Source organism: uncultured Kluyvera sp. (genome assembly GCF_902485085.1).
GTDB classification, from domain to species: domain Bacteria; phylum Pseudomonadota; class Gammaproteobacteria; order Enterobacterales; family Enterobacteriaceae; genus Kluyvera; species Kluyvera ascorbata.
On record NZ_CABTJS010000126.1, the window covers coordinates 1 to 57,671 of the forward strand.

46 protein-coding genes and 1 pseudogene (1 of these 47 running past the window's edge) are annotated in these 57,671 nt (G+C 55.5%); 31 read left to right on the forward strand and 16 right to left on the reverse strand.

Going from position 1 to position 57,671, the window contains the following annotated elements; translation table 11 throughout:
- From RDN66_RS15190 to nuoN, 6 genes are all read left to right on the forward strand, one after another.
- Positions 1-165: NADH-quinone oxidoreductase (locus RDN66_RS15190; protein WP_308537965.1), on the forward strand; the 165-nt coding region annotated here is incomplete at its 5' end.
- A gap of 11 nt (positions 166-176) precedes the next feature.
- Positions 177-731 carry an NADH-quinone oxidoreductase subunit J gene (nuoJ, locus tag RDN66_RS15195; protein ID WP_035892478.1) on the forward strand — a complete coding sequence of 185 codons (555 nt, stop codon included), beginning with the start codon at positions 177-179 and terminating at the stop codon, positions 729-731.
- A complete protein-coding gene (gene nuoK, locus RDN66_RS15200) occupies positions 728-1,030 on the forward strand; it encodes an NADH-quinone oxidoreductase subunit NuoK (RefSeq protein ID WP_035892477.1) in 303 nt (100 codons plus the stop codon). Before nuoJ ends, nuoK begins: the two co-directional genes overlap by 4 nt.
- A complete protein-coding gene (gene nuoL, locus RDN66_RS15205) occupies positions 1,027-2,868 on the forward strand; it encodes an NADH-quinone oxidoreductase subunit L (RefSeq protein WP_035892476.1) in 1,842 nt (613 codons plus the stop codon). Before nuoK ends, nuoL begins: the two co-directional genes overlap by 4 nt.
- Positions 2,869-2,969: 101 nt before the next feature.
- Positions 2,970-4,499, forward strand: a complete 1,530-nt coding sequence (gene nuoM, locus RDN66_RS15210) for an NADH-quinone oxidoreductase subunit M (protein ID WP_035892475.1) — start codon at positions 2,970-2,972, stop codon at positions 4,497-4,499.
- 6 nt (positions 4,500-4,505) lie between these two features.
- The gene (gene nuoN / locus RDN66_RS15215) at positions 4,506-5,963 is read left to right on the forward strand and encodes an NADH-quinone oxidoreductase subunit NuoN (RefSeq protein ID WP_035892474.1); all 1,458 of its coding nucleotides are present in this window, start codon (positions 4,506-4,508) and stop codon (positions 5,961-5,963) included.
- Between the two features lie 68 nt (positions 5,964-6,031).
- On the opposite strand, the gene RDN66_RS15220 is transcribed toward nuoN, so the two are convergent.
- Entirely contained in the window at positions 6,032-6,661 is a 630-nt protein-coding gene (locus RDN66_RS15220) for an NUDIX hydrolase N-terminal domain-containing protein (protein WP_202217532.1), read from the reverse strand.
- A 169-nt stretch (positions 6,662-6,830) separates the two neighbouring features.
- Here RDN66_RS15220 and RDN66_RS15225 point away from each other — a divergent pair, with 169 nt between their 5' ends.
- The 3 genes from RDN66_RS15225 (at position 6,831) to RDN66_RS15235 (ending at position 10,491) form a co-directional block, all read left to right on the forward strand.
- Entirely contained in the window at positions 6,831-7,940 is a 1,110-nt protein-coding gene (locus tag RDN66_RS15225; protein ID WP_123650140.1) for an AI-2E family transporter, read from the forward strand.
- Between the two features lie 117 nt (positions 7,941-8,057).
- Positions 8,058-9,839: a diguanylate cyclase gene (locus RDN66_RS15230; protein ID WP_308537958.1), complete on the forward strand. Its 1,782-nt coding sequence runs from the start codon at positions 8,058-8,060 to the stop codon at positions 9,837-9,839.
- 13 nt (positions 9,840-9,852) lie between these two features.
- Positions 9,853-10,491 (forward strand): histidine phosphatase family protein, encoded by a 639-nt coding sequence (locus RDN66_RS15235; RefSeq protein WP_202217534.1) that lies wholly within the window; start codon positions 9,853-9,855, stop codon positions 10,489-10,491.
- Positions 10,492-10,583: 92 nt separating this feature from the next.
- On the opposite strand, the gene RDN66_RS15240 is transcribed toward RDN66_RS15235, so the two are convergent.
- Positions 10,584-10,973, reverse strand: a complete 390-nt coding sequence (locus RDN66_RS15240) for a hypothetical protein (RefSeq protein ID WP_035892469.1) — start codon at positions 10,971-10,973, stop codon at positions 10,584-10,586.
- A gap of 145 nt (positions 10,974-11,118) precedes the next feature.
- On the opposite strand from RDN66_RS15240, the pseudogene RDN66_RS15245 reads away from it, so the two are divergent.
- Both RDN66_RS15245 and RDN66_RS15250 read left to right on the forward strand, forming a co-directional pair.
- A pseudogene (locus tag RDN66_RS15245) lies at positions 11,119-11,396 on the forward strand (deoxygluconate dehydrogenase); the annotation flags it as partial.
- A gap of 55 nt (positions 11,397-11,451) precedes the next feature.
- Entirely contained in the window at positions 11,452-12,111 is a 660-nt protein-coding gene (locus RDN66_RS15250; RefSeq protein WP_308537959.1) for a DUF1345 domain-containing protein, read from the forward strand.
- Between the two features lie 628 nt (positions 12,112-12,739).
- Here the strand turns inward: RDN66_RS15250 and RDN66_RS15255 are convergent.
- Positions 12,740-13,735: a chemotaxis protein gene (locus tag RDN66_RS15255; RefSeq protein WP_035892462.1), complete on the reverse strand. Its 996-nt coding sequence runs from the start codon at positions 13,733-13,735 to the stop codon at positions 12,740-12,742.
- Positions 13,736-13,800: 65 nt separating this feature from the next.
- Positions 13,801-14,718, reverse strand: a complete 918-nt coding sequence (rbn, locus tag RDN66_RS15260) for a ribonuclease BN (protein ID WP_202217537.1) — start codon at positions 14,716-14,718, stop codon at positions 13,801-13,803.
- 45 nt (positions 14,719-14,763) lie between these two features.
- Here rbn and RDN66_RS15265 point away from each other — a divergent pair, with 45 nt between their 5' ends.
- The 9 genes from RDN66_RS15265 (at position 14,764) to RDN66_RS15305 (ending at position 24,378) form a co-directional block, all read left to right on the forward strand.
- On the forward strand, positions 14,764-15,225 hold the full coding sequence (locus RDN66_RS15265) for a GNAT family N-acetyltransferase (RefSeq protein WP_248538485.1): 462 nt from the start codon (positions 14,764-14,766) through the stop codon (positions 15,223-15,225).
- Between the two features lie 147 nt (positions 15,226-15,372).
- Positions 15,373-16,665 carry an isochorismate synthase MenF gene (gene menF / locus RDN66_RS15270; RefSeq protein WP_308537960.1) on the forward strand — a complete coding sequence of 431 codons (1,293 nt, stop codon included), beginning with the start codon at positions 15,373-15,375 and terminating at the stop codon, positions 16,663-16,665.
- Between the two features lie 78 nt (positions 16,666-16,743).
- On the forward strand, positions 16,744-18,414 hold the full coding sequence (menD, locus tag RDN66_RS15275) for a 2-succinyl-5-enolpyruvyl-6-hydroxy-3-cyclohexene-1-carboxylic-acid synthase (protein WP_202217540.1): 1,671 nt from the start codon (positions 16,744-16,746) through the stop codon (positions 18,412-18,414).
- Entirely contained in the window at positions 18,411-19,175 is a 765-nt protein-coding gene (gene menH / locus RDN66_RS15280; protein ID WP_202217541.1) for a 2-succinyl-6-hydroxy-2,4-cyclohexadiene-1-carboxylate synthase, read from the forward strand. Before menD ends, menH begins: the two co-directional genes overlap by 4 nt.
- A gap of 8 nt (positions 19,176-19,183) precedes the next feature.
- The gene (gene menB, locus RDN66_RS15285) at positions 19,184-20,041 is read left to right on the forward strand and encodes a 1,4-dihydroxy-2-naphthoyl-CoA synthase (protein WP_035892608.1); all 858 of its coding nucleotides are present in this window, start codon (positions 19,184-19,186) and stop codon (positions 20,039-20,041) included.
- On the forward strand, positions 20,041-21,006 hold the full coding sequence (gene menC, locus RDN66_RS15290) for an o-succinylbenzoate synthase (protein ID WP_308537961.1): 966 nt from the start codon (positions 20,041-20,043) through the stop codon (positions 21,004-21,006). Before menB ends, menC begins: the two co-directional genes overlap by 1 nt.
- Complete coding sequence (gene menE / locus RDN66_RS15295) at positions 21,003-22,364, forward strand: o-succinylbenzoate--CoA ligase (protein ID WP_202217543.1); 1,362 nt, start codon at positions 21,003-21,005, stop codon at positions 22,362-22,364. Before menC ends, menE begins: the two co-directional genes overlap by 4 nt.
- A gap of 176 nt (positions 22,365-22,540) precedes the next feature.
- Positions 22,541-23,083, forward strand: coding sequence for a YfaZ family outer membrane protein (locus RDN66_RS15300; RefSeq protein WP_035892612.1), 543 nt, complete (start codon positions 22,541-22,543; stop codon positions 23,081-23,083).
- A 98-nt stretch (positions 23,084-23,181) separates the two neighbouring features.
- The gene (locus RDN66_RS15305) at positions 23,182-24,378 is read left to right on the forward strand and encodes a nicotinamide mononucleotide deamidase-related protein YfaY (protein WP_202217544.1); all 1,197 of its coding nucleotides are present in this window, start codon (positions 23,182-23,184) and stop codon (positions 24,376-24,378) included.
- 58 nt (positions 24,379-24,436) lie between these two features.
- Here the strand turns inward: RDN66_RS15305 and glpC are convergent, their stop codons facing one another.
- From glpC to RDN66_RS15325, 4 genes are all read right to left on the reverse strand, one after another.
- Positions 24,437-25,630: an anaerobic glycerol-3-phosphate dehydrogenase subunit GlpC gene (gene glpC / locus RDN66_RS15310; RefSeq protein WP_202217545.1), complete on the reverse strand. Its 1,194-nt coding sequence runs from the start codon at positions 25,628-25,630 to the stop codon at positions 24,437-24,439.
- Positions 25,627-26,886 (reverse strand): glycerol-3-phosphate dehydrogenase subunit GlpB, encoded by a 1,260-nt coding sequence (gene glpB, locus RDN66_RS15315; RefSeq protein ID WP_308537962.1) that lies wholly within the window; start codon positions 26,884-26,886, stop codon positions 25,627-25,629. The genes glpC and glpB overlap by 4 nt, the downstream gene beginning before the upstream one ends.
- Complete coding sequence (gene glpA / locus RDN66_RS15320; RefSeq protein ID WP_202217547.1) at positions 26,876-28,504, reverse strand: anaerobic glycerol-3-phosphate dehydrogenase subunit A; 1,629 nt, start codon at positions 28,502-28,504, stop codon at positions 26,876-26,878. The genes glpB and glpA overlap by 11 nt, the downstream gene beginning before the upstream one ends.
- Before the next feature lie 127 nt (positions 28,505-28,631).
- Entirely contained in the window at positions 28,632-29,510 is an 879-nt protein-coding gene (locus RDN66_RS15325; RefSeq protein WP_202217548.1) for a LysR family transcriptional regulator, read from the reverse strand.
- A gap of 185 nt (positions 29,511-29,695) precedes the next feature.
- Between RDN66_RS15325 and RDN66_RS15330 the strand changes: the two genes are divergently transcribed.
- A complete protein-coding gene (locus tag RDN66_RS15330; RefSeq protein ID WP_202217549.1) occupies positions 29,696-30,886 on the forward strand; it encodes an MFS transporter in 1,191 nt (396 codons plus the stop codon).
- A gap of 3 nt (positions 30,887-30,889) precedes the next feature.
- Here the strand turns inward: RDN66_RS15330 and yfaE are convergent, their stop codons facing one another.
- From yfaE to ubiG, 4 genes are all read right to left on the reverse strand, one after another.
- Positions 30,890-31,144, reverse strand: a complete 255-nt coding sequence (gene yfaE, locus RDN66_RS15335) for a class I ribonucleotide reductase maintenance protein YfaE (RefSeq protein ID WP_123652754.1) — start codon at positions 31,142-31,144, stop codon at positions 30,890-30,892.
- Positions 31,144-32,274 carry a class Ia ribonucleoside-diphosphate reductase subunit beta gene (gene nrdB / locus RDN66_RS15340; protein WP_123652753.1) on the reverse strand — a complete coding sequence of 377 codons (1,131 nt, stop codon included), beginning with the start codon at positions 32,272-32,274 and terminating at the stop codon, positions 31,144-31,146. The genes yfaE and nrdB overlap by 1 nt, the downstream gene beginning before the upstream one ends.
- Positions 32,275-32,423: 149 nt before the next feature.
- A complete protein-coding gene (nrdA, locus tag RDN66_RS15345; protein ID WP_035892622.1) occupies positions 32,424-34,709 on the reverse strand; it encodes a class 1a ribonucleoside-diphosphate reductase subunit alpha in 2,286 nt (761 codons plus the stop codon).
- Between the two features lie 464 nt (positions 34,710-35,173).
- On the reverse strand, positions 35,174-35,902 hold the full coding sequence (ubiG, locus tag RDN66_RS15350) for a bifunctional 2-polyprenyl-6-hydroxyphenol methylase/3-demethylubiquinol 3-O-methyltransferase UbiG (RefSeq protein ID WP_123652751.1): 729 nt from the start codon (positions 35,900-35,902) through the stop codon (positions 35,174-35,176).
- Positions 35,903-36,063: 161 nt separating this feature from the next.
- Between ubiG and gyrA the strand changes: the two genes are divergently transcribed.
- Both gyrA and rcsC read left to right on the forward strand, forming a co-directional pair.
- Positions 36,064-38,700, forward strand: a complete 2,637-nt coding sequence (gene gyrA / locus RDN66_RS15355; protein ID WP_035892625.1) for a DNA topoisomerase (ATP-hydrolyzing) subunit A — start codon at positions 36,064-36,066, stop codon at positions 38,698-38,700.
- A gap of 159 nt (positions 38,701-38,859) precedes the next feature.
- Entirely contained in the window at positions 38,860-41,703 is a 2,844-nt protein-coding gene (rcsC, locus tag RDN66_RS15360) for a two-component system sensor histidine kinase RcsC (protein ID WP_308537963.1), read from the forward strand.
- Positions 41,704-41,775: 72 nt separating this feature from the next.
- On the opposite strand, the gene rcsB is transcribed toward rcsC, so the two are convergent.
- Both rcsB and rcsD read right to left on the reverse strand, forming a co-directional pair.
- A complete protein-coding gene (rcsB, locus tag RDN66_RS15365) occupies positions 41,776-42,426 on the reverse strand; it encodes a response regulator transcription factor RcsB (RefSeq protein WP_035892628.1) in 651 nt (216 codons plus the stop codon).
- Positions 42,427-42,441: 15 nt separating this feature from the next.
- The gene (rcsD, locus tag RDN66_RS15370; protein WP_202217554.1) at positions 42,442-45,117 is read right to left on the reverse strand and encodes a phosphotransferase RcsD; all 2,676 of its coding nucleotides are present in this window, start codon (positions 45,115-45,117) and stop codon (positions 42,442-42,444) included.
- Between the two features lie 836 nt (positions 45,118-45,953).
- Between rcsD and RDN66_RS15375 the strand changes: the two genes are divergently transcribed.
- From RDN66_RS15375 to mgtE, 6 genes are all read left to right on the forward strand, one after another.
- The gene (locus tag RDN66_RS15375) at positions 45,954-47,126 is read left to right on the forward strand and encodes a porin OmpC (protein WP_202217555.1); all 1,173 of its coding nucleotides are present in this window, start codon (positions 45,954-45,956) and stop codon (positions 47,124-47,126) included.
- 101 nt (positions 47,127-47,227) lie between these two features.
- Complete coding sequence (gene apbE / locus RDN66_RS15380) at positions 47,228-48,280, forward strand: FAD:protein FMN transferase ApbE (protein WP_202217556.1); 1,053 nt, start codon at positions 47,228-47,230, stop codon at positions 48,278-48,280.
- A 73-nt stretch (positions 48,281-48,353) separates the two neighbouring features.
- A complete protein-coding gene (ada, locus tag RDN66_RS15385) occupies positions 48,354-49,415 on the forward strand; it encodes a bifunctional DNA-binding transcriptional regulator/O6-methylguanine-DNA methyltransferase Ada (RefSeq protein WP_202217557.1) in 1,062 nt (353 codons plus the stop codon).
- The gene (gene alkB, locus RDN66_RS15390; protein ID WP_202217558.1) at positions 49,415-50,059 is read left to right on the forward strand and encodes a DNA oxidative demethylase AlkB; all 645 of its coding nucleotides are present in this window, start codon (positions 49,415-49,417) and stop codon (positions 50,057-50,059) included. Before ada ends, alkB begins: the two co-directional genes overlap by 1 nt.
- Before the next feature lie 81 nt (positions 50,060-50,140).
- Entirely contained in the window at positions 50,141-51,784 is a 1,644-nt protein-coding gene (locus RDN66_RS15395; protein WP_202217559.1) for a multidrug ABC transporter permease/ATP-binding protein, read from the forward strand.
- Between the two features lie 128 nt (positions 51,785-51,912).
- Positions 51,913-53,349, forward strand: coding sequence for a magnesium transporter (mgtE, locus tag RDN66_RS15400; RefSeq protein WP_035892638.1), 1,437 nt, complete (start codon positions 51,913-51,915; stop codon positions 53,347-53,349).
- Here mgtE and RDN66_RS15405 read toward each other — a convergent pair.
- Positions 53,312-54,550 carry a SulP family inorganic anion transporter gene (locus RDN66_RS15405; protein ID WP_202217561.1) on the reverse strand — a complete coding sequence of 413 codons (1,239 nt, stop codon included), beginning with the start codon at positions 54,548-54,550 and terminating at the stop codon, positions 53,312-53,314. The genes mgtE and RDN66_RS15405 overlap by 38 nt on opposite strands.
- A 272-nt stretch (positions 54,551-54,822) precedes the next feature.
- Here RDN66_RS15405 and mqo point away from each other — a divergent pair, with 272 nt between their 5' ends.
- Positions 54,823-56,475 carry a malate dehydrogenase (quinone) gene (gene mqo, locus RDN66_RS15410; RefSeq protein ID WP_202217562.1) on the forward strand — a complete coding sequence of 551 codons (1,653 nt, stop codon included), beginning with the start codon at positions 54,823-54,825 and terminating at the stop codon, positions 56,473-56,475.
- Between the two features lie 76 nt (positions 56,476-56,551).
- Here the strand turns inward: mqo and eco are convergent, their stop codons facing one another.
- Positions 56,552-57,043, reverse strand: a complete 492-nt coding sequence (gene eco, locus RDN66_RS15415; RefSeq protein ID WP_035892643.1) for a serine protease inhibitor ecotin — start codon at positions 57,041-57,043, stop codon at positions 56,552-56,554.
- 175 nt (positions 57,044-57,218) lie between these two features.
- Between eco and RDN66_RS15420 the strand changes: the two genes are divergently transcribed.
- Positions 57,219-57,671 carry the 5' portion of a phospholipase D family protein gene (locus tag RDN66_RS15420; RefSeq protein ID WP_374044025.1) on the forward strand. It continues 54 nt past the right edge of the window, so 453 of the gene's 507 nt are visible here — the first part of the coding sequence; it begins with the start codon at positions 57,219-57,221; its stop codon lies beyond the right edge, outside the window.

Here is a 57,671-nt window from a genome sequence, read left to right on the forward strand (position 1 = left end):
CGTCAGGATCTGGTGTACGAAAAAGAGGATCTGCTGATTTCCGGTCCGGGCAAATACCCGGAATATAACTTCTACCGGATGGCGGGTATGGCAATCGACGGCAAAGATAAGGGCGAAGCAGAGAACGAAGCTAAGCCTATCGACGTCAAGAGCCTGTTACCGTAAGGAGAGGGGCAATGGAATTCGCTTTTTATATCTGTGGCCTGATTGCTGTCCTCGCGACCCTGCGAGTGATTACGCACACTAACCCGGTACACGCGCTGCTGTATCTGATTGTCTCGCTGCTGGCTATCGCCGGGGTGTTCTTCTCGCTGGGCGCGTACTTCGCCGGGGCGCTGGAGATCATCGTTTATGCGGGCGCCATCATGGTGCTGTTCGTCTTCGTGGTGATGATGCTGAACCTGGGCGGCGCTGAAGTTGCTCAGGAACGTCAGTGGCTGAAGCCGCAAATCTGGATTGGCCCGGCAGTACTGTCCGCCGTGCTGCTGGCGGTGATGGTCTACGCCATCATGGGCCTGAACGACCAGGGCATTGAGGGTAACGCTATCAGCGCGAAAGAAGTCGGTATCGCCCTGTTCGGGCCGTACGTGCTGGCGGTTGAACTGGCATCGATGCTGCTGCTGGCGGGTCTGGTTGTGGCCTTCCATATCGGTCGTGAAGACCGCATGGGCGAAGTGTTGAGCAACCGTGCTGGCGATAGCGCGAAAAGGAAAACGGAGGAACACGCATGATTCCTTTACAACATGGGCTGATCCTCGCGGCGATTTTATTCGTGCTGGGTTTAACCGGTCTGGTTATCCGCCGCAACCTGCTGTTTATGCTGATTGGGCTGGAAATTATGATTAACGCCGCCGCGCTGGCCTTCGTGGTCGCCGGCAGCTACTGGGGCCAGACCGACGGTCAGGTGATGTATATCCTCGCCATTACGCTTGCCGCTGCGGAAGCGAGTATTGGCCTGGCGCTGCTGCTGCAGCTCCATCGTCGCCGCCAGAACCTGAACATCGATTCAGTAAGTGAGTTGCGCGGATGAACATGCTTGCCTTAACCATTATTTTCCCGTTCATTGGCTTCGTCCTGCTGGCCTTCTCCCGTGGGCGCTGGTCAGAAAACCTGGCCGCCACCGTAGGGATGGGGTCGATTGGCCTGTCGGCGCTGGTGACCGCGTACGCAGGTGTCGACTTCTTCGCCAACGGCAAGCAGGCGTTCAGCCTGCCGCTGTGGACGTGGATGTCCGTCGGTGATTTCAACATCGGTTTCAACTTGGTGCTGGACGGCCTGTCGCTGACCATGCTCTCCGTGGTAACCGGCGTGGGCTTCCTGATCCACATGTTTGCCTCCTGGTATATGCGCGGTGAAGAGGGCTACTCTCGCTTCTTCGCCTACACCAACCTGTTTATCGCGAGCATGGTCGTTCTGGTGCTGGCCGATAACCTGCTGTTGATGTACCTCGGCTGGGAAGGCGTGGGCCTGTGCTCCTATCTGCTGATCGGTTTCTACTACACCGACCCGAAGAATGGCGCTGCGGCAATGAAAGCCTTCGTTGTGACCCGTGTCGGTGACGTATTCCTGGCGTTCGCGCTGTTCATTCTCTACAACGAGCTGGGCACGCTGAACTTCCGCGAAATGGTTGAACTGGCGCCGGCGCACTTCGCGGCAGGCAACAACATGCTGATGTGGGCAACCCTGATGCTGCTGGGCGGTGCGGTTGGTAAATCCGCGCAGTTGCCGTTGCAGACCTGGCTTGCGGACGCGATGGCTGGCCCAACCCCAGTATCTGCGCTGATCCACGCGGCGACCATGGTCACCGCCGGCGTTTACCTGATTGCGCGTACTCACGGCCTGTTCCTGCTGACGCCGGAAGTGCTGCATCTGGTCGGTATTGTTGGGGCGGTCACGCTGGTGCTGGCAGGCTTTGCCGCGCTGGTACAAACCGACATCAAACGCGTTCTTGCTTACTCCACCATGAGCCAGATTGGCTACATGTTCCTGGCGCTTGGCGTACAGGCATGGGATGCGGCGATTTTCCACCTGATGACTCACGCGTTCTTCAAAGCGCTGCTGTTCCTGGCGTCCGGCTCGGTGATTCTGGCCTGCCATCACGAACAGAACATCTTCAAGATGGGTGGTCTGCGTAAGTCTATTCCGCTGGTGTATGCCTGCTTCCTGGTCGGTGGTGCCGCGCTCTCCGCGCTGCCGCTGATTACCGCGGGCTTCTTCAGTAAAGACGAAATCCTTGCCGGTGCGATGGCCAACGGTCATATCAATCTGATGGTAGCGGGTCTGGTCGGTGCGTTCATGACCTCGCTCTATACCTTCCGTATGATCTTCATCGTCTTCCACGGTAAAGAGCAGATCCACGCGCACGCAGGGAAGGGGATTACCCACCACCTGCCGCTGATTGTGCTGATGATCCTGTCGACCTTTATCGGCGCGCTGATTGTGCCACCGCTGCACGGCGTACTGCCGGCGACGACTGAACTGGAACATGGCCGCGTGCTGACCCTGGAAATCACGTCAGGTGTGGTAGCGATTGCCGGTATCCTGATTGCCGCATGGCTGTGGCTGGGCAAACGCACGTTGGTGACCTCCATCGCCAACAGCGCGCCTGGCCGTCTGCTGGGGACCTGGTGGTATAACGCCTGGGGCTTTGACTGGCTGTACGACAAGGTGTTCGTGAAGCCGTTCCTTGGCATCGCCTGGCTGCTGAAGCGCGACCCGCTCAATGCCTTGATGAACATTCCCGCTATCCTCTCCCGCTTCGCAGGCAAAGGCCTGGTGCTGAGCGAGAACGGGTACCTGCGCTGGTATGTTGCGTCAATGAGCATCGGTGCCGTGGTGGTGCTGGCGTTGTTGATGGTATTGCGTTAATTCGTTGGGGAGGAGCTTCCTCCCCATGAAAATGTCGTGCTGTTTTCCTGTTCTGGTAGGCATTGTCGCCTCCGGATAGATTAATAAGGAAATGAATTGCCATGTTATTACCCTGGCTAATACTGATTCCCTTTATTGGCGGTTTCCTCTGCTGGCAGACCGAACGCTTTGGCGTGAAGATGCCGCGCTGGATAGCGCTGATTACCATGGGACTGACGCTGGCGCTTGGCCTGCAGCTGTGGCTGCAGGGCGGCTACTCACTCACCCAATCCACCGGCCTGCCGCAGTGGCAGTCTGAGTTTATTCTGCCGTGGATCCCACGCTTTGGTATCAACGTCCACCTGGCGCTCGACGGTCTGTCGCTGCTGATGGTGGTCCTGACCGGTCTGCTGGGTGTGCTGGCGGTGCTCTGTTCCTGGAATGAAATCCAGAAATACCAGGGCTTCTTCCACCTCAACCTGATGTGGATCCTGGGCGGCGTAATCGGCGTGTTCCTGGCCATCGACATGTTCCTGTTCTTCTTCTTCTGGGAGATGATGCTGGTGCCGATGTACTTCCTGATCGCGCTGTGGGGCCACAAGGCATCCGACGGTAAAACGCGTATCACGGCGGCTACCAAGTTCTTCATCTATACCCAGGCGAGCGGTCTGGTGATGCTGATTGCCATTCTGGCGCTGGTGTTCGTTCACCACAACGCGACCGGCGTATGGACCTTCGACTATCAGGACCTGCTGAAGACGCCTATGTCCCACGGCGTGGAATATCTGCTGATGCTCGGCTTCTTCATCGCCTTCGCGGTGAAAATGCCTGTCGTGCCGCTGCACGGCTGGCTGCCTGACGCGCACTCGCAGGCACCAACCGCAGGTTCCGTTGACCTCGCCGGTATCTTGCTGAAAACCGCGGCCTACGGTCTGCTGCGCTTCGCGCTGCCGCTGTTCCCGAACGCGTCTGCCGAGTTCGCGCCTATCGCCATGTGGCTGGGTGTGATTGGTATCTTCTACGGCGCATGGATGGCGTTCACGCAGTACGACATCAAACGTCTGATTGCCTATACCTCCGTTTCCCACATGGGCTTCGTGCTGATTGCTATTTACACCGGCAGCCAGCTGGCGTACCAGGGCGCGGTGATTCAGATGATTGCGCACGGTCTGTCCGCAGCCGGCCTGTTCATCCTGTGTGGTCAGCTTTACGAGCGTCTGCATACCCGCGACATGCGTCAAATGGGCGGTCTGTGGAGCAAAATTAAATGGCTGCCTGCGCTGTCGCTGTTCTTCGCGGTCTGTACGCTGGGGATGCCGGGTACCGGTAACTTCGTCGGCGAATTCATGATCCTGTTCGGCAGCTACCATGTCGTTCCGACGATTACGGTGATTTCGACCTTCGGTCTGGTGTTCGCCTCTGTTTACTCGCTGGCGATGCTGCACCGTGCGTACTTTGGTAAAGCGAAGAGTGAAATCGCGGCAAAAGAACTGCCAGGGATGTCGCTGCGCGAGCTGTTTATCGTCCTGTTGCTGGTCGTGCTTCTGGTTCTGCTGGGCTTCTATCCGCAGCCGATTCTGGACACGTCACATTCTGCGATGAGTAACATCCAGCAGTGGTTTGTTAATTCTGTTTCTACTACAAGGCCGTAATTCGCCATGACAATAACTCCACAACAACTGATCGCGCTATTACCGCTGCTGATCGTCGGCTTGACGGTGGTGGTTGTGATGCTCTCCATTGCGTGGCGACGCAATCACTTCCTCAATGCCACGCTGTCGGTCATTGGTCTTAACGCCGCGCTGGTCTCGCTCTGGTTTGTTGGCCAGGGTGGGGCAATGGACGTCACGCCGCTGATGCGCGTTGACGCTTACGCGATGCTCTATACTGGCCTGGTGCTGCTGGCGAGCCTTGCGACCTGTACCTTTGCCTATCCGTGGCTTGAGGGCTATACCGACAACAAGGAAGAGTTCTACCTGCTGGTGCTGATTGCGGCCCTCGGTGGCATTCTGCTGGCGAACGCCAATCACCTGGCGGCGCTGTTCCTCGGTATTGAACTGATTTCCCTGCCGCTGTTTGGCCTGATTGGTTACGCGTTCCGTCAGAAACGTTCTCTGGAAGCGAGCATCAAGTACACCATTCTGTCCGCCGCCGCATCGTCGTTCCTGTTATTCGGTATGGCGCTGCTGTACGCGCAGTCCGGTGACCTGTCGTTCCTGGCGCTCGGTAAGAGCCTCAGCGACAACATGCTGCACGAACCGCTGCTGCTGGCAGGCCTGGGGATGATGATTGTTGGCCTCGGCTTTAAACTGTCTCTGGTACCGTTCCACCTGTGGACGCCGGACGTTTATCAGGGTGCGCCTGCGCCGGTATCTACCTTCCTGGCAACCGCCAGCAAGATTGCTATCTTCGGTGTCGTGATGCGTCTGTTCCTGTACGCGCCGGTTGGTGATAGCGAAGCGGTACGCGTGGTGCTGGGCCTCATCGCCTTCGCTTCCATCATCTTCGGTAACCTGATGGCGCTGAGCCAGACCAATATCAAACGTCTGCTCGGTTATTCCTCCATTTCTCACCTCGGTTACCTGCTGGTGGCGCTGATTGCGCTGCACAGCGGCGAGATGTCGATGGAAGCCGTTGGCGTTTATCTGGCGGGTTATCTGTTCAGCAGCCTCGGCGCATTCGGCGTTGTCAGCCTGATGTCGAGCCCATACCGTGGCCCTGATGCAGATTCTCTGTACTCCTACCGTGGTCTGTTCTGGCACCGTCCGATTCTGGCCGCCGTGATGACCGTGATGATGCTGTCTCTGGCCGGTATCCCGATGACCCTTGGCTTTATCGGTAAGTTCTACGTGTTGGCCGTCGGTGTCCAGGCGCACCTGTGGTGGCTGGTTGGCGCGGTGGTGGTCGGTTCCGCGATTGGCCTCTACTACTATCTGCGCGTTGCGGTGAGCCTGTACCTGAGCGCACCGGAAAAACCAAACCGCGATGCGCCGTCTAACTGGCAGTACAGCGCGGGCGGTATCGTGGTGCTTATCTCCGCACTGCTGGTGCTGGTGCTGGGTATTTATCCGCAGCCGCTGATTAGCATTGTGCAGAAAGCGATGCCGTTGATGTAATCCATCGTTACCGATGTGAAAAAACCCCGCGATGCGGGGTTTTTTATTGCCGGATGGTTCTCACAAGCTTAATCGCACCACGTAGGCTTATTTTCGTGCACGCTACGGATACTGGCGTGGATCTCTTCCGGCACGATGCGCGTCAGGGAGAGCGGCGGCAGATTGTCTGGGTCAACGTAGGCGACATCCAGCGATTCATGGCTGACGGCAAGCTCGCCGCCCTGCGTCTCGCACAGGAAAATCAGCTTGTAGACATGCCAGGGGTAGGGCGGGTGGCCATGCTGATTGCGATCCCACACGCCGAGCAGACGGCTCACTTTCACCTCAAGCCCGGTCTCTTCGCGCACTTCACGCTCCACCGCTTCCGTGGGGCTATCGCCAATATCAGCCCAGCCGCCCGGCAGGCTCCAGCCTTCATCGTCGGCTTCCTGCACCATCAACAGCTTGCCTTCATGCAGAATAATCGCGCGGACGTCGGTTTTCGGCGTGGCATAGCCGGTGTCCACCTTATGCAGGTTTTGCAGCGTTTCTACGGGGAGATCAAAACGCGCGGTTAATAATCGTTCTGCAATTCCCATCAGGTCTTCATAGCGTTCGCGGTCGTAGACGTCCCTGGTGTAGGTTAGCCCGGTCTGGGCAAGCGCCTGCAGGCGTTGGGCAATAAGCGTTAGTTCGTTCTCGTTGAGTACTTCTGACATGCTTCCTCCCGTTGTGTCTTCCGGTAAGTGTGCCGGAAAACGGTCTTTGTAGGATACCTGGCGCGGTTACTCGTGCGTTAGGAGAATGAAATGTTGCTTCATTGTTACCTGGTAAATCCGGCTAAACGCTTCTATAGTCGAGACAGTTTCCCCGCAACAGGACTCACTAATGCGTTTTAACGGATTGACCAAAGGCTTTTTCATTTTCATTCTCGCGCTCGTGACCTGGGCATTCTTTGATGTATTATCGCCGTACTTTTCCGCGATTCTGTGGGCCGCGATCCTCACGGTCGTCTTTAACCCGGTGAAAAACAAACTGCGCAGCGCACTGGGCGATCGTAACGGATTGGCCTCGCTGCTGACTATCGGCATTATCTGTCTGATCGTTTTTATTCCACTGATGGTGATCCTCTCCTCGCTGGCGCTCGAACTGAATGTGGTTTACACCAAGCTACAGGAGAACAACACGCGCTTCCCGCAGGTGATAGCCAGCCTCTTTTCCCATCTTCCGCACTGGGCGCGCGGATTCCTGATAGAGCACAACTTGGATAACGTCGCCCAGATCCAGAAAAAACTCTCCGAGGTGGCGCTGGCCGGTGGGCAGTATCTCGCTGGAAGCGCGTTCCTGATTGGTAAAGGCACCTTCGGTTTTGCTATCAGCTTCGGCATCATGCTCTACCTGCTGTTCTTCTTACTGAAAGACGGGCCGTATCTGGTGCACCAGATCCTTGACTCACTCCCGCTAACCGATTTTGTGAAGCAGCACCTGTTTGCCAAGTTTGTTGGTGTAACACGAGCAACGGTCAAGGGCACGGCGGTGGTCGCGGTGGTGCAGGGGACGCTCGGCGGCATTGCCTTCGCCATTGTCGGCATTGACGGCAGCGTACTGTGGGGGGCGCTGATGGCCTTCCTCTCTCTGGTGCCTGCCGTGGGCTCGGCGATTATCTGGGTGCCGGCAGCGATTTTCCTCTTTGCTACCCAGCAGGTGTGGCAGGGGCTGTTTATCGTCGGCTTCTTCGTGATTATTGTTGGGCTGGTGGACAACATTCTGCGTCCGCTGCTGGTGGGGAAAGACACCAAAATGCCGGATTACCTGATTCTTATCACCACCATTGGCGGCATGGAAATTTACGGTATTAACGGCTTTGTGATAGGGCCGCTTATCGCCGCGCTGTTCCTCGCCTGCTGGAATCTCTTCTCCGGGCGTGACCACGCGGGGAATGTGGAGGGGCTTGACGAAGAATTTATCGAAGAGGGCAAGAATCCGCCCGAGGTATGATGATCACGAAATAGCAAAAGGCGGCCTGAGGTCGCCTTTTTATTCTCACGAGAAATCAGGCGTTTCCTATAATTTCAATCATGCCCCGTGATTTCAGGTTATAGAAGGAACCGACAGGTGAGAATTGCCACAATAACCAACTGGGCCTACGGCGCAACGGTATGCCTGACGATTGTTTCCGGTATCGTCATGCTGATGGCCTCCAGCGCGGATAACGCCGAACGGCAGGCGGTGCAGCAGCGTCTGCAGTTCGACCAATTGACGGATGAAGTGGACGGCGATGCCTGGTCGCTTTCCGACCTGGCACGTCTGTACGTGGTGAATAAAGACCCTGAGGTGCTGAGCGAATATCACCAGCGGGAAAAGCAGCAGGTTGATATTGAACAGCGACTGTCAAAGCTGAAGGACGCCGGGGCGACGGGGGAAGAGCTGGCATTGCTGCATGAAGGGCTACAGATTGTTGATGAGCTGCAGGACGAACAGCAAACCGCGCTCGCCAACTTAGCGCACAACGAGGCACCGCTGGCCGTCTCGCTGCTGTATGGCAAAGTGTATGAGCAAGAGCTCGACCGCGCACAGGAGCGGATAGACCATTTCCGGCAGTTGCTCGATGGACGCGCGCTACGCGCAGTTCAGGAAGCAACCCGCGACTCCCGTATCCTGCGCACGCTATCCGAGGTGATGGTTGGGCTGACGGCGCTGCTGTTTTTATTTGTCCTCGGTTTTATATTAAAACGCCGCGTGCTGCGCCCGGTAGTGCGGCTTAGCGATGTAGTGCATCGCCTGGCCTCTCAGGACTACGCCGTTGAAACGCCTAACTTTAAACAGATTGATGAAATCGGCGACATGGCGCAGGCGATCCGCATTTTCCGCGAAAACGGCCTGGTGCGGCAGCAGCTTGAACGGCAGCGCGATGCCGACTGGGCGATACGTGAACTGCTGGCGCGCATGACTCAGCGCCTACAAGGGTGCGAGTGTTTTGACGACGTGGTGAACGTGGCGGAACTCTTCGCTCCCAATATTGCGCCAGGGGTAGCGGGAAGGCTCTATATCCTCGACAAAGACCCGTGGCAGATGCGCTGCGTGGCCTCCTGGCTATCGCCACAGGGCGAACCGACGCCGTTCCACCCGGATGAGTGCTGGGCGGTGCGCCGCGGGCAAAGCCACCCGCCGGTACACGGCGAGCCGGATATCGGCTGCTACCACCTCCCTGAATCGTGTCTTGACCATACGCTGTGCGTGCCGTTGATTGCCCAGGGCGAGGCCATCGGTCTGCTCTCTTTCCAGAATCTCAACGAAGAAACCACACCTTCCCGGGCTTACCTGGAGCTGATGGCAGAAGCGCTTGGCCTGGCGTTAGCTAAACAGCGCCTGCGCGATGCGTTACTGGAAAAAGCGCTCTACGACCCGCTGACCGGCCTGCGTAACCGTCACCATCTGGAGGATACTTTGCGGACGCAGATGGGGCTCGCGGTCCGTAATGATGATCCGATAAGCTGCCTGATGATTGACATCGACCACTTCAAAAACATCAATGACCGCTTCGGCCACGAGGCGGGTGACGGCGTGATTAAAAGCGTCGCCTCCACCATTCAGCGTGTAGTGCACGACCGCGGCATGGCGTTCCGCTACGGCGGCGAAGAGTTTCTGGTGCTGCTCTACGATATGGATGACGACGGTGCTAACCGCATCGCCCGCGAGATTTTCGACGGCGTGCGCGAACTGGTTCTGCGTTTTAGCGGCGCGGAGATTGGCCACGTGGACGTTTCCATCGGCGTGGCAAGCTACCCGCAGCATGCCCAGAGCGATAACTTGCTGCGTGCCGCGGACGTGGCGCTGTATCGGGCGAAGGAGTTGGGTAGGTCGCGGATTGTGAGTTTTGGGTCGCTGGCGGGGTAATGCATTTTTTACGATGAGAGTCATATTGGTAAGGCACGCCGAAACGCAATGGAATAATGCCGGGATCATTCAGGGGCATAGCGATAGCCCGTTAACGCCGCGCGGACAGCGTGAAACGTCATTGTTACTGGAAGCGCTTTTGGAAAAAGCGTACCCCATCGACCGTATTTACGCCTCTCCATTGGGGCGCGCGTGGCATATGGGGCTGAGTCTTGCTGAGGGACTCTGCTGCCCACTGTTGGCGGAACCTGCGCTAAAAGAGCAGGGATTTGGTCACTTTGAAGGGATGTACTCAGCAGATTTCATTCGCCATTATCCCAATGAAGCTGAGGCGTTATTTCGGCTTGATGCTGAGTATTGCCCACCCGGTGGTGAATCTTTGCTGACGGCGACCCGACGTCTTATGTACTTCTTGCAGCATTTACAGAACGCGGCAGAACACCAGACGATATGTCTTGTTTCCCATGGGCATATTCTTCAGGGCGTGCTGGCAATGCTGAAAGAAGGCAATATTGATAATTTCCCCCGCTATTCCCAACCTAACGCGAGCTACTCTGCTTTTGAGCTGGATGAGGGGAAATGTACGGCGCTGCAATGGGGGATTGCTACGCATTTGCTACGGACTTCGCCTGCACCAGACAATCCGGTTTGATCCTGTCCTATCTACCAGGTTTCTCAACTTAAACTTGGGTTGATACAACTAATCAGTAAGTTGGGAGCATTGCTATCAATTTCATCGAGTTGTTATGAGTGAACACTAAAGCCATTTTGTTCTGCTATTTTCCACGCTGAAGCAAACTCAGTTGGTGTTGGCGGGATAATATCAAACCAGTCAAAATTAAATACTTTTTCTCTCTGTTTATGTAAGTCACCTGTCGTATCAAATCCATCTCCAGGTAACCCTGTCTCAGAATTTACAACCAATACACTTAATGGTGGTAATTTGTTTTGAGCACAAAAGTGAAGAATATGCCCTAGCTGGCGATCCAGCGTACCTGCACCTTTATAACCAAGAATATTAGCAATCTCTCCATATGTAGTTATCTTACGTTCATAAGCGAATCCGATAAGAATTTGCCATATTTGCAATGCTCTATTCTCAAGGGTGTTTTTTTCAGAAAAATATTGGATCATAGATACCTCTTCAGAGTTATGAAAAACATAATATGGCAGACTAAATAAGCGCAGCGTTATGTGTGTCCCGCGACTACAGGGGGCGCACTGTTTTCGATAGCTTTTCCTTGAATAGGGTATCATGCTCAAGGTTGTCTGCCACCCCCCCAACTTTTTTGCCAGCAAACATGGCTTAAGCGGATTTGCCACAAAGCTCGCTAAACAATTATCCAAAGAAAACATACGGGTAACCGGATTATATCCACCGGATTTTGACATGACTGGGTTGGACGCACCTGTCGATAATCTATCCCGAATGGGGAGCGTCTTATGAATGGGCGCTCTATCTGGGAAACGATTCGTTTTGTGCTGACCCAGCCTCGCAGTTGCCACATCGGTAGCATCTGCTTTCAAGGGCCAACTCGCGAAGATTTGCGAGAATAGGTGCTAATTTTGGGTCTACAGTTAGTTATTGTCCCTTTTCTAAGCCACTTACATCATGACTCTTTCTTTCAGTACTTACTTTCGCGCGCGTTTGCGTTTATTGGTTGCTATTCTGGCTGGCGTAATCTGCTTTTTCATCCTTCCATCCGGACTGGGTTATCTGCAACGGCTGTTGATTAGCTGGAATGTGCTGGCGTGGCTGTATCTGTTCTTTATGTGGTTTCTGATGTTGCGTACCGATGTTCGGGATATTCCACATATAGCCAGAATGCAGGACGAGAGCGCTGGGTTGGTGCTGGGTATGGTGATCATTGGCTGTCTGGTCAGCATCCTGGCGATCCTGATTGAGCTGACTTCGCTTAAGCATCTTTCCGGAACACCACGCGTACTGCATCTGCTGTTAACCGGCGCCACGCTGACGGTATCCTGGGCCTTGCTTCCCACCTCATTTGCCATGCATTACGCTCACCACCACTATCTGCATCGGAGTGAAGAGGTTACGCCGATGATCTTTCCGGGAAAGCCCGGCGAACCGGGTTACTGGGATTTTCTCTATTATTCCTTCACCATCGCCGTCGCGTCACAAACCGCCGATGTGGCGACGGGAACCACCGACATGCGGCAAATTACATTGCTCCATTCGGTTATCTCTTTTGTGTTCAATCTGGCGATTCTGGGGCTGTCGGTGAACGTTGGCGCGGGGTTGTTGAGCTGAACGCCGCGCCATTTCGGGTAAATCGGCTTGATTATCTGGCCACATCAGGACATCCCGGCACCAGACGTGGGCACCAAGAATCAAGTGTAGCCCGGCCGAGCGCAGCGACGCCGCGGGTGGCACGGCTCTATTCTCTTTTCAGAGTGAAAAAAGTAAATCGTATTTTGTAGTTAATGTTTTTAACTTTATATATTCCACTATAATATATTATATAAACCAAAGAGGCTGTAACATATATAATATCATTAATGATTTTTAAATTATATTGATGTTACTATGACAAGTGTTTTTTTTGGTAAAAAATAAATTGATCTATTATGATTGCTTTGCATCGCCAAAAAAACAAATAATAATTGGTTTAGCTAATTGATTGGAGGTTTAAACCATATTGATTCGAAAATTGCAACGTTTACTGATTATTTATGTCAGCGGGAAATGAAGTGGGGTTTTATTAAATTTATAACTGTAATTTTAATATTTCCTTGAATCTTATAAAGGAGCTATTTTAAATAGTATTAGTCATTCATACAGCTAAATTTTTGAATCTAATATTTGAATTTATCGTTTACCTTCTGGTATTTATTGCCATCTTACCCGCCAGCAAAGCATGCTGGCGGGTAAAACCAGACTACCTCACCGCATGCAGCCCACTCTCCCCCCTCCCAGCCGCCTTATTCAGCACGCGCTCAATCACCGCCGCCAGTTCGTTAATTTCAAACTTCGCCACATACCCATCGGCGTTAACCTTACGAATATGGTCCTCGTTCGCGTTCCCCGATAGCGATGAGTGGATCACCACCGGAATATTGCGCAGCCGTGGGTCGGTTTTGATTTTGCGGGTCAGGGTAAAGCCGTCCATCTCCGGCATTTCGAGGTCGGTCAGCACGAGGGCGATTTTATCGCTCACCGGCACGCCTTCCTTCGCCGCTTCCTGGGCGATAAGCTCGATTTTCTCCCACGCTTCTTTGCCCGTCACGTGCAGCTGCGCGGGGATGTCCATCGCCTTCAGCCCTTTTTCCAGCATGGCGCGCGCCACCTTCGAGTCCTCGGCGACAATCGCCGTTGCGCCCGGCTTGATGTTGAACTTGCGCGGGTTCAGCTCTTTGGCGTGCAGATCGTGATTGGAGGGGGTGATGTCGTAAAGAATTTGCTCCACGTCGATAACCATCGCCAGATTGTTGCTCTCCTGGTGATCGTCGAGGCAGGCGATGCTGGTGATGTATTTTCCGTTAACCGCTTTCTCTGCGGTATGGATCTGCGTCCAGTCGAGGCGGGTAATGTTCTCGACGGATTCGACGGCAAAGGCCTGTACGCTGCGGGCATATTCGGTAATCAGCAGAATGTTCAGGCCGGTGGCAGGTTTGCAGCCCGCCACGGCAGCGAGGTCGATAACCGGAATGATTTGATCGCGAATGTTCACCATGCCCATCAGCGGCGGCTTAATTCCGGCGGGGCGGGTGAAGCTCGGCATCGGGACAATTTCCCGCAGCTTAAAAACGTTAATACCGTACAGCTCCGAGGCGTCGCTCTGTGATGACGCGCCGAGGCGGAAAAGCAGCAGCTCAAAACGGTTGGACAGGGTCAGGTTAGCCCTGTCGTCGATCTCTTTCTGGAAGTTATCCATCATGCCCTCAGCGTAAAAAGCGTTCTCTATTAGCTGAGTTATCGGCAGGAGCGGCTAAAACGTTATCACAGCGTGAAAGTGGCGAAATCCTCGGCCAGTTCGCACGCCGGGAAATAGGCCTGGCACTCGGCGAGCAGGCGGCGACAGCCTTCGGCATCGTAGCGCGAGCTGACGTGAGTCACGATGAGCCGCTTGGCGTTGGCGTCCCGCGCCAGTTGGGCGGTCTGCTCGGTTGACGAGTGTCCGCGGCTGTTGGCTTTCTCCGCCATGGCGGCTTCCAGCGTCGCTTCATGCACCATTACGTCGACATCGCGGGCCATCGCAAGGGCCGCATCGCACGGCGCGGTGTCGCCAAAAATCGCTACTTTTTTACCGGGCGTGGCGGGGGAAAGATAATCCGCGCCGTTAATCACGCGACCGTCCGCAAGCGTTACCTGCTCACCGGCTTTAAGCTGCTGGAACAGTGGGCCGGGCTCGACACCTGCGGCAATCAGCCTGCGAGCATCCAGCGCGCCTGGCTTATCGTGCTCTTCCACGCGAAAGCCGTAGCACTCGACCGGGTGATTAAGTGGAAAGGCGGTAACGGTGCGCAGGCCGTCGTCGAGGATCTCCCCACCGCTGATTTCGACGACTTCCAGCGGGAAATCGGTCCATGAACCGCTCAGACGCAGGGTGGTTTCAATAAACTCCTTCAGCCCTTTTGGCCCGTACAGGGTGAGCGGCTGGGCGCTTCCCGACATTGAACGGCTGCAAATCAGCCCCGGCAGGCCAAAAAGATGGTCGCCGTGCAGGTGGCTAATAAAGATGCGTTCGATTTTGCCCGGATGAAAGGCGGTGTGTAGCAGTTGATGCTGCGTGCCTTCACCGCAGTCAAAAAGCCACAGCCCCGGCTGCGTTGGGTGTTGCAGATTCAGCAGCATTGCTGTTACGTTGCGAGTCCGGGTTGGCACGCCCGCGGATGTGCCTAAAAACGTCAATTGCATAGCGCCGCGCCCCTGGCGGTAAAAATAAGGTCTAAGGAGCCTACCATGATTCGTTGGCAAGATTTGCACCATTCTGAATTAACCGTCCCGACGCTGTACGACCTGCTGAAGCTGCGCAGCGAAGTCTTCGTGGTGGAACAGGCCTGCGCGTATCTGGATATCGACGGTGACGATCTGGTGGGCGAAAACCGCCATCTGCTGGGCTGGAAAGACGACAAGCTGGTGGCCTACGCGCGCATTCTGGTGAGTGAAGAGGACGTTGAACCGGTGGTGATTGGTCGGGTGATTGTCAGTTCCGAAGTGCGCGGGGAACGTCTTGGCTATCAGCTGATGGAACGCACGCTGGCAAGCTGCCAGCAGCATTGGCCGCAGCGGGCGCTGTATCTTGGCGCGCAGGCGCATCTGCGCGACTTCTACGGCCATTTTGGGTTTATCAGCGTCACCGACGTCTACGACGAAGATGGTATTCCGCACGTGGGGATGGCGCGAGAAGTGGCGCAGGCATAACCCCAAATCCCGTCTATAGTGAAAGGCAAAGAGCGTTGATTTTCAGTGCGATATTGCCTCGTTACGTTTCCGCTCCCTAATCGTGGGTACTGCTTTTTATAACAAGTACCCCGTATACTATGTGGTTTTTATGATAGGGAGGTTTGCGTGCGATCCATTCTAGCGGCGTTGCAGAGCCTGTCAGGGCTGCTGACAGACGATTTTCCAGCGTTGCCCGGCACGCAAAGTATTGAAGTCTCTTTCCCCCTGAGCGATGCCTTTGACCCGCTTGCCTGGCTTAGCGGGCAGGCGGTCTGGCCGCAGTTCTACTGGCAGCAGCGCAGCGGTAAAGAAGAGATTGCCGCGCTGGGTGCGGTCAAAACCTTTATCTCCCTGGCCCAGGCCAATGATTTTCTGCACACCCTTGAACGTGACGACCTGCGCATCTGCGGCGTGAACGCCTTCGACCCGAAGGTCGGGCAGCTATTCCTGCCTCGTCTGGAGTGGCGGCGCGAAGCCGGACGGGCCACGCTTCGCATCAACCTGTGGAGCGATAGCTCGCTTCAGCAGGATGCCGAGCAAGCGCGGGCATGTCTGGCATTGCTTACAACCCATCACGCTTCGGCGGAACTGGCGTTGCACCAGGAAAGCGAAACCCATCGCCCCGGCAAAGAGGGCTGGTGTCGGCTGATTGAGCAGGCTACCCAGGCGATTCGCGACGGCGCATTTAGCAAAGTGGTGCTGGCACGGGCAACGGATCTGGTCTTTAGCGGCGCATCGAACGCCGGGGCTCTGATGGCCGCCAGTCGCCGGGTCAATTTCTCTTGCTATCATTTCTATATGGCGTTTGACGCGCAGCGGACGTTTCTCGGTTCATCGCCGGAGCGTTTATGGCGGCGGCGCGGAACGGCGCTGCGTACCGAAGCGCTGGCGGGCACCGTGGCGGCGCACGACGATGCGGCAACCGCGAAGCGGCTGGGCGACTGGCTGATGCATGATGATAAAAACCAGCGGGAAAACAGCCTGGTGGTGGAAGATATTTGCCAGCGCCTGCAGGGGTTGACGCAAACGCTCGACGTGCTGCCAGCGGAAATCGTTCGCCTGCGCAAGGTGCAGCATCTTCGCCGCTGTATTCAGGCGGAGTTGACCGCGGCCGACGACACGCGCTGCCTGCTGCAACTACAACCCACGGCGGCGGTGGCGGGGCTGCCTCGTGCGCTGGCGCTGGACTTTATTGACCGCTTTGAGCCGTTTACCCGGGAATGGTACGCCGGGTCGGCGGGCTATCTTTCTCGTCGGCAGAGTGAGTTCTGCGTGACGCTGCGCTCGGCGAAGGTGGAAGGTAATACGGTGCGGCTGTATGCCGGTGCCGGCATCGTTGATGGCTCCGATCCCGAACAGGAATGGCAGGAAATCGAAAATAAAGCGGCGGGTCTGCGTTCTTTGCTGTTCCCTGAATAGAACATTACCGATTCATATCAAAATCCTACTGGTTCGTAGAATTTATACTGAGTCGATTATTTGATACCGGACAACTTCATGTCAGTAAGCGCATTTAACCGACGCTGGGCGGCGGTGATCCTCGAAGCATTAACCCGTCACGGCGTGCGGCACGTTTGCATTGCGCCCGGGTCTCGTTCAACACCGCTTACGCTTGCGGCAGCGGAGAATCGCACCTTTATTCATCACACCCATTTTGATGAGCGCGGTCTCGGGCATCTGGCCCTGGGGTTGGCGAAGGTCAGCAAGCAGCCGGTGGCGGTGATTGTGACCTCCGGCACGGCGGTGGCGAACCTCTATCCGGCGCTGATTGAAGCGGGCTTAACCGGTGAAAAAATTATTCTGCTCACCGCTGACCGTCCGCCAGAGCTGATTGACTGTGGCGCGAATCAGGCTATTCGTCAGCCGGGTATGTTTGCCTCGCACCCATCCAGCACCCTTTCGTTACCGCGCCCGAGCCAGGATATTCCGGCCCGCTGGCTGGTCTCTGTCGTGGATGATGCGCTGGGTTCGCTGCACTCCGGCGGTGTACACATCAACTGCCCGTTTGCTGAACCGCTGTATGGTGATATGGACGACACCGGCCTTGCCTGGCAGCAGGCGCTGGGCGACTGGTGGCAGGGTGAGAAACCCTGGCTGCGCGAAGCGCTGCATCAGGAGAGTGCCGTTCAGCGCGACTGGTTCTTCTGGCGACAAAAGCGCGGCGTAATTGTCGCCGGGCGGATGGATGCGGAAGAGGGCAAAAAGGTGGCCGAATGGGCGAAAACCCTGGGCTGGCCGCTGATTGGCGACGTGCTTTCGCAAACCGGGCAGCCGCTGCCGTGCGCGGATCTCTGGCTCAGTAATCCGGCCGCCATCAGCGAGCTTGAACAGGCCCAGATTGTAGTGCAGCTCGGCAGCAGCCTGACCGGTAAACGAGTGCTGCAATGGCAGCTCGCCTGTGAGCCGGACGAATACTGGCTGGTCGACCCGCTTTCCGGCCGCCTCGACCCGGCGCACCATCGCGGTCGCCGTCTGGTGAGCAACATTACCCAGTGGCTGGAAAAACACCCGGCGGAGAAACGCGCGCCGTGGACCACCGTTATCCCTACGCTCTCCGAACAGGCATGGGAGGCCGTTGCCGCGCAAAGTGAGCACTTCGGCGAAGCGCAGTTAGCGCACCGCATTCGCCGCTATCTCCCGGAACAGGGGCAACTGTTCGTTGGCAACAGTCTGGTGGTGCGTTTAATTGACGCCTTAGGCCAGCTTCCGGCGGGCTACCCGGTTTACAGCAACCGCGGTGCCAGCGGCATCGATGGCCTGATTTCCACTGCGGCGGGCGTACAGCGCGCTAGTGCACGGCCGACGCTTGCTATCGTTGGCGATCTGTCGGCGCTCTACGACCTCAACGCGCTGGCGCTGCTGCGCCAGGTGTCCGCACCGCTGGTGCTGATAGTGGTCAACAACAACGGCGGGCAGATTTTCTCTCTGCTACCAACGCCGGTGGAAGAGCGCGAGCGCTTCTACGCGATGCCGCAAAACGTTCACTTCGAGCATGCGGCGAAGATGTTTGGCCTGCGCTATCAGCAGCCAGAAGATTGGGCGTCGCTGGAAACGGCGTTGAGCACCGCCTGGCGCACGCCAGCAACCACGGTGATTGAGCTGGTGGTTAACGACACCGACGGCGCGCAAACGCTGCAACATCTGCTGGCGCAGGTCAGCAAGCTATGATCCTGCACGCCGTAGCCGAGCAGGGAGAACCCACGCAGCCGTGGCTGGTTTTCCTGCACGGTTTTTCCGGCGACCATCGCGAATGGCAGCCGGTGGGGCAGCGCTTTGCGCGGGCGAATCGGCTGTATGTCGATTTGCCCGGCCACGGTGGATCTTCAGCCGTACGGGTTAATAACTTCGCTGAGATGGACGCCGCGCTCCAGACCACGCTGCTTAGTTACAACATACTTAATTACTGGCTAGTGGGTTACTCGCTGGGCGGACGGATTGCCATGCACTACGCCTGCTCGCGGCCGGAAGGCCTGGCAGGGTTGATTGTTGAAGGCGGTCATCCTGGGCTGACGAACGATGCGGAGCGCGAATCGCGCTGGCGCAACGACGAAGCCTGGGCACAGCGTTTTCGCGAGCTTCCGCTTGCCGACGTCTTTACCGCCTGGTATCAACAGCCGGTTTTTGCCAGCCTCACCGACGCACAGCGTGCCTCGCTGGTGACGCTGCGCCAGAAAAACGACGGCAACGCGCTGGCGGCGATGCTGCTGGCCACCTCTTTAGCCGTGCAGGAAGACCTTCGTCCTGCGCTGCAAACGCTTCCACTACCATTCTGGTATCTCTGTGGCGAGCGCGACAGCAAGTTTCGCGCGATTGCCGAGGAACTCTCGCGCCCTTGCCACCTTATTCATGATGCTGGACACAACGCGCACCGGGAAAACCCCGCGGGCGTGGCCGCGTGTCTGGCTCAGATTCTGCCTGTTAACTTATAGGACTCGCTATGATCTATCCTGATGAAGCTATGCTGTACGCCCCCGCTGAGTGGCACGATTGTTCTGAAGGTTTTACCGACATTCGCTACGAAAAATCCGCTGACGGCATCGCCAAAATCACCATTAACCGCCCGCAGGTTCGCAACGCGTTTCGTCCACTGACGGTCAAAGAGATGATTCAGGCGCTGGCGGATGCGCGCTATGACGACAACGTCGGCGTTATCATCCTGACCGGCGCGGGCGACAAAGCCTTCTGCGCCGGTGGTGACCAGAAAGTGCGTGGCGACTACGGCGGATACCAGGACGACAGCGGCGTTCACCACCTGAACGTGCTGGACTTCCAGCGTCAGATCCGTACCTGCCCAAAACCAGTGGTAGCGATGGTGGCTGGCTTCTCCATCGGCGGCGGCCACGTGCTGCACATGATGTGTGACCTGACTATTGCGGCGGATAACGCCATCTTCGGCCAGACCGGTCCGAAAGTCGGATCCTTTGACGGCGGCTGGGGCGCTTCTTACATGGCGCGCATCGTCGGCCAGAAAAAAGCGCGTGAAATCTGGTTCCTGTGCCGCCAGTACGACGCGAAAGCGGCGCTGGATATGGGCCTGGTGAACACCGTGGTACCGCTGGCTGACCTCGAAAAAGAGACCGTACGCTGGTGCCGCGAAATGCTGCAAAACAGCCCGATGGCGCTGCGCTGCCTGAAAGCCGCGCTGAATGCCGACTGTGACGGCCAGGCGGGTCTGCAAGAGCTGGCCGGTAACGCCACCATGCTGTTCTACATGACCGAAGAAGGTCAGGAAGGCCGTAACGCTTTCAACCAGAAACGTCAGCCTGACTTCAGCAAATTCAAACGGAATCCGTAATGCGTAGTGCGCAGGTTTACCGCTGGCAGATACCGATGGACGCAGGTGTAGTTCTGCGCGAGCGGCGGCTGAAAACCCGTGATGGGTTATTCGTCTACCTGCGTGACGGCGAACGGGACGGGTGGGGAGAAATTTCCCCACTGCCGGGCTTTAGTCTGGAGTCGCTGGACGACGCGCAGTCGGCGCTGCTCGGTTGGGTTAACGCCTGGCGGCAGGGCGACGATGGCGCGTTGCCAGAGGTTCCCTCGGTGGCCTTTGGCATCAGCTGTGCGCTGGCGGAGCTCAACGATGCGCTGCCTGAGGCGGCGGATTATCGCGCCGCGCCGCTGTGCACCGGTGACCCGGACGATCTGGTTATCAAGCTTGCTGATATGTCCGGCGAGAAGGTGGCTAAAGTGAAGGTCGGCCTGTACGAAGCGGTCCGTGACGGCATGGTGGTGAATCTGCTGTTGGAAGCTATTCCAGAGCTGACCCTGCGCCTCGATGCCAACCGCGCCTGGACGCCGCTGAAAGCCCAGCAGTTCGCCAAATACGTCAACCCGGACTATCGTTCGCGCATCGCCTTCCTTGAAGAACCGTGCAAAACCCGCGATGACTCGCGCGCCTTTGCGCGTGAAACCGGTATTGCTATTGCCTGGGACGAAAGCCTGCGCGAGGCGGATTTCCGCTTTGAAGCCGAGCCCGGCCTCAAAGCCGTGGTGATTAAACCAACGCTGACCGGTAGCCTGGAACGCGTAAAAGCGCAGGTGGCGGCGGCGCATGCGCTTGGCCTGACGGCGGTAATTAGCTCCTCGCTGGAATCAAGCCTCGGCTTAACTCAGTTAGCGCGCATCGCGGCCTGGCTCACCCCAGACACCATTCCGGGTCTGGATACCTTGAATCTGATGCAAACTCAGCTTATCCGCTGCTGGCCTGACAGCCCGCTGCCATGCGGGGCAATTGAGGATATGGAGCCGCTGCTGTGACCTTTTCTACCTGGCCGTGGCGGCACTGGCGCGAGGAGCGTGGCGACGCCATCGCGCTGCGTCTCGATGATGAAACACTGAGCTGGACGGCGCTGTGTGAGCGTATCGACGCGCTCGCCGCCGGGTTTCAGGCGCAGGGCGTTAATCCCGAAGACGGCGTGGCGCTCTGCGCGCGCAATCGCCCGGAAGCGGTGCTGGCCTGGCTGGCGTTGTTGCAGTGCGGCGCGCGTATCCTGCCGCTAAACCCACGGCTACCGGCGACGCTGGTCAGCGAACTGCTGCCGGGGCTCAGCCTGTGCCACTTTTTAAATCTGGAAGCCGATGATCACTACGGCCTTGCGCCGTTGCAGCTGCGTTCCGCACCGCTGACCTCGCCGTGCGACTGGCGTGCTGAACGCCTGGCTTCGATGACGCTCACCTCGGGTTCAACCGGCCTGCCGAAAGCGGCGGTGCATACCTGCGCGGCGCATCTGGCGAGTGCGTACGGCGTGCTGAGCCTGATGCCGTTTGCAGAAAACGACTGCTGGCTGCTGTCGCTACCGTTGTTTCACGTCTCCGGCCAGGGCATTTTCTGGCGCTGGCTGCTGGTGGGCGCGCAGATGGCGGTGAGTGAGCATCCGCTTGCGCAGGCGCTGCACGGTTGTTCCCACGCGTCTCTGGTGCCGACGCAGCTTTGGCGCCTGCTCAATGATGAACAGCCGCTCACCCTGAAAACGGTGCTGCTGGGCGGCGCGGCGATTCCTGCGGTCCTGACCGAACAGGCGGCAGCGCGGGGGATTCAAACCTTCTGCGGCTACGGCCTGACCGAGTTTGCTTCCACCGTCTGCGCGCGCGAAGCCAACGGCGGCGAGGATGTTGGCATGCCGCTGCCGGGGCGCGAACTGCGGCTGGTAGATGGCGAAATCTGGCTGCGCGCCAGCAGTATGGCTTCAGGTTACTGGCGCAACGGTAAACTGCTGCCGCTGACCAATGCTGAAGGCTGGTTTGCCACCCGCGATCGCGGTGAAATTCGCGACGGCAAACTGCACGTTATTGGTCGTCTGGATAATCTGTTTTTCAGCGGCGGTGAGGGCATTCAACCAGAAGAAGTTGAGCGAGTGCTGGTACAGCATCCGGCGGTGAATCAGGTCTTTATTGTCCCCATTGACGATATCGAATTTGGCCAGCGCCCGGTGGCAGTACTAGATGCTGAGCCCACGCTGAATATGGCTGAGCTGGCGCTGTGGGCGAAAGACAAGTTGGCGGGATTCCAGCAGCCGTGCCAATGGTTGACGCTGCCGGAAGAAATGAAGGGGACGGGCATTAAGGTGTCTCGTCATCAGCTGATGCAGTGGGTAAACGCACAGTTAAAATCATGAATAATAGATACGTGTTATTTCATTAACATACGTCATCATTCCTGGTGATGTATTAGACGTAATTCGTTACAATCCCCCTGATTATTGCCTGTTTAGTACATTGAATCCGCTGCGTATCGCAGTACAATTCAGCGGTTTAAGGGCGTTTATTTTTGCGTTTGCATGAAAGGATGAAGATGAAAAAGAGCGTGTTATTTGGTCTGGCGGGGCTGATGTTTGTCTCCGCGTCAGCGAGTGCAATCAGCTTTAACGGTCAAGCTGGTAAAGATTACACTAACCTGGGCTTTGGTGTCGGTACTGAGACTTCTGGCCTGGCGTTAACCGGTAACTGGACGCACAGCGACGACGATGGTGATGTGGCAGGTCTGGGCCTGGGACTGAATATCCCTCTCGGTCCGTTCATGGCTACCGTGGGTGGTAAAGGCGTTTACACCGATCCTAACGACAGCGATTCCGGCTATGCCGCAGCGGTCGGTGGTGGTCTGCAGTGGAAAATCGGCGACAGCCTGCGTCTGTTCGGTGAGTACTACTACTCCCCGGATTCACTCTCAAGCGGTATCGACAGCTATACCGAAGCTAACGCGGGCGCGCGTTATACCATTATGCGTCCAATCAGCATCGAAGCAGGTTATCGTTACCTGAACCTCGCGGGTAAAGACGGTCATCGTGACAACGCCGTGGCCGATGGCCCGTACGTTGGTGTGAGCGCATCGTTCTAATCCCCCTCCGGCGCGGCGACACCGCTGCGCCAGTTTTTCTCTTCTTAAATCCTCCGCTTGCGTTATAGTGACTCGTCCTCTTTTTATTGGAGAAAGTGATGATAACGGTTGAGATGCTGTCCACCGGTGACGAAGTCTTATCGGGGCAGATCGTCGATACAAACGCTGCCTGGCTTGCTGATTTTTGTTTCCAGCAGGGTATTCCGCTGACGCGACGTAACACCGTTGGGGATAACCTGGATGACCTGGTCGCTATTCTGCGCGAGCGCAGTACTCAGGCAGATATTCTGATTGTGAACGGCGGCCTCGGGCCGACCAGCGATGACCTTAGCGCGCTTGCTGCGGCAACGGCGAAAGGTGAATCGCTGATTATGCACGAAGAGTGGCTGGCGTTTATGGAGCGTTTCTTCAGCGAGCGTGGCCGCGTGATGGCGCCGAGCAACCGCAAGCAGGCGGAGATCCCGGCCAGCGCCGAGCTTATCGACAATCCGGTCGGTACCGCCTGCGGCTTTGCCGTTAAGCTTAACCGCTGCCTGATGTTCTTTACGCCGGGCGTGCCGTCTGAATTTAAAGTGATGGTTGAGCAAGAGATCCTGCCGCGTATACGCCAGCGTTATCCGGTCGGTGAGCCGCCGCTGTGCCTGCGTCTGACGACCTTTGGCCGTTCTGAAAGCGATCTCGCCCAAAGCCTGCAACACCTTGTTCTGCCGCCGGGTGTGAGCATGGGTTATCGCTCGTCGATGCCGATTATTGAACTGAAGTTGACCGGGCCTGCGGAACATCGTGATGCGATGCTGGCGCTGTGGCCAGAAGTACAGAAAGTGGCGGGCGAAAGTCTGATTTTTGAAGGCACCGAAGGATTACCAGCGCAGCTTGCCCGCGTGCTGAAAGAAAGACAGTTCAGCCTGACGTTAAGCGAGCAGTTCACCAGCGGGCTGATTGCCCTACAGCTTTCCCGTGCCCAGGCGCCGCTGCTGGCGAGCGAAGTGGTACCGCCACAGGATGAAACGCTGGCGCAAACCGCCCGTTGGGCCGCCGAGCGTCGAGTGAACCATTTTGCCGGGCTGGCGCTGGCGGTAAGTGGTCTTGAAAGTGAACACATTAACTTTGCGCTGGCGACACCGGAAGGGACGCACGCGCTGCAGGTGAAGTTCAGCAATACGCGTCATGGTCTGGCGGTGCGTCAGGAAGTGTGTGCGATGATGGCGCTGAACATGCTGCGTCGCTGGCTGAATAGCCGTCCCGTTGCCAGCGAACACGGCTGGATTAACGTGGTGGACTCGCTCACGCTTTAAGCTGTAACCGGCTTTTCCCCCCTCTCCCTTTCAGGGAGAGGGGACCGTTGGGCGCAGGTTATCGGACCAACGCCCGCGCTAACAGCGTGATTGGATGTTCACAACGCTTGCTGGTGGACATCTCAATCTGCCATTTGCAGGTCTCGCAGTCGGTAATCACCAGGTCTGCGCCGCTCGCTTCAATTTGCTCGAAGAGCGGTGCGCCTATTGCCTGCGACGTTGGGTAGTTCTCCGTTTTGAAGCCGTAAGTTCCCGCTATTCCGCAGCATTGTGAATCCAGCACCTGAAGCTCAATACCCGGTATGCGGCGTATTAATTCCAGCGTGTACAGCGACCAGCCCATCTTCTCCATATGACACGGCGTGTGGTACACCACCTTTAGCGGCAGTGGCTGTAACGGCAGCTCCGCGCCATCATCCAGCTTGCGCCACAGCCAGCGGGTGGCCAGCTCAATGTTGTCGCGCAGATCGTGGTTATCGACGTCCAGCAGGTGCGGGTACTCATCACGCAGCGTAAAAGTGCAGGTGGACGAGGTGGCAATGACCGGCAGCTTTTTGCCGCCAATGGCTTCCCGCAGCGACTTGATATTGCTCTGCGCCTGTCGACGGGCTTTATCAAAGAAACCGTTAGCAATCAGCGGCACGCCGCAGCACTTCTCTTTGCTGAGTAGCTGCACACCAATGCCTATCGCATTCATCACCTTTATCAAATCCAGCCCGAGCTGCGGATGGTTGTAATTAACGTAGCAGCCGTGGAAGAAGGCGACCTGCTCGGCAAACTGCGCCTGTGCTGCGGCAATACGCGCGTAGCGGCGGCGGAAGGTGCCGAAGGAGTATTTCGGTAGGGCGCGGTGATGGTCAATCTTGAGCGCGCTATCCAGAAGTTGACGCACGGGCTTCAGGCCGGTGGCGGCATTGACGATGAGGGCGAACGGCGTAGAGAGCGTGCCCATCAGGTCGGTATGGCTGAGGATCGTATCGCGAATACTCGGCTTTTGCTGGCTATAGTCGGCGCGGGCGCGCTGGATAATATCGCCAATTTTGACATCCGACGGGCAGGCGACTTCGCAGCGTTTGCAGTTGATGCAGTATTTTAGCGCCTCGTCATACAGCCCGGCGTCTTTGCGGCGCAGACGTTCGCCGTCCGGCCCGGCCTGTTTTGGCCCCGGATAGCGTGGGTTGACGCGGCTAACGGGGCAGACGGTGGTGCAAACGGTGCATTTAATGCAGTTTTCGAAACTTTGCTGGCTCATGCTTCGCCTCCCGCCAAACGGATAATCTGCGCGGCAGCGTGTAGCGCGGAGACGGCGCATACGCCCCCGCCGCAGCCCTGCGCGATCGGGTCGAAGCCGCCAAGCACCGAGCCGATGGCAAACAGGTTGCGCATCGGTAGACCTCGGAGCGTGGGATGCAGCTCGGCATCGACGATTGCGCCCGACTGCTGCCACGGCTGCGGGTCAAAGAAATCATCGCGATAGCCCGCGCTACGTGAGGCGGGTTGCTGAATATCCAGCCCCATAATGGACTCGCGAATGTGGTCGCGATCGGCGGTCAGGCCGTTGCTGAAGAAACTGCCGCTGGCCAGTACCGCATAGCGCGGACGTAATGGAATATCGCCGTGGTTACGCGTCCAGACTTCGCGAACCTCGCCGCGGTCGTGGCTGACGCGCACCGCTTCATCACCCGCCATCCAGGTTCCGCCCAGCGCAACAAACCGCCGTTGCAGGGTGGCGTGGAACCGCATACCCGGCACTGAAGGCGGCAGTGTTGGCAGAAGCAGCAGGGTGCAGGGGAGATTGTGATTGAGCCAGTCGAATAACGCCGTGTCACGCAGGCCAAAGCAGGCGGGCATCACCAGCGTGTCGCATCCTTCACTGAGCGGTAATAGCGCCTGATGCAGCATTGGCCAGTGCGTTTTTTCATCCAGTACCCTGGCGATATTGACCGCGCGGAACTCGGTCGGGTTTTCCCGCAGCACATCCAACTCTGGTAAATCGATTTCAGCGGTATCGGCGTTTAGCCCCTGCTGCTGGAGGGATTCGGCGACCAGATGCGGCTGGAAATCGAGAAATCCACTAATACCGACGACCCGAACGCGGCCGCGCCTGAACGGGATAATCGGTACTTCCGACGGACTCAGCCAGGCGGCACGTTGAGTGCCCAGCGGGGTAATACGCTGATGAGGCGTCGCCATATCGCGGCGCATGTTGATTCCGCATTCAGCCAGCAGCGTCTGCGTCTGCTGCGCGTAGTGCTGCACAAGACGGGAGCCAATCAGGCTATAGGGATGCTGCGGGGATTGTTCGCGCAGCGCGGCCAGCCCGTCTGCGAGGTGGGTGACCTGCTGGCCATCGGGCAGGGCGCTGAGCAGGTCCAGCGAGCCGGAAGAGAAGTGCAGCGCGCTCTGGCCCCGGCTGACAATTACCGCGCGCAGACCCGCTTTTTGTAGCTGGATGCCGCACAGCAACCCGGCGAGTCCGCCGCCGATAATCACGCTATCAAATTTCATCTTCTGGCTCCTTTTTCAGGCCGCACAATCCCTGGTATACCCAGCGGGTTAATTCGCTCTCGCGCAGCGCATCGCCCCAGGCAATCGGCTGGACGCCTTTCCAGCGTTCATTGAGGAAGGCAGAAAGCTGGGTGAGCGATTGCGCCGAGGTGGAGACGCGATAACGCTGGAGCAGACCGGCTGCGCGGCATGCGCACAGCTCGCCCTGGCATGTACCCATGCCGACGCGTGTGCGGCGGCGTAAATCCAGCAGGTTATTGACCGCCAGATTTTCCACCGCGTACTGTACTTCGCCCGCGGTGACGGCTTCGCATTCGCAGACTACGCTGCGCTGTAATCGAGTGTTGCCGAGCCATTCCGGCGTACGGTCGCCGTGACGATAGACCGCCGAACCGCGCAGCGGCGCGGGCAGGGAAATCATACGTTGCAGCGTTTTCTCCGCCGGCTCACGGGAGCCAGGCAGCGGCGTTTGTGCAGTGGTGCAGGTGCCGCTGTGGTTAAGTTTGCGGCAAACGGCATCGGTGGCCCATTCTGCCATCAGGCGATAGGTCATCAGCTTGCCGCCGGTGATGGTAATGAACCCTTCCAGCCCGTCGCGCTCAGCGTGATCCAGCAGAACAATGCCCCGGCTGACGTTGCGCCCGCTGGGGTCGTTATCGCTGGCAACCAGCGGGCGTACGCCGCAGTAGGCGCGAAGAATACGGGTATTCGCCATGACTGGCGCCAGCTTTTCACCTTCGCGCAGCAGAATATCGACCTCGTCGGCGGTAACGCGGCAGCGGTCAATGTCGTCGTAATCGATATGTGTTGAAGTGGTACCAATCAGCGAAATGGTATCGCCGGGCACCAGAATATCGGCATCGGCGGGCGCACGACAGCGGTTGATCACATGCTGGTTGATACGGTTTTCAAATATCAGCAGCGAGCCTTTCGCCGGGAACATGCGGATGCGCAGGTCGGCGTATTCGGCAATGCGCTGTCCCCAGATCCCGGCGGCATTGACCACCACCGGCGCACGCAGCGATTGCGGTTGCCCGGTAGTGTGGTTGAGCAGGTGAACGCCGTGGATGCGATCGTTGTGGCGAATAAGGCCGGTGACTTCATGGGCGGTAAAAATCGTCGCGCCGTGTTCGCGGGCATCGAGCATATTAGCGGCGGTCAGGCGGAAGGGGTCGACGGTGCCGTCGGGCACGCGCACCGCGCCAACCAGCGCAGGGTTCACCGCTGGCTCCATCCGCCGCGCCTGCGCGGGGTCGATAGCTTCAGCCTGAATCCCCGCCGTCTGGCAGGCATCCATAAAGGTACGCTGATAGTTGAGATCATCTTCAGGCAGGGTGATAAACAGCCCGCTGGTGGGTTCGATACAGTGGCGGGCGATTCGCCGCAGGATCTGGTTTTCGCTGATGCATTCGCGCGCGGATTCGCTGTCGGTCACCGCATAGCGCGCGCCGCTGTGCAGCAGGCCGTGATTGCGCCCCGTTGCACCGGTGGCAATATCAAAGCGCTCAACCAGCGCAACCTTCAGGCCGCGTAGCGAGCAGTCGCGGGCGATACCGGCCCCGGTGGCTCCGCCGCCGATGATGATGGCATCGTATTCATTGACAGAGGCGCTGTCCATAATGTGTCCTCAATGTTCGTTTTGATAACATTAAGTCACGTATATGAATTGTTTTGTTTGATTTCGAACATATTCGAGCATTAATCGAAAGTGTAATCGCGAGAAATGTGCCGTGTATCGCCTTTTCTTAGATATGCCCGTCTCTGACCAACTGGTGCAGACAGTCGTGCAGCAGCTGCAAAGGGCTACCGCTAACCGGAGGCTCGTTGGCAATAAGTGATACCTGGCGATAGAACGGGGGTTCCAGCGGCACCGAGCGTAGCGGTTGTTCCAGCGTTTTCAGGGTCAGTTCCGGCAGCAGCGCGATGCCCAACCCCTGACGGATAAAGCTCATTGCCGTGGTAGGGTGGTTAAATTCGTATTTAATGTTGGGGGTAATATTCATCCCGGCGAACAGCGACATGATGCTCATTTCATAGCGCCCTTTACTGACAATAAGCGGCTCGTCGAACAGTGCGTTTAGCGAAATGGATTTTTTGCCCGCAAAGGGATGATTATCGGGCACGACTACGGCAAACCTGTCTTTATAAACCGGAGCCACAAACATGCCTTTGGCCGGAATATGTACAAAACCGGCGTCGATATTATTTTCGCGAATAGCATCGATAATCTCCGAGCTATTGGCTTCGTGGGGGACAATTTTTATATTCGGATGGTGTTGTTCAAAATAACGTACCACCTCCGGTAATATGCTGGCGCAAATACTGGGGAAGCAGCCTATGCGCAGCAAGCGAAGAGGCGTTTTTTTCTCCTGCTCGGCAATTTCTTTGACCGCGCTGACTTCGTTCATCAGGCGACGAAGGTGAGCCACGATACGGACGCCAGCTACCGTCAGCGTAATGGCTTTACGGCGCTCGCGCACCAGAATGGCGACGCCCAGTTCCTCTTCCAGTGCTGAAATAGCCTGGCTAACGGCGGACTGGGTCATATACAGTCGTTTACCCGCTTCGGTAAATGCCCCGCATTCGAGGACCGTTAACAGTGCGCCGATCTGCGTTAACGTCATTAGTTTTTCCTAACTAAAGTCATTAAAACGATTAATTTTACTAATTTATATCGCCTGCCTATAATTTTTTCTACGGACTCAATCACAAAATCACGCACGCAATTATTTGTGTTTTTAATGCATTCTTGAATTATATATTCGTGATGAATGTGATAATGCGCGACGTTTAATTAGGTTGCATATCAATGAAAGAGAAATTATGGACTAAAGATTTTTGGGCAATCACGATTATTAGCTTTATTATCTTCTTCGTATTTTATGTTCTTCTCACGCTCCTGCCGATTTATATCGCCGATAACCTCCATGCTACCGCAGACAAAGCCGGGCTGCTGGTGACCTTCTTCCTGGCCGCCGCGATAATCGTGCGTCCGTTCGCTGGACAATGGGTGGGAAAATACTCAAACAAAACGATTCTGATGCTCTCCTCCCTGGCGTTTTTAGCGGTAACTGCGCTGTATCCGTTCTGTCATTCCATTGAAGCACTGCTTTTTATTCGCGTGCTGCACGGTATTACTTTTGGGGTGATTACTACGGTGAAGGGCACTATCTCCGCGCGCCTGATTCCTGCTTCCCGACGTGGGGAAGGCATCAGCTTTTTCTCTTTAGCCATGGGGCTGGCGATGGTCGTTGGGCCGTGGATTGGCCTGAATATGGCTCGCCATAGTGCGTTTACCCTGGCGTTCTGGATGTGTACCGTGGTTTCGACGATTGGCATCGTGCTGTCGCTTGTGGTCCGTGTGCCGCCGGTTATTCGTCATGCCGATGGTTCTCAGCCAAAGCTGGGTTTCTCAGCCATGTTCGACCGCGCGGCCATGCCGTTTGCGCTGGTCACGTTTTTTATGACCTTCTCCTACGCCGGAGTCTCCGCGTTTCTCGCCCTGTATGCTCGCGAACTGGACCTGATGACCGCGGCCAGCAACTTCCTGCTGTGCTACGCCATTTTCCTGATGATCTGCCGTGCCTTCACCGGCAACATCTGCGATAAAAAGGGGCCGAAATACGTGGTCTATCCTTGCCTGCTGGCATTCACTATCGGTCTGGTGGTGCTGGGCTACACTCACGGCAGCGTATCGATGATTCTTGCAGGGGCGTTAATTGGTATCGGCTACGGTTCAGTGACGCCTATCTTCCAGACGCAGATTATCAGCTCGGTTGAGCCGCATAAAATCGGCGTGGCGAACTCGCTGTTCTTCAATGCGATGGATGCCGGGCTGGCGATTGGCGCTTTCGTGATGGGGATGATGGTGGAAGGCGTGGGCTATCGCGCCATTTATCTGGTTGGGGCGCTGCTGGTGGTGCTGGCCGGGGCGCTGTACATCTCGCAGATGAAGCGCCGTGGCGCGATGCCGTTGGTTAGTGCACACGAAGTGCACTAACCGTTACATCTCAATTTCGATATCACCCTTTGCCCTGCAACAGCAGGGCAAAATTTCATCCGGCTGGATAAAGGCCAGCGGTTTGGTCAGCCAGTCGACCTGGCCTGATACTAGCCGCGTGCGGCAGGAGCCGCAGTAGCCTTCGCGGCACTGGTATTCGACCTCAACGTTGTGAGACTCCAGCGCCGCCAGCAGGGAAGGGTGTTCATCCTGGCACTGCAAACGCGTGCCAGAGATGCGCAGAAAAACGCGGCTCATTAGAGCTGGAAGTCGCTGAGATCGTCAGTATTGACTTCCGAGTCAATCTGGCCGACCAGATAAGAGCTGACTTCCACTTCCTGCGGGGCAACCTGCACGTTATCGGACACCAGCCAGGTGTTGATCCACGGGATTGGGTTAGAACGGGTCTGGAACGGCAGATCCAGGCCAACCGCCTGCATACGGATGTTGGTGATGTACTCAACGTACTGGCAGAGAATGTCTTTGTTCAGGCCAATCATCGAGCCGTCGCGGAACAGATAATCCGCCCACTCTTTTTCCTGCACGGCAGCCTGGACGAACAGGTCATAGCATTCCTGTTTGCACTCTTCAGCAATCTCCGCCATCTCCGGGTCATCCGCGCCGCTGCGCAGCAGGTTCAGCATGTGCTGGGTACCGGTGAGGTGCAGCGCTTCATCGCGGGCGATCAGGCGAATAATCTTGGCGTTGCCTTCCATCAGTTCGCGCTCGGCGAAAGCGAAGGAGCAGGCGAAGCTGACGTAGAAGCGAATCGCTTCCAGCGCGTTCACGCTCATCAGGCAGATGTAGAGTTTCTTTTTCAGCTCGCGCAGGTTCACGGTCACGGTTTTGCCGTTGACGTTGTGGGTGCCTTCGCCCAGCAGGTGCCAGTAGCTGGTCATTTCGATCAGCTCGTCATAGTAGCTGGAGATGCCTTCCGCACGCTTCTGGATCTGCTCGTTGGTGACGATGTCATCAAACACAATCGCCGGATCGTTGACGATGTTGCGGATGATGTGGGTGTAAGAGCGCGAGTGGATGGTTTCAGAGAACGCCCACGTCTCAACCCAGGTTTCCAGTTCCGGAATGGAAATCAGCGGCAGCAGCGCCACGTTCGGGCTGCGGCCCTGGATGGAGTCCAGCAGGGTTTGATACTTCAGGTTGCTGATGAAGATATGCTTTTCGTGTTCCGGCAGCGCCTGATAGTCGATACGGTCGCGGGAAACGTCAACTTCTTCCGGACGCCAGAAGAAGGAGAGCTGTTTTTCAATCAGCTTTTCGAAGATGTCATATTTCTGCTGGTCGTAGCGTGCCACGTTGACCGGCTGGCCAAAGAACATCGGCTCTTTGAGCTGATCGTTTTTCGTCTGTGAAAAAGTGGTGTATGCCATTGATGTCAATCCTGTCTGGAGAGTAATGCCGGATGGCGGTTACTTACCTGCTTACAATATCATCGCAAAAAAATCCGTACACCGAATAAGGTTTTGGTCGATACGGAAATCAAAGGCCGGGTCAGCGTATCGCTGCCCGGCAATCGTTATTAGATCTTACAAGCGCCGCTTTCGCAGCCGTCATCCTGAATGGATGGAGCCAGATCGTCCTGCGCATCTTCTGCACCGTCACGGGTGTTCTGGTAGTACAGGGTCTTCACGCCAAATTTGTAGGCGGTGAGCAGGTCCTTCAACAGCTGCTGCATCGGGACTTTGCCAGATGGGAAGCGCGTTGGGTCATAGTTGGTGTTCGCAGAGATCGACTGGTCGATAAACTTCTGCATGATACCAACCAGCTGCAGGTAGCCGTCGTTGTTTGGCATTTCCCACAGCAGCTCGTAAGCGTTGTGCAGGTGCTCGTAGTCCGGCACTACCTGGCGCAGGATCCCGTCTTTTGACGCTTTGATGCTCACGTAGCCGCGCGGTGGCTCGATGCCGTTGGTGGCGTTGGAGATCTGCGAAGAGGTCTCGGACGGCATCAGGGCAGAGAGCGTGGAGTTACGCAGGCCGTGCGTCTTAATGGACTCACGCAGAGCTTCCCAATCCAGATGCAGCGGCTCGTTAGTAATCGCATCCAGGTCTTTCTTATAGGTGTCGATCGGCAGAATGCCCTGCGAGTAGGTGGTTTCGTTGAACCACGGGCATGCGCCTTGCTCTTTCGCCAGCTCGTTGGAGGCCTTCAGCAGGTAGTACTGAATAGCTTCAAAGGTCTGGTGCGTCAGGTTGTTGGCGCTGCCGTCGGAGTAGCGCTTGCCGTTTTTCGCCAGCCAGTAGGCGTAGTTGATAACGCCGATACCCAGCGTACGACGACCCATTGCGCCACGTTCAGCGGCTTTAATTGGGTAGTCCTGGTAGTCCAGCAGAGCATCCAGCGCGCGCACGGCCAGCACGGCCAGCTCTTCCAGCTCGTCCAGGCTATTGATAGCACCCAGGTTGAACGCGGACAGCGTACACAGGGCAATTTCGCCGTTTTCGTCGTTCACATCGTCCAGCGGTTTGGTCGGCAGGGCGATTTCCAGGCACAGGTTAGACTGGCGTACCGGCGCGACAACCGGGTCAAACGGGCTGTGGGTGTTGCAGTGGTCAACGTTCTGAATGTAGATACGGCCGGTAGAAGCACGTTCCTGCATCATCAGGGAGAACAGTTCAACCGCTTTCACGCGCTGTTTGCGGATGCTGTCGTCGTTTTCATATTTAGTGTACAGACGCTCGAACTCGTCCTGGTCGGCGAAGAACGCGTCGTACAGGCCAGGGACGTCGGACGGGCTGAACAGCGTGATGTCGCCGCCTTTCAGCAGGCGGGTGTACATCAGCTTGTTGATCTGTACGCCGTAGTCCATGTGACGCACGCGGTTGCCTTCAACGCCGCGGTTGTTTTTCAGTACCAGCAGGCTTTCGACTTCCAGGTGCCACATTGGGTAGAACAGGGTGGCCGCACCACCGCGTACGCCGCCCTGAGAGCAGGATTTTACCGCTGTCTGGAAGTGCTTGTAGAATGGAATACAGCCGGTGTGGAACGCTTCACCGCCGCGAATCGGGCTACCCAGCGCACGGATACGACCGGCGTTGATACCAATACCGGCGCGCTGGGAAACGTATTTCACAATTGCGCTGGAGGTGGCGTTGATGGAATCCAGGCTGTCGCCGCACTCGATCAGGACGCAGGAGCTAAACTGACGAGTTGGGGTACGCACGCCGGACATAATCGGCGTAGGCAGAGAAATTTTGAACGTGGAAACCGCATCATAGAAGCGCTTCACGTAGCTCAGGCGGGTTTCACGTGGGTAGTTCGAGAACAGGCACGCGGCCACCAGAATATAGAGGAACTGAGCGCTCTCGTAGATTTCGCCGGTCACGCGGTTCTGTACCAGGTATTTACCTTCCAGCTGCTTAACCGCTGCGTAGGAGAAGGTCATATCACGGTCGTGAACAATGAACGAGTCCATCTGCTTGAACTCTTCTTCCGTATAGTCTTCCAGCAGATGATTGTCGTATTTACCCAGGTTAACCATGTGTTTGACATGGTCAAGCAGTACCGGTGGCTCAAACTGACCGTAGGCTTTTTTGCGCAGGTGGAACACCGCCAGGCGCGCGGCCAGGTACTGGTAGTCCGGAGCTTCGCTGGAGATCAGGTCTGCTGCTGCTTTGATAATGGTTTCATGAATGTCGGACGTTTTAATCCCGTCGTAGAACTGGATGTGTGAACGCAGTTCGACCTGAGAAATCGAAACGTTGTGCAGCCCTTCGGCGGCCCAATCCAGCACGCGATGAATTTTGTCGAGGTTAATGCGTTCTGTGCGGCCGTCACGCTTAGTCACCAGCAGACTCTGATTCATGTGATTTTTACCTGTCCGTGAAAAGGAAAATATCCCCTGATTTATCCACAGTTGCCGTTGTAGCAAAACCTGTGGATAAATACTACATGTAGGGGTTCGTTGATTAATTAAACGCTATATGGTGAGTATTCTAGTCTGGATTCTTTTGAGCACAAGGGTTGATTTTGACGTTAACTTGAGGTTGATAAAGCGTAAAAAACGCTAAGTCCACGGCGCATAAGGGCTGGCGGGAATGTCAATAATTTGCAAAAAAAAATGAAAATTTGATCGAGTGCTGATTTCTTCGTCGAAGGGGGAATTTGCGCAATATGATGTGGCGCAATTTTGTTGTAGGCGCCCCCCATGATTGGTAGGCAATATGTCGAAGCCGGGTAAGTGGTTGGTAGCCCGGGCGAGGCATTTATGCCGACCCGGGGGGCTCGGAGCCTATTCCCGGCGTCGCGTTCGCTCGACCGGGCTACAGGTCATGCTAATTTGGCGGTAGTGTGCAGCATATAGTTTACGTCTACGCCCGGTGCCAGCTTGAAGCTGTTGGTGATGGGGTTGTAGTGCAGGCCAATCATGTGACGCTCTTTCAATACGGTCTGGTCAACCCAGCTCAGCAGTTCGGCCGGCTTGATGAATTTCTTAATGTCGTGCGTGCCTTTTGGCACCATGCGCAGAATGTATTCCGCGCCGACCACCGCCATCAGCCAGGATTTGCCGTTGCGGTTGAGCGTGGAGAAGAAGACCTGACCGCCCGGTTTCACCAATTGGGCGCAGGCTTTCACCACCGACTGTGGGTCCGGAACGTGCTCCAGCATCTCCATGCAGGTCACCACGTCATACTGCCCGGCATGTTTCGCCGCGTGTTCTTCTACCGTTTCCTGCACGTAATCGACGGGAATACCGGTTTCTAGTGAGTGCAGCTTTGCCACCTGCAGCGGCTCGAAGCCCATATCGAGACCGGTGACCGTCGCGCCTTCACGCGCCATGCTTTCGGCCAGAATGCCGCCGCCGCAACCGACGTCCAGCACCTTTTTACCGAACAGGCCGCCGGAGCGTTCGGCGATATAGCCCAGACGCAGCGGGTTAATGCGGTGCAGAGGTTTAAATTCCCCCTCCAGATCCCACCAACGTGATGCGACGGCCTCGAATTTGGCTATCTCTTCGTGGTCTACGTTGTGCGCTACCGCAGCTTTTTCGGCATTCATGGCTGTTCCTGCTCCTTATTTCGTTATTGTCAGCGAGTATATCAGTACCACGGCGTGAATAAAGCGTTCGCGGGGTGCTAATGGGTTTACCTGTCTTTACGCTAATGTGTTATAATTTGCGACCTTTGAATCCGGGAATACAGTAGAGGGATAGCGGTTAGATGAGCGACCTTGCGAGAGAAATTACACCGGTCAACATTGAGGAAGAGCTTAAGAACTCTTATCTGGATTACGCGATGTCGGTCATTGTTGGCCGTGCGCTGCCGGATGTCCGAGATGGCCTGAAGCCGGTACACCGTCGCGTACTTTACGCCATGAACGTATTGGGCAATGACTGGAACAAAGCCTACAAAAAATCAGCCCGTGTCGTGGGTGACGTGATCGGTAAATATCACCCGCATGGTGATACTGCCGTCTATGACACTATCGTCCGTATGGCACAGCCATTCTCACTGCGATACATGCTGGTAGATGGTCAAGGTAACTTCGGCTCTGTCGATGGCGACTCCGCCGCAGCGATGCGTTATACGGAAATCCGTATGTCGAAAATCGCCCATGAGCTGATGGCCGATCTGGAAAAAGAGACGGTGGACTTCGTCGATAACTACGACGGCACCGAACGTATTCCAGATGTAATGCCGACCAAAATTCCTAACCTGCTGGTTAACGGTGCCTCTGGTATCGCCGTAGGTATGGCCACCAACATTCCACCGCACAACCTGACGGAAGTGATCAACGGCTGTCTGGCATATGTCGACAACGAAGACATCACCATCGAAGGTTTGATGGAACATATCCCAGGCCCTGATTTCCCGACTGCCGCCATCATTAATGGCCGCCGCGGGATTGAAGAAGCCTATCGTACCGGTCGTGGGAAAGTGTACATTCGCGCCCGCGCGGAAGTCGAAGCCGACGCCAAAACCGGTCGTGAAACCATCATCGTGCACGAAATTCCGTATCAGGTGAACAAAGCGCGCCTGATCGAGAAAATCGCCGAGCTGGTAAAAGATAAACGCGTTGAAGGCATCAGCGCGCTGCGTGACGAGTCTGATAAAGACGGTATGCGCATCGTGATTGAAGTGAAACGCGACGCGGTTGGGGAAGTGGTGCTGAACAACCTCTACTCCCAGACTCAGCTGCAGGTTTCCTTCGGTATCAACATGGTTGCACTGCACCATGGTCAGCCGAAGATCATGAACCTGAAAGAGATTATCGCTGCGTTCGTACGCCACCGCCGTGAAGTGGTGACTCGCCGTACCATTTTCGAACTGCGTAAAGCACGCGATCGCGCGCACATCCTGGAAGCGTTGGCCGTTGCGCTGGCTAACATCGACCCGATCATTGAACTGATCCGTCGCGCTCCAACCCCGGCCGAAGCGAAAGCGGGCCTGGTGGCGCAGTCGTGGGAGCTGGGCAACGTTTCTGCGATGCTGGAACGTGCGGGTGATGACGCGGCGCGTCCGGAATGGCTGGAACCTGAGTTTGGCGTTCGCGACGGTAAATACTACCTGACCGAACAGCAGGCACAGGCGATTCTGGATCTGCGTCTGCAGAAACTGACCGGCCTTGAGCATGAAAAACTGCTCGACGAGTACAAAGAGCTGCTGGAACAGATAGCAGAACTGCTGCGCATTCTGGGCAGCGCCGAGCGTCTGATGGAAGTGATCCGTGAAGAACTGGAACTGGTTCGCGAACAGTTCGGTGACGAACGTCGTACTGAAATCACCGCCAACAGCGCCGATATTAATATCGAAGATCTGATAAGCCAGGAAGATGTTGTAGTAACGCTGTCTCACCAGGGTTACGTCAAATATCAGCCGCTTACCGATTACGAAGCTCAGCGTCGTGGCGGTAAAGGCAAGTCAGCTGCACGTATTAAAGAAGAAGACTTTATCGACCGCCTGCTGGTGGCCAACACCCACGACACGATCCTCTGCTTCTCCAGCCGTGGTCGTCTGTACTGGATGAAGGTTTATCAGCTGCCGGAAGCTAGCCGCGGCGCGCGTGGCCGTCCGATCGTCAACCTGCTGCCGCTGGAAGCGAACGAACGTATCACCGCCATCCTGCCGGTACGCGAGTACGAAGAGGGCGTGAACGTCTTTATGGCGACCGCCAGCGGTACCGTGAAGAAAACGGCGCTGACCGAGTTCAGCCGTCCACGTTCTGCCGGTATTATCGCGGTTAACCTGAACGAAGGCGACGAACTGATTGGCGTTGACCTGACCTCCGGTTCCGATGAAGTCATGCTGTTCTCTGCCGCCGGTAAAGTGGTGCGCTTTAAAGAAGATGCCGTTCGTGCCATGGGTCGTACTGCGACCGGCGTACGCGGTATCAAGCTCGCGGAAAAAGACAGCGTGGTATCGCTGATTGTTCCACGTGGCGAAGGCGCTATCCTGACCGTCACCCAGAACGGCTACGGTAAACGTACCGCTGCTGAAGAGTACCCGACCAAGTCGCGTGCGACGCAGGGCGTTATCTCTATCAAAGTCACCGAGCGTAACGGCTCCGTGGTGGGCGCGGTACAGGTCGACGACTGTGACCAGATCATGATGATCACCGATGCCGGTACGCTGGTGCGTACCCGCGTGTCGGAAGTCAGCGTGGTAGGGCGTAACACCCAGGGCGTAATCCTCATCCGTACTGCGGAAGATGAAAACGTCGTGGGCCTGCAGCGCGTGGCCGAACCGGTTGACGACGAAGAGCTGGACGCTATCGACGGTAGCGTGGCGGAAGGCGACGATGATATCGCGCCAGAAACCGAGAGCGATGACGACGTAGCGGACGATGCTGAAGAGTAATCGTTGAGCAACGTTGAGAAAGGGTCGGTGAAAACCGGCCCTTTTTTTATGTTCGCGGTATACCCGGAGTCGGTTAGGCGACTCTCTGATTGCGGCTAACGGCTTTTCCCGCTACCTTAACCACATCCTGTTGACCCTCAACGGCGGAGTTTCGCCACTTTGAAATATCTTGTCTCCTTTCGCACAACGCTGAAAGTTTCACGTTACCTGTTTCGGGCTCTGGCGCTGCTGCTTTGGCTGCTTATCGCGCTGATTTCCGTTTTCTATATCGTGAATGCACTGCATCAAAAAGAGTCTGAAATCCGTCAGGAATTCAACCTCAACTCCGATCAGGCTCAGCGATACTTCCAGCGAACCTCCGATGTGATTAAGGAGCTCAAGTACATGGCCGAAAACCGGTTGACGGCGGTAAATGGCGTGCTGCCCGGCGGGCTGGCAAAAGATAGCGCTGAAATACCTGATTTTGAGCCGTTGTTCTCCGATTCTGACTGTGGCACGCTTGATACCACCTGGCGCGGCCCGCTGGAGTCGCTGGCCTGGTTCTTGCGCTACTGGCGGGAAAATTTCTCGGCCACGTACGATCTTAATCGCGTCTTTTTAATCGGTAGCGAGAATCTCTGCATGGCCAACTTTGGCCTGCGTGAAATGCCGGTTGATCGCAGTGAAGCCCTGAAGGCGCTGCACGAACGTATTATTGCCTATCGTAATGCCCCGCAGGATGACCGCGGGGGCAATCTGTTCTGGGTTGGGCAGGGGCCGCGACATAGCGTGGGGTATTTCTATGCGCTAACACCGGTTTACCAGGCAAACCGCCTGCAGGCGCTGCTTGGCGTTGAGCAGACCATGCGGGCGGAAAACTTCTTTACCCCAGGCAGTATGCCGATGGGGGTATCCATTCTCGATGATAACGGCAATACGCTGATTTCCCTGGCGGGGCCGGATACCAAAATGCGCATCAGCCCGCGGGGCTTGCAGGAACGGTTGTGGTTTGGCTACACCTCAGGCTACCGCGAACTGGTGCTGAAAAAAACGCTGTTGCCTTCTTCACTTAGTATTGTCTATTCGGTGCCGCTGGATGTGGTGCTGGAGCGTATTCGCATTCTGGTGCTGAACGCGCTGTTGCTGAACCTGCTGACGGGTATTGCGCTGTTTACCATGGCGCGAATGTACGAGCGCCGCATCTTTTTACCTGCGGAGTCTGACGCGCTGCGCCTGGAAGAGCACGAGCAGTTCAACCGTAAAATTGTCGCCTCTGCCCCGGTGGGGATCTGTATCCTGCGTACCCAGGATGGCACCAATATTCTGAGTAACGAACTGGCGCACAACTATCTCAATATGTTGACGCACGAAGACCGTCAGCGTCTGACGCAGATTATCTGCGGCCAGCAGGTGAATTTCGTCGATGTGCTGACCAGCAACAATACCAACCTGCAAATCAGCTTCGTCCATTCGCGCTACCGCAACGAAAACGTGGCGATATGTGTACTGGTAGACGTCAGCTCGCGCGTCAAAATGGAAGAGTCATTGCAGGAGATGGCGCAGGCCGCGGAGCAGGCGAGTCAGTCGAAGTCGATGTTCCTGGCAACGGTCAGCCACGAGCTGCGTACGCCGCTCTACGGGATTATCGGCAACCTCGATCTGTTGCAAACCAAAGAGTTGCCAAAGGGTGTTGACCGTCTGGTGACGGCGATGAATAACTCTTCCGGGCTGCTGTTGAAGATTATCAGCGACATTCTCGACTTCTCGAAAATTGAATCCGAGCAGCTGAAAATTGAGCCACGCGAATTCTCGCCAAAAGAGGTGATGAACCATATCACCGCCAACTACCTGCCGCTGGTGGTCAGAAAACAGCTTGGCATGTACTGCTTTATCGAGCCGGACGTGCCGATGAAGCTGTTGGGTGACCCGATGCGTTTGCAGCAGGTGATTTCCAACCTGCTGAGCAATGCCATCAAGTTTACCGATATCGGCTGTATCGTTTTACACTTGAAACGGGAAGGGTATTACCTGAGCATCAGCATTCGCGATACTGGCGTCGGTATTCCGGCGAAAGAGGTGGTGCGATTGTTTGACCCGTTCTTCCAGGTGGGAACCGGGGTGCAGCGCAATTTTCAGGGGACCGGTCTGGGGCTGGCTATCTGTGAGAAGCTGGTCAACATGATGGACGGCGATATTGCGGTGGATACCGAGCCGGGTATGGGCAGCCAGTTTACGCTGCGCATTCCGCTCTATGGTGAGCAGGATTCCACGCCGCTGGCGATTGACGGATTGGCGAAAATTCGCTGCTGGCTGGCGGTGCGCAACGCTTCTCTCTCTGACTTTATTCATTCGTTGCTCAGCTGGCACGGCATTGACGTTCGTCTCTATGACGGCGAAACCCCAGAGCCGGACGATCTGCTTATCACCGATGATGAGCTGTCTCAGCCGTTGGCGGGCAGGGCCGCTGTGGTCTTCTGCCGTCGGCATATTGGTATTCCGCAGGAGTACGCGCCGGGGCAGTGGGTGCACAGCATTGTATCACCGCATGAATTAATGACGCTGCTGGGACGTATTTATCGCGTTAAGGTAGAGACGGGCGATGCCGCGGAGCTGCCAGCGCATGAACAACCGGCAGATAGCAACGACGATATGATGATCCTGGTGGTCGACGATCATCCTATCAATCGCCGATTGCTGGCCGATCAGCTAGGATCGTTGGGTTATCAGTGTAAAACCGCCAACGACGGTGTCGATGCGCTGAATGTGTTGAGTAAGAACCACATCGATATTGTGCTGAGTGATGTCAACATGCCAAATATGGACGGCTATCGTCTGACACAGCGTATTCGCCAACTGGGGTTGACGCTACCGGTCGTTGGCGTCACCGCCAATGCGCTGGCCGAAGAGAAGCAGCGCTGTCTGGAGTCTGGGATGGACAGCTGCCTGTCAAAACCGGTCACCCTGGATGTGCTCAAGCAGACATTAACGGTGTATGCCGCACGCGTCCGTAAAGCACGGGAATAAGGTATTTATGGGTAGCGCCGATGGCGCTGCGCACATCGGGCCTACGTAAAGCAGGCCCGATGTGCAACAGGTTTAGTCTTTGTCTGACGGCGAAAGCGTCACGGAGGAGAGGTAGTTCAGCAGCGCGATGTCGTTTTCCACGCCGAGCTTCATCATGGCCGACTTCTTCTGGCTACTGATGGTTTTGATGCTGCGGTTCAGTTTCTTCGCGATTTCGGTCACCAGGAAACCCTCAGCAAAGAGACGCAGAACTTCGCTCTCTTTTGGTGACAGGCGCTTGTCGCCATAACCACCCGCGCTGATTTTCTCCAGCAGGCGAGAAACGCTCTCTGGGGTAAACTTCTTGCCTTTTTGCAGCGCAGCCAGCGCTTTTGGCAGGTCCGTTGGTGCCCCTTGTTTCAGCACAATCCCTTCAATATCCAGATCCAACACCGCGCTCAGAATCGCCGGGTTGTTGTTCATGGTCAGCACGATGATGGACAAACCTGGGAAGTGGCGTTTGATGTACTTAATCAGCGTAATACCGTCACCGTACTTATCTCCAGGCATGGAGAGGTCAGTAATCAGGACGTGGGCATCAAGCTTCGGTAAGTTGTTAATTAGCGCAGTGGAGTCTTCAAATTCGCCAACAACATTAACCCATTCAATTTGCTCCAGAGACTTACGAATCCCGAACAGCACAATCGGATGGTCATCGGCAATAATTACGTTCATATTGTTCATGTAAAGGCTACCTTGCTACAGCAAGCTCTTGACGTAGGCGTCAATGTCGCTGATGTATTTTTCTATGCCTGAAGCATCTTTTTCACGAATCAGATGTTCAAGCGATTCACATAACTGCTTGCCAGGTACCAGATTTAGCATGGCAAACACACCCTTAAGGCGGTGAGCTGTCTGTGCCAGAGCAGCAAAATCCTTTGCCGCAGACTCAGTATACAGCCTGCTAACATCTTCCGGTACCGTATCCACAAACAGAGCATAATAGCCACTGGCCTGAAGCTCGGCACTTTCATCTCCGCCCAGCGGCGATTCCGTCACTTCTTCCTGCGCCAGTTGCTCTTCAATAAGCTGGAGTACGGCATCCTGCATGGCGTTGCTCATGTTAAAGTTCACACGCAGCTGACTCGGGCCAATTTTGCGTATCCCAGCCTCATCATCGCTTAAAAGCAAGCCCGAAGCAGTAAGATTAGACGGATTATCTGTTAAAAATAGATCATATTCTTGACTTGTCGCTCGCTCATCCGGGCTGATGCAGGTCGCGCCCCAGCTTTCGAGCTGTCGGGTGACAATGTTGCGAATTTCGTTTGAAGTGATGTCGACCATCACCACAACATCATCCAGCAGCTGTTCCTCTGACTCCATATCCTCTTCACGTACCGGCATTTTGACGTGCAGGGTGTAGCGGGTTCCCAGCGACTCTCGCGCCTTAATATTGAGATGACCGCCGAGCTTACGGGCCAGCTGATCGCAAAGCCAGAAGGTGAGGGCGTTAGCTTTGCCATAACGATCGGACTGGGTGTCGTTTAGGTAGGGGAAGTGCAGGTTGTCGACTTCACCGTGCGACACACCGTTGCCCGTATCGAGAATACGGAAGGTTAAACGCTCTTCGGCTGATTCATCGGCATTCACCTCAAGCGTGATTTTACCTATCTGGGTGGTGGTTACGGCATACTGAATCAGCAGTAGCAGAATACGGCGCAGCGCGTCGCGGTCGCCGTGTCGCTGCTCTTTGGCTGGAAGCTGGTTGTTAATCAGTAGCTGTAGCCCTTTGCGTTTAATGGAAGGCAGAACCTCTGGCACGACTTCATCAATCAGTTCCTGGAGAGAGAACTGTGTAGACGATCCTTTCCAGCTGTCATTTTCCAATATGTTAGCGAGCTGAATTTCATCCACCAGGCGCACCAGCAGATCGGCATGGTTCGCCATTTTCTGGCTGTCTGGGGTATCGATAGCGCTGGCTTCGGCCGCCAGCGCCTTAATCGGCTGTTTCAGCGTATCGCTGATATTCTGCATAAATGCCGTACGGCCTTGCTGGTTCTTCTCATACAGACGCTGGGCCTGTTTGAGCTTCTTATTCACCAGAATTTCCCGGTCCTGATCGCGAATAATAAAGATCTGCGTGCGCGGGGAGACCTGGCTGCGGAACTGGCGAATCTCATACAGTTCATTATTAATGGTGGCCTGAATCACGCCCTGATGCTGATCCGCCATGCTGGTAATGTTCTGCAAATTGAGATGTGGCAGCAGATGATCGGCAATTTTGTTGCTAATCACCGTCCGGTTCGATTCCTGGTCATGCACCAGCAGCCCCAGTGGCAGCAAAGAGACAATTTCTTCATTTATTGCACGTAGCACGCGCAGCTCATTATTGGTTCCGGTAGACGGCGTACTGGTGCTGCCGCCGCGCGTCGGCAAATTACGGAACGTGGAGTAGCCAAACAGCGCCAGCGCCAGCAGGCCAATGTTCAGCAGCAGCGGCAGCATGATGTTTTGGAAGGTATCGAGCAGCAGTGTACCAAACGGGACTTGCCACACCAGACGCATGCCGGTGCCATTCAACGCCGACGTTATTTCAATACGTGAGCTATTAAAATTGATGGAGACGCTATCGCTTGGATCTTTATCCTGGGCGCGCTGTGCGTTCTGGACCGGATCGGGCTCCATGCGGAAACTGTCCAGTGACATGGTTGGCGGCACCAGATCGTTTATCGGTAAATCAAATGCAACGACGGTCGCCAGATGACCTGGCTGGTTGAACGTGGTGCGCAGGGTAAAGTAGCGGCCATTCTGCCAGGCCAGGCGGCGCAAGGATGAGAAGGTTTCACGCTCATCCAGCGTATTGGCCTGTTGCAGCATTTCGGCGCGGCGTGAATCAACAATGTTTCCTACCGTCGATTCTTTAAAACCGGAAGAGAGATCTTTGAGCGGCAGGGTTGAGATAAGGATCAGACTATTGTCCTGGCCATTGAGATAGTACATCGACCAGGGCACGTTCTCCGCGCCCCACAGCGTATCGAGATAGGTCGACATACGCTGGGTAATGTCGAGCGTCGCGCTGTCGTGTGAGCCGAAGATCAGCGCTTCCGTTTTACGACGCGGCTTTTCGAGATAGTAGACATCTTGCTTTAAGCGAGTTTCCTGCAGGCCGTCTACGGGGGTGGCATTGGTGCCCGCCGCCGCAATATTGTCGTAGATCTGCCAGGTGGTGTAGCGCCAGGTATCAATACGCTTATGTACGGCATGCGTCATGTCGACAATCTGGTAGCTTTTATCTTTAAGCCACGCGTTAACCGCGCTTTGAATCATCACGCCCATCGTAACCAACAGAACGATGATCATAAGAAGGAAGAAACGCGTAATGCTCCCGGGAAGCAGGGAGAATTTCGTCGGGCTCGTCTTGTCGGACTGACTCATTGGCGTGTGTAACCCATCATAACGGCATCTGAATGAGGATATGCTCAAGCCACTAGCGGCATTGAGATGTGAAAACCCTGTTTTTGCACTGCTGGCAGTATATACAAAAAAACCTTCGGGTTGCATCAATGTGGCGAATTCTGCGTAAGCATTGCGGTGGTAACAGTAACAAGGAGGGGGCGCTCTACAACGGAACGATGGAGAAATATTATGTTGCGGAATAACTGTACAATGTAACACTTATTGTACAGTTATTTACGAATAATGACTAAAAAATAGCACTAAATAACAAGACATTATTAATAAAGAGTATTCAGGCGAAAGGAGTTGTATGCAATGTGATTAATTAATAGTCGTTATAATTTGTGTGAGGTAGCACATTTTTGTTCAGTTTGCGTAAGGAAAGGTAAAAAAAACCGGATGCGAAGCATCCGGTTGAAATTGGGGTAAACAGACATTCAGAACTGAATGACGGTAATAAATAAAGTTAATGATGATAGCGATGACTATTTTAGTTGTAGGTGAAAGTTTTGTTTTACCATTCAGTGCTATACCCTTCTTGTTTTTTAAATCATTGATTTAGTGAATTTATTTTTTTGTTCTTTGATTATTAGTGCTATTTTTCCAGGCTTTTTGTGCTTATAAAAGTTCCCTTAAATTTACATTTTGAAACATCTATGTGGATAAATGAAACATTTCATGGGTTTTCGTATCATATTCTTATTGGATTATTCTAATTTTTACAGCACAATGGGTCTGCCGACTGATTAATGAGGGTTAATCAGTAAGCAGTGGCATATATAAAGGCATATATATAACAACAGAGGGTTATTAACATGAAAGTTAAAGTACTGTCCCTCCTGGTACCAGCACTGCTGGTAGCGGGCGCAGCAAATGCGGCTGAAATTTATAACAAAGACGGCAACAAATTAGATCTGTACGGTAAAGTTGATGGTCTGCACTATTTCTCTAGTGACAACGGCAACGATGGCGACCAATCCTACGTTCGTCTGGGCTTCAAAGGTGAAACTCAGGTTAATGACCAGCTGACCGGTTACGGCCAGTGGGAATACAACGTTCAGGCGAACAACACTGAAGGTTCTTCCGATCAGGCCTGGACTCGTGTTGGCTTCGCGGGTCTGCGTTTTGCAGATGCAGGTTCTTTCGACTACGGTCGTAACTACGGCGTTGTTTACGACGTAACTTCCTGGACTGACGTTCTGCCGGAATTCGGCGGCGACACCTACGGTTCTGACAACTTCCTGCAATCCCGTGCTAACGGCGTTGCAACCTACCGTAACACCGACTTCTTCGGTCTGGTTGATGGTCTGAACTTTGCTCTGCAGTATCAGGGTAAAAATGGCAGCGTATCCGGTGAAGGCGCGACCGCTAACGGTCGTCAGGCTCTGAAACAGAACGGTGAAGGCTTCGGCGGATCCCTGACCTATGATCTGGGCGCAGGCTTCAGCGTTGGTGGTGCAATCGCCTCTTCCAAACGTACCTCCGATCAGAACAACAGCGTTTATACCGTACGTAATGATGACGGCGTTGCAACTGGCGTAACCAGCAAAATCTACGGCAGCGGTGACCGCGCTGAGACCTACTCTGCTGGCCTGAAATACGACGCTAACAACATTTACCTGGCAACTCAGTACACCCAGACCTACAACGCAACTCGTTTCGGCGGTTCCCCGAACGCTGGCGTTTACGGTTTTGCTGACAAAGCGCAGAACTTCGAAGTGGTTGCACAGTACCAGTTCGACTTCGGTCTGCGTCCATCCATCGCTTACCTGCAGTCTAAAGGTAAGGACATCAACGGCGATAAAGGTAACTTCGGCGACCAGGATCTGCTGAAATACATCGACCTGGGTGCGACTTACTACTTCAACAAAAACATGTCTACCTACGTTGATTACAAAATCAACCTGCTGGACAAAAACGACTTCACTCAGGCAGCCGGTATCTCTACCGACAACATCGTTGCTCTGGGTATGGTTTACCAGTTCTAATTCGGTTAACACCGAAACAAAAGGGGCCTTTGGCCCCTTTTTTAATGCCTGATTTTCGTGAATTAGTGTACTCTTGCGCCGATTGCAGGAGGGTAATACGGATGGATATGACAATTTTACGCACGATGCTGCTTGGCATCGTTATTTTGCTGGCAGGCTGTGACAATATCAGCACACCAGCAACCCCGAAGGCACAGGTGACCGTGCTTGATGGTAAAACCATGGGCACGTTCTGGCGTGTGAGCGTGGTAGGCGTCGATCAAAACAGAGTGGAAGCGCTGCGTCAGAAGGTGCAAACGCTGCTCGATGGTGACGATCAGCTACTGTCGACCTGGAAGAGCGACTCGGCGTTGATGCGCTTTAATCAGTCGCAAAGCATGACGCCGTGGCCGGTGAGCGAAGGCATGGCCGATATCGTCACCGAATCTTTGCGTATTGGGCAGAAAACCCAGGGCGCGATGGATATTACCGTGGGGCCGCTGGTGAATTTGTGGGGCTTTGGCCCGGATAAACAGCCGGTGAAAACCCCGACCCAAGCGCAGATTAATGCCGCGAAGGCTCGTACCGGCCTGGAAAAGCTGACGGTTATCAACCGCACGGGCCAACAGTATCTGCAAAAATCGATTCCCGATCTTTACGTTGATCTATCAACCGTCGGCGAAGGATACGCGGCCGATCATCTGGCACGATTGATGGCTGAAGAAGGGATCTCCCGCTACCTGGTTTCGGTTGGCGGAGCCCTGGTTAGCCGCGGAATGAATGGTGAAGGCCAACCGTGGCGCGTGGCGATTCAAAAACCGACTGACCGGGAAAATGCGGTGCAGGCCATCGTGGACATCAACGGTCACGGTATCAGTACTTCTGGCAGCTACCGTAATTACTACGAGCTCGACGGAAAACGGATCTCGCACGTTATTGATCCCCAAACCGGGCGACCGATTACCCATAATCTGGTCTCGGTCACCGTGATTGCGCCAACCGCGCTGGAAGCCGACGGCTGGGATACCGGTTTGATGGTGCTGGGCACGGAAAAAGCACAGCAGGTCGTCCGCGAGCAGGGGCTGGCGGTATACATGATAATGAAAGAGGGCGATGGCTTCACCACCTGGATGTCGCCGCAGTTCAGCGCCTTTCTGGTGAGCGGGAAAAATTAAAAAGCAAGATTGCGGGTTTTTTAATTCCTCCTTTTGGTCACAGTGGCGGTTACACTAAAAGGAGGAGCCCGTTATGACATCTTATACTCTACATACCGATGATGACCGCTGGCTGGCGGTGACAAATCGCGATGCAAAGGCCGATGGTCAGTTTGTTTTTGCCGTGCAGACCACCGGTATTTTCTGCCGCCCATCCTGTCGTGCCCGCCATGCGCTACGCCAGAATGTGCGCTTCTATCCTGATGCTGAAGCCGCGCAGGCAGCCGGATATCGCCCCTGTAAGCGCTGTCAGCCAGGCAACCTTTCGCCTGAACAGCAGAAAATCGATAAAGTCACAAAGGCCTGCCGCCTGCTTGAACAAGATACTCCCGTTACGCTGGAGGCACTGGCTGAAGCGGTGGCAGTCAGTCCTTATCATTTTCATCGTCTGTTTAAATCCGTCACCGGCGTTACGCCAAAAGTCTGGCAACAGGCGTGGCGCGCGCGTCGCCTTCGTGGTGCATTAAGCGAGGGCGAATCCGTCACTCAGGCCGTTCTAGGGGCCGGATTTCCCACCAGCAGCAGCTACTATCGACAGGCCGACGAGGTTCTGGGAATGACGGCACGCGCCTACCGTCAGGGCGGAAAATCTACCCGTATTGACTACGCGGTTGGTCACTGTGAGCTCGGCCACTGTTTGGTCGCGCTGAGCGAGAGGGGGATCTGCGCGGTGTTGCTGGGGGATAGTCATGAGGCGCTCATGGCCGAGCTGCAGCAAAGCTTCCCGTCCGCTGATTGTATGCCTGCGGCCCCTGAGTTCACTGAGCAAATCCAGTCCGTTATTGCGAGTCTGAATCATCGCGCCACGCCGCTCACGCTGCCGCTGGATATTCGCGGCACGGCCTTCCAGCAGCAGGTCTGGCAGGCGCTGCGTGAAATACCAACCGGTGAAACCCGCAGCTATCAGCAAATAGCCGACGGCATCGGCAACCCGAAAGCGGTGCGGGCAGTTGCCGGCGCGTGTGCGGCAAATCGGCTGGCGATTTTGATACCGTGTCACCGCGTGGTGCGGGGTGACGGTAGCTTGTCCGGTTATCGCTGGGGCGTGGCGCGTAAGGCTGCGCTGTTAGCGCGTGAAAAAGAGCAGGAGCGCTGATGCTGGATCTGTTTGCTGATGAAGCGCCGTGGTCAGAGCCGCTCGCGCCAGGCGCCGTTGTCCTGCGCCGTCTGGCGCGTGATAGCAGCGATGTGTTGCTGGCCGCGGTTGCGCAGGTCGCCACCGTCTCGCCGTTTCGCCATATGGTGACGCCGGGAGGTTATACCATGTCCGTGGCGATGACCAACTGTGGGCCGCTTGGCTGGAGTACGGACAGCCGAGGCTACTGCTATTCGGCGATCGATCCGCTGACCGGGCACCCCTGGCCGGCCATTCCGGCGGTATTCCTGACGCTAGCGAAGACGGCGGCAAGCCAGGCCGGATACCCGGAATTTAGCCCCGATGCCTGTCTTATCAATCGCTATCAGCCGGGCGCAAAGCTGTCGCTGCATCAGGACAAAGACGAAGCGCGGCTGGATGCCCCGATTGTTTCCGTCTCGCTGGGGTTACCGGCTACTTTCCAGTTCGGCGGGCTAAACCGCAGCGATCCCCTACAGCGCGTCTGGCTGGAACATGGTGACGTGGTGGTGTGGGGAGGAGAGTCCCGGCTGTTTTATCACGCCATTTTACCGCTCAAAGCGGGCAGCCATCCGCAGGTAGGCGCCTGGCGCTATAACCTCACTTTCCGTCGTGCCGCACAATGACGAATAAAAATAAGAATTATTCTTGATGTCGTTGCTCAGCAGTTTACACTGCTGGCTGTTTTTCTTGCCCTGGTTGCTGTTATGGAACTTCTGTTACTCGTCTGGCGTCAGTACCGCTGGCCCTTCATTGGCGTTATCGCCCTGAGCCTGCTGAGCGCGGCGCTCGGTATTGGACTTATCGCCTTTATTAACGTGCGTCTGATTGAAATGGTCGACACCACCGTGGCGGTGCTGCCGGAATTTCTCGGACTGTTGCTGCTGCTGATGGCCGTTACGCTGGGCTCTCAGCTGGCGCTGACCACGCTGGGGCACCACTTTGTCTATCGCCTGCGCCGTGAATTCATCAAACGTATTCTCGACACCCAGGTAGAACGCGTGGAGAAACTTGGCAGCGCATCGCTGCTGGCGGGCCTGACCAGTGACATTCGCGCCATCACCATTGCCTTTGTGCGCCTGCCTGAGTTGGTTCAGGGCATTATTCTGACCGTGGGCTCCGCCGCCTATCTGGCGATGCTGTCGACCAAAATGCTGCTCATTACCGCGCTGTGGATGGCGTTGACCATCTGGGGTGGCTTTATGCTGGTGGCGCGCGTGTACAAACATATGGCGACGCTGCGTGAAACCGAAGATAGCCTCTATAACGACTACCAGACGGTGCTGGAAGGCCGTAAAGAGTTGACGCTTAACCGCGAGCGCGCGCAGTACGTCTTTGAACAGCAGTTCACGCCGGACGCCAAAGCCTATCGTCACCATATTATTCGTGCCGATACTTTCCACCTGAGCGCCGTGAACTGGTCAAATATCATGATGCTGGGCGCTATCGGCCTGGTGTTCTGGATGGCAAACGGCCTGGGCTGGGCCGACACCAACGTGGCGGCAACCTATTCACTGACGCTGCTGTTCCTGCGTACGCCGCTGCTGTCGGCGGTAGGGGCGCTGCCTACGCTTCTGAGCGCGCAGGTCGCCTTCAACAAGCTGAATAAATTCTCGCTGGCGCCGTTCCGCGAGCCGTTCCCGCAGCCAACGGCGCACCCCAACTGGCAGACGCTGGAATTGCGTGACGTGACCTTCCACTATGAAGACAACACCTTCGCGGTCGGCCCATTAAACCTGACGTTGAAACGAGGTGAAATGGTCTTCCTGATTGGCGGTAACGGCAGCGGTAAATCGACGCTGGCGATGCTGTTGACCGGCCTGTATCAGCCGATTTCCGGGCAGATTTTGCTGGATGGCCAGCCGCTGGCAGCGGATAAACCGGAAGACTATCGCAAGCTGTTCTCTGCGGTGTTTACCGATGTCTGGCTGTTCGAACACCTGCTGGGACCGGAAGGCAAACAGGCGAAGCCGGAACTGGTAGAGAAGTGGCTTGCGCAGCTGCAAATGAGCCACAAGGTGAAACTTGAAGATGGCCGCATCCTCGACCTGAAGCTGTCAAAAGGGCAGAAAAAACGCGTGGCGCTGTTGCTGGCGTTAGCGGAAGAGCGCGACATCATCATGCTCGATGAGTGGGCGGCCGATCAGGACCCTCATTTCCGCCGCGAGTTTTACCAGGTGCTGCTGCCGCTGATGCAGCAAATGGGTAAAACGATTTTTGCCATTAGCCACGATGATCATTACTTCACCCATGCGGATCGCCTGCTGGAGATGCGTAACGGCCAATTAAGTGAATTAGTTGGGGAAGAACGCGAACGGGCTTCCCGCGACGCGGTGGCGCGTACAGCCTGATTTTTTAGCCGCTCTGTTGATTTTTTCAGCGTACGAGCGGCTCGTTTAACTATTTTTATATTTCTCCGCGCTATGCTTAATTCGTCTGACTATCCGGTTGGGCGAACTTTCCCGAATAAGGATTATTCATGTCTCTGTTGAAGAAGAACAGCGCCCGTCTGCGTGACGAAGAACGTCAGCGACTCATCTGGCTGCTGACAACCGATAAAGCGGTCACCTCTGCGCTGCTGGGCAAGCTGACGCTGGCCGAGCAGTACGATGAAGGCACGCTGGTGGACGACCTCGCGGAAGTGGGCGCGTTAGTCGCACACCTGCCGCCGCCGGATCTTGCCGATACCCTTGAGGCGCTGCCGTCAGAAGAACGTCACGCACTGTGGAATCTGGTCGAAGACACCCGCCGTGGGAAAGTGTTGCTCGAAGCATCGGAGAACGTCTGGGATGACCTCATTGAAGATATGAGCGACCGGGCGTTGCTCGATGCACTGCAAACGCTGGACATCGACGAACAGATTTACATGGTGCAGCATCTGCCGCGTGACCTGACCGGTCGCCTGCTGGCCTCCATGGACCCTGCTGAGCGCGCGCGCGTACGCCAGGTGATGAACTATTCCCACGAACAGGTGGGGTCCATCATGGAGTTCGAGGTGATTACCATTCGCCCGGACGTCACGCTGGCATCGGTACAACGCTTCTTACGCCGATTGGGCAAGATGCCTGAGAACACCGATAAACTCTTTGTGGTGCAGCGCGACCAGACCCTGATTGGTGAACTGGAGCTTAAAACCATTTTGCTCAACCCGGCAGAGCGCTACGTGCATGAAGTGATGGAGTCCGATCCGGTCGCCTTCCATCCGGAGGAAAAGTCGGAAAGCGTAGCGCGTACCTTTGAACGTGACGACCTTATCAGCGCCGCGGTTATTGACGCCGACGGCAAGCTGATGGGGCGTTTGACCATCGATGAAATCGTGGATGTGGTCTACGAAGAGACCGACAGTGATTTACGCCGCATGGGCGGCCTGAGCAGCGAAGAAGACGTGTTTGCGCCAGTGACCAAAGCGGTTAAAACGCGCTGGGCGTGGCTGGCTATCAACCTCTGTACCGCGTTTATTGCCTCACGCGTCATTGATGGTTTTGAACACACCATCTCTCAACTGGTGGCGCTGGCCTCGCTGATGCCGATTGTGGCGGGTATTGGCGGCAATACCGGCAACCAGACGATTACCATGATTGTGCGCGCGTTGGCGCTGCAGAAAATTCAGCCGGGTAACTTCTCGTTTTTAATTTTGCGTGAAATGGGCGTGGCGCTGATTAACGGTATCGTCTGGGGCGGGATTATGGGCACGGTGACCTGGCTGCTATATGACGACCCGCATCTGGGAGCCGTCATGACGCTGGCGATGATCCTGAACCTGCTGGTCGCTTCGGTGATGGGGGTGCTGATCCCGATGACGATGGTCAAACTGGGACATGACCCGGCGGTCGGATCCAGCGTAATGATCACCGCCATCACCGATACCGGCGGCTTCTTTATTTTTCTGGGGCTGGCGACCGTGTTTCTGCTTTAAGCTTTGCGCGGTGCTTCAGGCGGGCAGGCACAATGACCATCATGATAATGCCTGCCAGTACTCCAATCGCCAGATTACCGGTACTGACCGTCGCGCCGACGGTCACCAGCATCACCAGCGTTTCCGGCCAGGGCGTGCGTTTAAGCGTGCCTGGCTGCAGGCTTTTCCAGTTAAAGGTTTTGAAGGCGACAATTACCATTATGCCCGCCAACACCGACATTGGGATTTTCGCCATCACTTCGCTTAATGCGGTGACCAGGAGTAGCAATACCAGCGCCGCCGCGACCGTTGATATCCGGCTGCGTCCTTTTCCCATTTCCACGTTCACGATGGTTTGACCAATCATCGCGCATCCGGCAATGCCGCCGTAACAGCCCGCCAGAATATTCGCGATGCCAAGCCCGGCGCTTTCGCGCGTTTTATTGGACGGCGTGACGGTCAGATCGTCGACCAGTTTAGCGGTCAGCAGCGATTCCATCAGGCCGACAAAGGCAATACTCAGCGCGCACGGCCAGATAATCTGCAACGTCTCAAGATTCATGGGTACCAGCCACTGGGTGAAGCCCGGCAGCCCGCCGCTCATCGAACCTTCATCACCAACGGTGGGTAAAATCTGCCCGCTGGTGGCGGTGTAGAGCGTTAACAGCACCACAGCGATAAGCGGCGACGGAATACTTTTCATGACGCGAGGAAGCCACAGCACGATGAGAATGGTGGCGGCAAACAGCGCGACAATCAGCGGGCTACGACTCCAGAAATGGGGAACCTGAGCGAAGAAAATCAACACCCCCAGCGCGTTCACAAACCCGGTCATCACGGACTGCGGAATAAAGCGCATGAGTTTTGCCATGCCGCAGGCAGCAAACAAAATCTGAATGATACCTGCCATCACGACGGCGGGCAAAATGTAGGCAACGCCGTGCTGATGTACCATCGGCCCGATAACCAGCGCGACTGAGCCCGCTGCGGCGGTGACCATGGCCGGGCGGCCGCCGAGAAACGACATCGACAGGCACAGCACCACGGAGGCGATCAAACTGACTTTTGGGTCAACGCCTGCAATAACGGAAAACGAGATAACCTCAGGGATCAGCGCCAGCGCGGTAATCACGCCAGCCAGTACCTCACGCGTTAACATCGAAGGTGATGTCAGGACGGAGAGTAGGGAGCCAGAAAGAGGGGAGGAAGAAGCGTTGGACATAGGGTATTCACAGGTTATCGATGGCGGGTTTTCTATAATCCCAGCTTCCGTGCGTACCATCACAAAGGGGAGAATAATACCGCTTTACGTCACATTCTACTAGTACCAAATCTCATTTTCTGTACACATTTATTAAACATTTTAATAACAGATCTCAAAACTCAACTTAAATTTTAAACAATATTTAATTTTATCTTCCTGGGTGGTAACGTAACCGCACGGATGTTTTTACCTGCATGTAACAAATCGCAAGTCAAGTAAGGCCCCCTACGATGAAAAAAAAGATAGCTGTACCCAACTCACAGAAATCGGGTACCGAGACGGTTTCTGTGGCGACTAAGGCGAAGACTCGTGTGGTTCATGAGACAGATGTATTGCTGATCGGTGGCGGCATTATGAGCGCTACGCTGGGTACGTGGCTGCAGGAGCTGGAACCAGACTGGTCGATTACCATGGTTGAGCAAATGGAGAGCGTCGCCGAAGAGAGCTCAAACGGCTGGAACAACGCCGGTACCGGGCACTCGGCGCTGATGGAACTCAACTATACCCCGCAGAAAGCTGATGGCTCCGTCAGCATCGATAAAGCCATTGATATTAACGAAGCCTTTCAGATTTCCCGTCAGTTCTGGGCGCATCAGGTTACGCGCGGCGTACTGACGCAGCCGAAAAGCTTTATTAACACCGTGCCGCACATGAGCTTTGTGTGGGGCGATGACAACGTCAATTTCCTGCGCGCTCGTTACCGTGCGCTGCAACAGAGCCCGCTGTTTAACGGCATGCGCTACTCTGAAGACCACGAACAGGTTAAGGCGTGGGCGCCGCTGGTGATGGAAGGACGCGATCCACAGCAGAAGATTGCTGCCACGCGCACCGAAGCGGGTACGGATGTGAACTATGGCGAGATTACTCGTCAGCTCATTCAGGGCCTCAAAAAGCGCGAACGTTTCTCGCTGCAGCTCAACACCGTGGTGCGCCGTTTTCGCCGCAACGCAGATAACAGCTGGAACGTCACCGTTTCAGATGCCAACGGCAGCCATGAAAAACGCACCATCAAAGCGAAGTTCATTTTCATCGGTGCAGGCGGTGCGGCGCTGAAGCTGCTTCAGCAAACCAAAATTCCTCAGGCTAAAGAGTACGCGGGCTTCCCGGTTGGCGGCCAGTTCCTGGTGTGTGAAAACCCGGAAGTGGTTAACCATCACCTGGCGAAAGTTTACGGTCAGGCTTCCGTGGGCGCACCGCCGATGTCCGTTCCGCACATCGATACCCGTATTATCGATGGTAAACGCGTGGTGCTGTTTGGGCCGTTCGCCACCTTCTCTACGCGCTTCCTGAAAAACGGCTCGCTGTGGGATCTGTTGGCGTCCACCAACAAATCCAACATTCTGCCGATGCTGAACGTCGGGTTGGATAACTTTGATCTGGTGAAATACCTGGTAAGCCAGGTATTGCAGAAAGATAAAGACCGTCATGCGGCGCTGCGCACCTACTATCCGATGGCGAAAAAGCAGGACTGGCGTTTGTGGCAAGCCGGTCAGCGCGTGCAGATTATCAAACGTGATGCGCGTATTGGTGGGGTGCTGCGTCTGGGCACTGAAGTGGTCAGCGATGACGAAGGTACCGTTGCCGCGCTGTTAGGGGCTTCCCCTGGCGCATCAACCGCTGCGCCTATCATGCTGGAGCTGATGGAGAAGGTATTTAAGGACAAAATGCAGACGGCTGAATGGCAGCAAAAAATTCGCGCTGTGGTACCGACCTATGGCTCAACGCTGACGGAAAACCCACATCTGATTGAGAAAACGCTGGCGTATACCAGCGAAGTGCTGGGGCTGCGCCATGAAGCGACCCGCGAGGCGGATCCTACGCCAGCAGTTCAGGTGACGTCAAAACCGGTAGAAGCCAAAGAAATGGCGGATATTGCGCTCTAAAAAAGAAAAAGTCCCGGCATGACCGGGACTTTACTATTGGTAGCCCGGGCAAGCGCATGCGAGCCCGGGTTTTTTATTAACGCGCGACGGCGCTTTGTACCGCTTCCTGCGCTTCCCAGATGCGGTATTTCACTTCTACGTTCTCTGGCGCGTAGATAACGATCGGCAGCTTGCTGTTGTAGCGCAGCATGGCGTCATCACCCAGTGACGCGGTGACAAATTTTTTGGTTTTCTTCTGGTCAGGGCAGGCCATCATGGTTGACATCGGGCCGGAGATTTTCTCTACCACGTAGTAATCGTAGCCCCAGCCTTCCAGCGTTTTGCTCTCCAGTTCACCGCCCAGGCGATGATGGTTGCAATCAACCTCCAGCGTTTTGCCAATCAATAACTCTACCTTATAAGCAGACTCATCCTTCTGTTCCGGCAACTGAATGACCTGACGCGTCATACCTTTCTCCGCTTTTGGGAAAGGCGCAACCTTTTCCAGCGGCTGTTCTGCGGCCCAGGCGAAGCTGGAAGTGCAGGCGATGGCAAGTAACGATGCGGCAAGTTTATGTGTGTTTTTCACTGTTCATCCTTTTTATCAGTTTGCAACGAGAGGAGAATATCATTCCTGACATCAATGGTAATGGTATTTTACTGAATTTTGCATTAGGACTAGTTCTAAATATTGCCTTGTTGTGTGAATCTAGCGATTAAGACTGCTTATATCATTTGATGGCATGCGGATATTCTGGGTAGTGATGATAATGACACGATTTCTTATTATAGCTGCACTTCTGGGCGTTCTCCCTGCCGCGCAGGCCTCAATTCAGGTTGGGTTCTCACCTGAAGGTTCCGCCCGTGAGCTGGTGCTGAGCACTATCGATGGCGCACAGCGGTCCATTGACATGATGGCCTACTCGTTTCAGTCCAAAGACATTGTCGACGCGCTGATTCGCGCTCAAAAACGCGGCGTGAAGGTGAGGGCGGTAATTGATAAGCGACGAAATCAGGGCGAGGTTAGCCTGAAGGCTATTGCCCGGGCGCAAGAAAACGGTATTGACGTTCGCATCGACGGCCATTATCACATTCAGCACGATAAGGTGATGATTGTTGATGGCAATACGCTGGAGACCGGGTCTTTTAACTTCGCTAAATCCGCAGAAACGGAAAATTCAGAAAACGTACTGGTGATCCGTGATGAGCCGGAGGTC

What these genes read in the sequence shown, in the direction of transcription:
- apbE (WP_202217556.1), top strand. Translation starts at nt 47,228, where the DNA reads ATGGATATGACAATTTTACGCACGATGCTGCTTGGCATCGTTATTTTG.
- RDN66_RS15375 (WP_202217555.1), top strand. Translation starts at nt 45,954, where the DNA reads ATGAAAGTTAAAGTACTGTCCCTCCTGGTACCAGCACTGCTGGTAGCG.
- RDN66_RS15395 (WP_202217559.1), top strand. Translation starts at nt 50,141, where the DNA reads ATGGAACTTCTGTTACTCGTCTGGCGTCAGTACCGCTGGCCCTTCATT.
- RDN66_RS15255 (WP_035892462.1), bottom strand. Translation starts at nt 13,735, where the DNA reads ATGGATAACTTCCAGAAAGAGATCGACGACAGGGCTAACCTGACCCTG.
- glpB (WP_308537962.1), bottom strand. Translation starts at nt 26,886, where the DNA reads ATGAAATTTGATAGCGTGATTATCGGCGGCGGACTCGCCGGGTTGCTG.
- nrdA (WP_035892622.1), bottom strand. Translation starts at nt 34,709, where the DNA reads ATGAATCAGAGTCTGCTGGTGACTAAGCGTGACGGCCGCACAGAACGC.
- nuoK (WP_035892477.1), top strand. Translation starts at nt 728, where the DNA reads ATGATTCCTTTACAACATGGGCTGATCCTCGCGGCGATTTTATTCGTG.
- menC (WP_308537961.1), top strand. Translation starts at nt 20,041, where the DNA reads ATGCGTAGTGCGCAGGTTTACCGCTGGCAGATACCGATGGACGCAGGT.
- RDN66_RS15300 (WP_035892612.1), top strand. Translation starts at nt 22,541, where the DNA reads ATGAAAAAGAGCGTGTTATTTGGTCTGGCGGGGCTGATGTTTGTCTCC.
- RDN66_RS15305 (WP_202217544.1), top strand. Translation starts at nt 23,182, where the DNA reads ATGATAACGGTTGAGATGCTGTCCACCGGTGACGAAGTCTTATCGGGG.
- RDN66_RS15235 (WP_202217534.1), top strand. Translation starts at nt 9,853, where the DNA reads ATGAGAGTCATATTGGTAAGGCACGCCGAAACGCAATGGAATAATGCC.
- gyrA (WP_035892625.1), top strand. Translation starts at nt 36,064, where the DNA reads ATGAGCGACCTTGCGAGAGAAATTACACCGGTCAACATTGAGGAAGAG.
- RDN66_RS15265 (WP_248538485.1), top strand. Translation starts at nt 14,764, where the DNA reads ATGATTCGTTGGCAAGATTTGCACCATTCTGAATTAACCGTCCCGACG.
- RDN66_RS15405 (WP_202217561.1), bottom strand. Translation starts at nt 54,550, where the DNA reads ATGTCCAACGCTTCTTCCTCCCCTCTTTCTGGCTCCCTACTCTCCGTC.
- ada (WP_202217557.1), top strand. Translation starts at nt 48,354, where the DNA reads ATGACATCTTATACTCTACATACCGATGATGACCGCTGGCTGGCGGTG.
- glpA (WP_202217547.1), bottom strand. Translation starts at nt 28,504, where the DNA reads ATGGACAGCGCCTCTGTCAATGAATACGATGCCATCATCATCGGCGGC.
- RDN66_RS15225 (WP_123650140.1), top strand. Translation starts at nt 6,831, where the DNA reads ATGCGTTTTAACGGATTGACCAAAGGCTTTTTCATTTTCATTCTCGCG.
- alkB (WP_202217558.1), top strand. Translation starts at nt 49,415, where the DNA reads ATGCTGGATCTGTTTGCTGATGAAGCGCCGTGGTCAGAGCCGCTCGCG.
- mgtE (WP_035892638.1), top strand. Translation starts at nt 51,913, where the DNA reads ATGTCTCTGTTGAAGAAGAACAGCGCCCGTCTGCGTGACGAAGAACGT.
- RDN66_RS15250 (WP_308537959.1), top strand. Translation starts at nt 11,452, where the DNA reads ATGACTCTTTCTTTCAGTACTTACTTTCGCGCGCGTTTGCGTTTATTG.
- rcsD (WP_202217554.1), bottom strand. Translation starts at nt 45,117, where the DNA reads ATGAGTCAGTCCGACAAGACGAGCCCGACGAAATTCTCCCTGCTTCCC.
- yfaE (WP_123652754.1), bottom strand. Translation starts at nt 31,144, where the DNA reads ATGAGCCGCGTTTTTCTGCGCATCTCTGGCACGCGTTTGCAGTGCCAG.
- nrdB (WP_123652753.1), bottom strand. Translation starts at nt 32,274, where the DNA reads ATGGCATACACCACTTTTTCACAGACGAAAAACGATCAGCTCAAAGAG.
- menD (WP_202217540.1), top strand. Translation starts at nt 16,744, where the DNA reads ATGTCAGTAAGCGCATTTAACCGACGCTGGGCGGCGGTGATCCTCGAA.
- nuoJ (WP_035892478.1), top strand. Translation starts at nt 177, where the DNA reads ATGGAATTCGCTTTTTATATCTGTGGCCTGATTGCTGTCCTCGCGACC.
- menH (WP_202217541.1), top strand. Translation starts at nt 18,411, where the DNA reads ATGATCCTGCACGCCGTAGCCGAGCAGGGAGAACCCACGCAGCCGTGG.
- nuoL (WP_035892476.1), top strand. Translation starts at nt 1,027, where the DNA reads ATGAACATGCTTGCCTTAACCATTATTTTCCCGTTCATTGGCTTCGTC.
- RDN66_RS15330 (WP_202217549.1), top strand. Translation starts at nt 29,696, where the DNA reads ATGAAAGAGAAATTATGGACTAAAGATTTTTGGGCAATCACGATTATT.
- nuoN (WP_035892474.1), top strand. Translation starts at nt 4,506, where the DNA reads ATGACAATAACTCCACAACAACTGATCGCGCTATTACCGCTGCTGATC.
- glpC (WP_202217545.1), bottom strand. Translation starts at nt 25,630, where the DNA reads ATGAGCCAGCAAAGTTTCGAAAACTGCATTAAATGCACCGTTTGCACC.
- RDN66_RS15240 (WP_035892469.1), bottom strand. Translation starts at nt 10,973, where the DNA reads ATGATCCAATATTTTTCTGAAAAAAACACCCTTGAGAATAGAGCATTG.
- rcsB (WP_035892628.1), bottom strand. Translation starts at nt 42,426, where the DNA reads ATGAACAATATGAACGTAATTATTGCCGATGACCATCCGATTGTGCTG.
- rbn (WP_202217537.1), bottom strand. Translation starts at nt 14,718, where the DNA reads ATGCAATTGACGTTTTTAGGCACATCCGCGGGCGTGCCAACCCGGACT.
- nuoM (WP_035892475.1), top strand. Translation starts at nt 2,970, where the DNA reads ATGTTATTACCCTGGCTAATACTGATTCCCTTTATTGGCGGTTTCCTC.
- RDN66_RS15220 (WP_202217532.1), bottom strand. Translation starts at nt 6,661, where the DNA reads ATGTCAGAAGTACTCAACGAGAACGAACTAACGCTTATTGCCCAACGC.
- mqo (WP_202217562.1), top strand. Translation starts at nt 54,823, where the DNA reads ATGAAAAAAAAGATAGCTGTACCCAACTCACAGAAATCGGGTACCGAG.
- ubiG (WP_123652751.1), bottom strand. Translation starts at nt 35,902, where the DNA reads ATGAATGCCGAAAAAGCTGCGGTAGCGCACAACGTAGACCACGAAGAG.
- RDN66_RS15325 (WP_202217548.1), bottom strand. Translation starts at nt 29,510, where the DNA reads ATGACGTTAACGCAGATCGGCGCACTGTTAACGGTCCTCGAATGCGGG.
- menB (WP_035892608.1), top strand. Translation starts at nt 19,184, where the DNA reads ATGATCTATCCTGATGAAGCTATGCTGTACGCCCCCGCTGAGTGGCAC.